Source organism: Pseudoalteromonas spongiae UST010723-006, from assembly GCF_000238255.3.
GTDB classification, from domain to species: domain Bacteria; phylum Pseudomonadota; class Gammaproteobacteria; order Enterobacterales; family Alteromonadaceae; genus Pseudoalteromonas; species Pseudoalteromonas spongiae.
This window is the reverse complement of the sequence record NZ_CP011039.1, coordinates 1,734,457-1,792,127: the sequence shown is the minus strand read 5'-3', so window position 1 is coordinate 1,792,127 and position 57,671 is coordinate 1,734,457. Positions and strand designations below refer to the sequence as shown.

The following is a 57,671-nucleotide window of genomic DNA, read 5'->3' as shown; positions in this document are numbered from 1 at the left end:
GTACGACCCCGTTGCAATGATGAAAACACTGGGCGGTTCGCGCACGACTATTCGTAATATCTACATTGTACATTTACTGTTAGTGACTGTTTTTTCGGTCATTATTGGTTTGTTGCTAGGTTTTATTTTACAAGTTATCGCAATCGATGTGCTGAGTGAAAAAATGGGTAAAGCCCTGCCGCCAGCATCACTTTGGCCGCTTGGACTAGCTACCTTTACCGGTTTGATCTGTGCCGTTATGTTCTCGCTTAAACCGTTAATGGACTTATTTGATATTCCACCAATGCGGGTGCTGCGCCGTAATTTAGGGGATTCCCTTAAAGTATCAAAACTGCACCTGTTACTTGCAACACTTACCGTGTTTGGCTTGATGTGTTTATTTAGTCGCAGTGTCGTGATTGCGGGTATTATGTTTGTGTCATGTGCGCTTTTAGCGGGTATGTTATTTGGTTTAAGCCGATTACTGTTTACCTCGTCACGTAAACTGGGATTAAAGCCAAGTAATAGCTGGTCTTTGGCAATTGCGTCACTACAAAAACGCGCAAACGCTAATGCGGTGCAAGTAATTAGCTTTGCACTTGCAATCAAGCTCATTTTATTTTTAGTAGTAATGAAGAACGATTTAATTGCCGATTGGCAATCGCAACTACCTGAAAACGCGCCAAATGGCTTTTTGGTAAATATTAGCGAATATGAACGCAGTGATATCGCCGATTTTTTAGCCGAAAACAACATTCAGCAAACCGATTTTTATGCTGTGGTGCGCGGTCGCGTAAATAGTATTAACGGTGAGCAAGTAGCGCGTTCTGTATCGGCACAAGAAAACGAAAAACGCGATGAAGAAGCGCGTTCGGGTGTTGGTCGTGAGCTTAACTTAACATGGCGTGATACCTTGCCGAAACACAATGAAATTGTTGAAGGTGAGTGGTTAAACCCAGATGCCAACGAGCTTTCCATGGAGCAATCTATGGCTGAGCGGTTAGGTGTGAAAATTGGCGATGAGCTTGAGTTTTTAATTGGCTCACAGCGTTTTAGTGCCAAAATTACCAGCCTGCGTGAGGTGAACTGGTCTACCATGCAGCCCAACTTCTTTATTATTTTAAGTCCTAAAGTGCTGTCACAATTTCCGGCAACGTATATTTCTGCCATTAGCACACCGACCGAATCTAAACGTGCGTTGCAGCAACTGGTGCGCAATCACCCTAGTGTGAGCATTATTGATGTAGATTCAATGATAAAGCAGGTGCGCTCAACTATCGACCAAGTTGCAACGGCCATTAGTTTTGTACTGATTATTGTGGTGATTTGCGGTGCGTTAGTATTGGTGTCGCAAGTGCAGGCAAGTTTGCACGACCGCATGCAAGAAGTGGTGATATTGCGAACCCTTGGTGCTAAAGCCAAGCTTATTAAAAATGCGGTGCTTTACGAATTTGTATTGCTGGGTTTATTTGCGGGCATTTCTGCAGCACTGTTTAGCGATATTGCATTACTCGTTGTGCAGTACCGTATGTTTGAGCAAATTGGTAATTTGCACCCAACAATGTGGCTTTACGGGCCTGTAGTTGGTGCCTTATTTGTAGCTGTGCTTGGCTATAGTTTAGTGGCAAAAACGCTGCGAAAAAACACCCAAGGCCTTGTTAGGGCGCTATAAAAAAGTGGGCGTTATCGCCCACCTAATATATTTTCAAGGGCAGGTTTTAAATGTGGAAAATGAAATTTAAAATCTGCGTCTTGCAGCGCTTTTGGCTTAACCGCTTGACCAAATACTAGTAAATCAGCCATCTCACCAAACATTAATCGCAATACAAATTCAGGCATTCTAAAAAAGTTAGGCTTTTCTAACGTTTCACTCAAACTTTCGGAGAATTGATTATTCGAAACCGGATTAGGCGCCGTTGCGTTAAACACACCGTTTAGCGATTTGTTTTCGATTAAAAACAGAATAATGTTTACCATGTCGTTAATGTGGATCCACGACATTTGCTGTGTACCATCTGCAATAGGGCCGCCTAGGCAAAACTGAAATGGTGGTACCATTTTTTTCAGTGCGCCACCGTGTTTTGCCAGCACCACACCGGTGCGCAAAATACATACGCGAGTTTTATCCGATTGCGCTTTTTTGGCAAGCGTTTCCCACTGTTTACAAAGGTAGTGACTGTATTCATTAAAAGGTTGGTTATGCTGTTCATCAACCGACTCGGTTTGCCTGCCGTAATAGCCTATCGCACTGCCCGAGATAAAAGTATGTGGTGGGTTATCTGCTGCGTTAATTTTGTCGGTGATTTGTTCAGTAATGTGCCAGCGGCTAGATTCAATTTTTTGTTTTTGCGCTTTGCTCCAGCGTTTATCGGCTATCGGTTCGCCGGCAAGATTAATCACAATATCAAGCTGGTTAAAGTCAATATCCTCTAGGGTTTCAAACGCATTTACATGGTGTCCCAAAATGGTAAACGCTTTTTCTTTTTTGCGGGTAAGCACCATTAACTTATGATGGTTTGCTAAGTGCTTACACAAGTGTGAGCCAATTAGGCCTGTGGCCCCAGTGATTAAAATATTCATAGATAAATCAAATAGCTTCCTATTTGCCACGCTTATAATGTAGCATAGCGCTAATTAGAACAAAGTGATAATACGAACTAAGGATAGCTATGGTTCAGCCCAATTTTACTGGTGCCAGTAAAAGTTTATTGATTTTTGCGGCCTTAATCGTTGTTTTAGCCGGCTTGAAATTAGCAAGCGCAATTGTCGTTCCGTTTTTACTCTCCGTATTTATTGCCATTATTTGTAGTCCGTTGATTAATTTAATGGGACGTTATCGCGTACCAAAAGGCGCAGCAATTACACTGGTTATTTTACTAATTATGTTAATTGTGGTCAGTCTGGCAGGGCTTGTTGGTCAATCGGTTAATGGCTTTTCGCAAAATGTTCCCGTGTATAAAGAGCAATTACAAACCGAGTTCTCAGGCTTATTAACCATGTTGGCTGAGTATAATATTTTGATCGATAAAGATCGCATTATGTCGTTTTTAGATCCCGGCAAACTTATCGATCTTGCGGCGAATACACTCGCGGGCGTTGGTGGCGTAATGGCTGACTTGTTTTTAATTATTTTAACCGTCGTATTTATGCTTGTTGAAGCGCCTTACATTGGTAAAAAAGTGCATTTAGCCCTTGATGATCCCGATATGAAGCAAAAACAAATCGACCTATTTTTAGACTCGGTTAATTCGTATCTCGCTATCAAAACACTGGTTAGTTTAGCGACCGGTGTTTTGGTTACGGTAATGCTTTGGGCATTTGGCATCGACTATTTTATTTTGTGGGGCGTCTTGGCGTTTTTCTTAAATTATATTCCTAATATTGGTTCTATCATTGCGGCAATTCCGGCGGTATTACTTGCTGTTGTACTGCAAGGGCCTGGCGTTGCAGGTTTAATTGGCATTGGTTACATGGCAATTAACACCGTAATGGGCAATATGATTGAGCCACGCTTTATGGGTAAAGGTTTAGGCTTATCACCACTTGTCGTGTTTTTATCATTATTGTTTTGGGGCTGGTTACTTGGCACGGTTGGCATGTTGCTGTCTGTACCGCTTACCATGGTTGTGAAAATTGCCCTTGAAAACAGTGAAGAAGGGCGCTGGCTTGCAATGTTATTAAGTGGCGAAGAGCAAATTAATGAAGAACTAGAAAGCTAATTTGTAGTTAAATAGTTAAAAGGGTTAGCATTTGCTAACCCTTTTTTTGTTTACAGGTATTTAAAAAGTGACGATAAACTGGATTGTCGCTCATGGTTTTTTTCATCGCTAAATACATCGGGCGTGATAAACCAAGCGCACCTAGTGGGATTGACTTAATTAATCCTTGGCTTTCATAAGGGGTTACTAACCAATCTGGTAAAGCGGCAACACCCATACCGGCGCTTACAAGCTGAAAAATAAGCAAGCCTTGATCGACAGTTTTTAAGGTGCCATCGAAACGCGCATTTTGAATAAAGTGCTTAAAAATATCTTGTCTTTCGCGTGGGATCGGATACGAAATAATCGTTTCGTCTTTTAAATCAAGCGCGGTTACATACGCTTTTTTAGCTAGCGGATGATCTGGGCTGACAATTAGCTTTAACTTAAAATCAAATAAATGTGCGAACTCAAGGCGCTCTGTTTCACGAATATCCGAAGTAAGTACTAAATCCAACTCATCGTTTAACAGCTCCGGAATGGCGTCGTAGCTAAAACCTCGCTCGTAATCCACCTTAATATCCGGCCAAAAGTTGTTAAATTCTTTAATTGTTGGCAATAACCAATGAAAACACGCATGGCATTCAACGCTTAAACGCAATTGCGAGATAGGTTGGTTTAAGCTCTCTTTTAATCTGCATTTGGTTGCTTCCACTTTTGGCAGTACGTCATTAGCAAGCTCTAACAACAACATACCTTGTGGGGTAAAACGTACGGGGTGTGTTTTACGCTCAAACAACTGGCAATCGAGTTTGTTTTCTAAATCTTTGATTTGGTGAGATAAAGCAGATTGCGTTAAAAAAAGCTCTCGTGCGGTATTAACCAAAGACCCTGTCTCTTTAAGGGTTGCGATGGTTTTAAGGTGTTTTACATCAATCATCTTTAGGAATACTCATATTAAACTTGAACGACCGTGAGAGAGATTTGATACTAGCTGTTTATTTTTCATGTTTCAATGTTGATTTGTACATATCGCCGTCATTTTAATAATAAATTTCTATTTTATATATATGTATAAATTATGATAACGCTGTCAATTGGTGTTTGGCTTATATGGAAAAATTTGATTTTCTATTTTGTATTAATTTATTTCAAGTTAAATTGGAAAAACTTGCGATTTTGTTGAATTAAATTTACCACTAATATTTAGCCATCTAAACGTCTTAAATAAAAAGGATACCAAGATGGCAATTACAATTCACAACTTAGGTTTTCCCCGTATCGGGAAAAAGCGCGAACTTAAAAAGGCGGTTGAGGCCTATTGGCGAAATGAGAGTTCACTCAAAGAATTGCAAGAGCAAGGACAAGCAATTCGCAAAGACAATTGGCAATTACAGCAAAGCCAAGGTGTTGAGTTGTTGCCTGTAGGGGATTTTGCATGGTACGACCATGTACTTAGTACCTCTTTGCTGTTCGGCGTGGTACCAAGGCGTCACCAAAATGAAACACAAACGGTAGATTTAGACACCTTATTTCGCATTGGGCGCGGCAGAGCACCGTCTGGTTGTGCATGCGCTGCAAGTGAAATGACCAAGTGGTTTAATACCAACTATCACTACATCGTACCTGAACTGACTGAAAATCAAACATTTGAAATTAGCTTTACAGAGCTGTTTGATCAGGTAAAAGAAGCGCAAGCGCTCGGTCATCAGGTGAAACCTATGTTGGTTGGTCCGGTAACTTATTTGCATTTGGCAAAAACTGTCGGCGAATTTGATAAGTTGGCCCTGCTGCCACGTCTACTGACAGCGTATCAACATGTATTGAGTAAATTAGCTGATTTAGGTGTTGAATGGGTGCAAATAGATGAGCCTATTTTAGCGTTAGAACTAACACCAGAATACCTATATGCGCTCACAGCCAGTTTTAATAAACTGCAAGGACAAGGTGTAAAGCTGCTGCTGGCAACGTATTTTGGTTCAGTAGAAAATTACCTAGATGATATTGCAGCGTACCCAGTAGACGGCGTGCATTTTGATTTGGTTGCCGAAGCGCAAGATATAGATAACATTAACGAGCGCATAGCTAAAGATAAAGTATTGTCTTTAGGTGTTATCAACGGCCGTAATATTTGGAAAACGGATCTCGAAGCGGTTTTCAACCAAATACAATCGGTGGTTTCATCACGTGAGCATGTTTGGTTAGCGCCTTCGTGTTCGTTGTTGCATACGCCTGTTGATTTAGCCTTAGAAACAACGCTTGATGGTGAAATTAAATCCTGGCTTGCATTTGCAAAACAAAAAGGGCACGAATTATCGTTATTGAAACAGGCCTTGCTGTCGGGGGATATAACTTCGCTCATTGATTATTCAGCGCCAGTGAAAGCGCGTGCTAAATCGCTTCGTGTAAACGATGCCGCAGTGAAGTTACGCCTTGATAGCCTAACCAAGCAAGATGGTGAGCGTACGAGCCCTTTTGCTAAACGTCAGTTGGTTCAAAAGCAAGCGCTTGGTTTACCTATTTTACCAACGACTACTATTGGCTCTTTCCCGCAAACAACGGCTATCCGTAAGGCGCGTCGCGATTTTAAAGCCGGGAATATTAGCGAAGCCGATTACACGGCTCAAATGCAAAATGAGATTTCTTATGCCGTAGCACAGCAAGAAGCTGTTGACCTCGATGTGCTAGTTCACGGCGAAGCAGAGCGTAACGATATGGTGGAGTATTTTGGTGAATTGCTCGAAGGCTTTGCCTTTACACAATTTGGCTGGGTGCAATCGTATGGCTCACGCTGTGTTAAACCACCGATTATTTGGGGCGATATTAGCCGTAAACACCCGATGACGGTTAACTGGACCGAATATGCACAATCACTCACTAACAAACAGATGAAAGGCATGTTAACAGGCCCTGTAACGATTTTGTTTTGGTCATTTATCCGCGATGATCTAGCAAAACCAATCATTGCCAATCAAATAGCGCTGGCGCTGCGCGACGAAGTGGTTGATTTAGAAAAAGCGGGCATAAACATTATTCAAATTGATGAACCTGCATTTCGTGAAGGGTTGCCTTTAAAAGCATCAAAGTGGCAAGACTATTTAAACTGGGCGGCGTATGCGTTTCGTGTATCGGCATCTGGCGTAAGCGACAGCACGCAAATTCATACCCATATGTGTTATGCCGAATTTAACGATATTATCGCGGCGATTGCCGATATGGATGCAGACGTAATTACCATTGAAACGTCGCGTTCAAATATGGAATTGCTTAACGCATTTGAAGATTTTGATTATCCAAATGAGATAGGACCTGGCGTTTACGATATTCACAGCCCGAATATTCCAGAGGTAACCTGGATTAAACAGTTGATGAAAGAGGCAGCGAAGAAAGTGCCGGTGGAGCGCCTTTGGATAAATCCAGATTGCGGTTTAAAAACCCGTGGCTGGCAAGAAACCCAAGCAGCACTTAAAAACATGGTAACCGCAGCAAAAGAGCTCAGACAAGAACTCGCTTAAGTCACGTGTGATATGTAGGAAAACTGAGTTTGGATTAACTCAGTTTTCCTGTGGTTAAAAAGGTAAAAGCTTGTTTTGCAGGCATAGGTTTTGCTACCAAAAAGCCTTGGCCATATTGGCATTTAGTTTGTTTCAGCACATCGAGCTGAGTTTGAGTTTCAATTCCTTCAGCTACCACGTCAAATTCAAGGGCGCTGGCAAGCGTTAAAATAGCATCAACCAATGGGTGGTTTTCGCCGCAGTTAAGATTATCAATAAAGCTTTTATCAATTTTTAAAATATGAATAGGTAATTGATGCAAATAACCGAGCGCCGAATAACCCGTACCAAAGTCATCTAAACACAGTTTTACGCCGCAGGTTTTCAGCTTTTCAATTATTTCTGTCGCAAGGGAAAGATTTTCAATTAGCCCCGATTCAGTAATTTCAATGCATAAACTGCCTAACGGTAGTTTGTACTCAAAGTAAAGGCGCTGAATAAAATCAGCAAACTCTAACGTTGAGAAATGCTTAGATGACACATTTACGGTCACTTTAAAGTCTTCAGGTAATGTGCCGTGCCAAAGGCGTAATTGTTTTGCCGCAAGTTCTAAAATATGTAAATCAAGGGCGAGGATTTGTCCGGTTTCTTCTGCTAGTGGAATAAAATCAGCAGGTGAAATAAACCCACGCTCGGGGTGATGCCAACGCACTAACGCTTCAAAACCAATGATTTCGCCCGTTTGAATGGTAAAAATAGGCTGATAGAAAAGCGCAAACTCATGTTTGTTCATACCACTTTGAATATCGCTTTCTAACAGTGCTGCGCCTTTTAGTTTTTGTCGCATGGTGTCGTTAAAAAACTGTACTTTGCCACGACCAAGTGATTTTGCTTGATACATTGCCGCATCGGCGCGTTGTAAAATTTTATAGGCTTCGTCGGTGTCTTTGTTGGCAAAGGCAACACCAATGCTGGTCGATGCTTGCAGTAAATGGTCATCAATTAAAATAGGATCTTTCAGCGCGAGCTTTATGCGCTCAATTACAGGTGTAACGTCTTCAGCGCCAAAAATATCACACAGTAAAATAGCAAACTCGTCGCCACCTAAGCGTGCAAAGGTATCGGTTTCGCGAATACATTGACCAATAATGTTGCAGATCTTAACTAAAAATTTATCCCCGACTTGATGGCCTAAAGTATCGTTAATCATTTTAAAACGATCAAAGTCTAAATAGAGCAGGGCATGAATTTTAGGGTTGTTACTGCGGCCAAGTGCGTTAATCGCAAGGGTTAAATGGTCAATTAACAATGCGCGGTTGGCAATGCCTGTAAGTTCGTCATGCATTACTTTGTGCTGCAATGCTTGCTCGGCAAAAACGCGATTAATCACAAGGCGAATTTGTTGGCTAATATAAGTTAATAAGTCTTTGTCGTGCTCGGTGTAGCTAACGCTGTGGTTGTAACTCTGCACTACAATAATGCCCGATAGCTCGTCGTTTAATTCAAACGGTACACCAAGCCAAGAATTAGGCTGTGCACCAATTAAATCAAAGTCACCGTTATCAATATGGCGTTGGTATTCATCGCCATTGATTAGCACGGCTTGTTGCTTATTGATGGCATAAACCGATGCGGTTTTTTGTATTTGCGCATTGCTAAAGCGTTTTAACGTAATACGCTCTACGCCATGCTCAATAATGTAAGGAATTTCTAAGCCTCGGGTTTGTTTATTGTAATAGCCAATAAACAGATTTTCGGCGGGCAGTAAGGTTTTAACAATGTCGTGCAGGCCAGTATAAAAACTATCCATGGTCTGCGAATCTGAACTTAAGTTAGCAATTTGCAACATGCCTTTTTCAAGCAGCTGTGCGTAGTTAAGCTGATTAATAGTATCGGTAAGATTGGCAACCGTTTTGCACTGGTCAATTTTAGCGCTAAGCATTGACGCAACGGTTGTTAAAATACTTAAATGATCGGCAGTGTAGTAGTCTTTCTCAGGGTGTTCGCAATCAATTACGCCAAGCACTTGGCCGTCGTAAACTAGTGGTACACATATTTCCGAAAGCACGTTGCCGCTAATATCTAAGTAACGCTTGTCTTGTGATACGTCGCTAATAATTTCGGCGCAGCCGGTTTCAAACACATGGCCGCAAATACCTTCTGAAATCGAAATTGCGAGCTGTTCGTTTTCAATATCATTGTGTTTATGAATGGACGAAACTTGGTTGAGTATTTGCTTTTCTAAATCGGCGATAAAAATGGAGCACTCATCAAAACCGAGGCGTTTAACTACTTGATGCGTTACGTAGTCGTAGAGCTCGTCGAGATCAACAATACGAATGAGCGACGAGGCAAACTCGTTAATAATACTTAACTGATTAGCTCTGGTGGTAATTGCGTCTACATTGTCGCCCGATGAATACTGCATAAAAGCGCTTGCTAGCCGTGTGTTATTAGAAATTAACACAAATGTAACTCAGCAAGCACTTTTGCTCAATAAAAGTTTGTTTTGCCTTTATAAAATATGATTATGCTCGGCGTTAATTTTAAGCGTTTTAGGCATTAAATAATCGCGATATAAATAACGATATAGTCTATTTGGCTTTTCTTTCTGCGCCGCGTCTTGGTGTGGATTAGTTTGCTTATAGCTTGCTAAATAGTGTGCGAACTTATCGCTGTGTTTAGCCACTAAACTGTCAAGCAGTTCACTGTAGCCATCAAAGTAGTCAGTACGTAAAAAGTGCGCTAACTGACGATAATCATCTATGGCATTTTCTGATAAATAACGGTGCGCTAAATACGACCACTGATAAACACGTTTTGAACCATCTTGGTAGGTAGTGTCAAAGACTTCACGCAAAGTAGGCCATTTTGCTTGCTCTGTTTCGTGCAGCAACTTATTCACGCGGTCATTGCTTTTACCCTGTGCAATTAATTCAGCACCACCTTCGCTCCACCATACTAAGTGGCTTGGAAAGTGGCCAAAACCATCGTATTTATTAAAACGGCCATCTAAGTAGTGCACGTATTCGTGGTTTAGGTTCCAAACCGAAAAACCTTCTTTCCAAAAAGCTTTAAAAGAATAAAAAGTAGCTTGGTTACCGGGCTTGCTCGGCTTACCTTCAATGTACATACCGCCATTGTCGGTGCTGATATCAAAGATCATTTGGCCGTGTTGGTTGTAGCCTGTGTAGTTATCAAAAATTACAACGCGCAGCGCTTCATTAAAGTCGTTAGGCACAGGCTGGCGCTTAGTAGCGTATACGTCGTGGAAATGTGATTCTTGCGAAATTAAACGCTCGCAACTGATATTAAGTTGCTCGGTAGTCAAAGTTTGTGCGCGAATAAACAGCGAATCTGAACATTTGTGGTTAATTGGCAGGGCATCATCAAGTGTAATTTCGCTGCAGCGGCCTTTAAACTCCTCATCACAAGCTGATTTACCACGGAAGCTATTAACTAAATAACGCTGTGAAAAGATAAACTCTTTATTTGTGTTTGGGTTTTGCTCAAGTGCCGCCCACACTTTTTCATCAAGTGCTTTTTCAGCTGCTTCATCATCTAAGATATAATGAAGGTAACCAAGCGCCCAAGCCGCGTGCGCTTGCTGCCAGCTGTTGTCGGTTTGAAGCAAGTCGAGTAATTCTTGCTGCCACTTAGTTTGTGCAAGTACCGCTTGTTTAATCTCATCTTCACTGCGTGCTTCAAATGCTAAAAAGCCAATAGCACGAAGTTGTTCCCACTTAGCATATTGCGCTGCAAGCGGGCTTGCATCGCTAAGCGCTAGGTTTGGTAATAAAGGTAAGTGTTTAGCTAATTTATCTTTTAAATCATCAAAGTAGTAATAACGGTAAAGTGTTACCGCGTAGTTTTCGATGGCGCGATAGTCGTCTTTAGAGATGGTTTGCATACGGGCAAACAACGCGCTGTCTAGTGCGGTTAATTGCTCAGCTGTTAAATTCTTCGTATTGCCAAAATAGCTAAAACCGCGCAGGGCATAAAGGGTTTCATTAATGTCGGCGCCAGCGTTTAAATTGGTAACTAGGGCATCAAAGTCACTGTTGGTTAAACCTAATTGCCAATAAGCTTGTGTGTTAATTGTGATAGGGCTTTGTAAAAGCGTGGCTGTTGGCTCGTTGCTTGTCGATGCACAACCTGAAGCAAGTAACCCTGTTAATAACAGAGAAGTAGCGCGTGTTAGTTTCATTTTTGGTCTCTATTTTTATTAATGTGTGCGCTAACTTATCAAAAAGGGATATTGTATACAATTATTATCGATAAACCTCTACGCTAGCGCTTTACAGCGGCATCACAAGTCAATAAGATCAGCACAATCGGACGTTCGTCCGCTCACCGTCAATAAAAGGTAGGATCATGACAGACACAACTGCTAAATTAACCATTACTCGCCCAGACGATTGGCACATTCACTTACGTGATGGCGACCAGTTAAAAGACACCGTACGTGACGTAAGCCGTTACATGGGTCGCGCGATTATTATGCCTAACCTTGTACCACCAGCAACCTGTACTGATTCTGCCCTTAGCTACTACGAGCGAATTCAAGCGCACAATAACAGCAACTTTGAACCGCTAATGGTGTTATATCTAACAGATAAAACAACGCCAGAAGAAATTAAAAAAGCGAAAGCGAGCGGTAAAATTGTTGCTGCTAAATTATACCCAGCAGGCGCAACCACTAACTCAGATTCAGGCGTAACTTCAATTGAAGGCATGTACCCGGTATTTGAAGCCATGGCTGAAGTAGGTATGCTGTTACTAATTCACGGTGAAGTAACTGATTCAAGCATTGATATTTTTGACCGCGAAAAAGTATTTATTGAAAATATTCTGTGCAAAATTGTGGATGATTTCCCAAATCTGAAAATTGTACTAGAGCACATTACCACAAAAGATGCGGCAGAATTTGTCGCGGCAGCAGGCGACAATGTTGCAGCAACCATTACGGCGCATCACTTACTGTATAACCGTAACCACATGCTAGCAGGTGGCATTCGTCCACATTATTACTGTTTACCAATTTTAAAGCGCAATATTCACCAAGAAGCGTTAATTAAAGCGGCAACAAGCGGCAGCAAAAAATTCTTCTTAGGCACAGATTCAGCGCCGCACCTAAAAGATAAAAAAGAAGCGTCATGTGGTTGTGCTGGTTCTTACACTGCGCACGCTGCACTTGAGCTATACGCAGAAGCATTTGAAGAAGCAGGCGCACTTGATAAGTTAGAAGCGTTTGCGAGCTTTAATGGCCCAGATTTCTACGGTTTACCACGCAATACCGACACAGTCACACTTGAAAAAGACACGTGGCAAGTACCAGAGTCATACCCACTAGGCGATGACGTTGTTGTGCCAATTCGCGCAGGCGATGAAATTACGTGGAAAGTGAAGTAATACATTTTTCCAAAAGTAAGAAGCCCGCTAAATGCGGGCTTTTTTGTTATTTAAATAAGTTAGCTTGAAGCTTGATTTTTATTATCTTCATTTGCTTTTAGGGTTTGCTCTGAACTTACATCTAAATCTGGGTGTTGCTGCTTAGTAAACTCTTGGTCATCAAACTCTTCATCGTCTAAATCTTCTTGAGAGTGAGTGTTTTCCTCATCTACTACCAGCAATTGTTCGTGCGCTGTGGTTTCTTCAATACGCGGATCCATAGTTGCAGCCAGTGGTGATGCGGTTACATCGGATGTACCCACCACATAATCGCTTGGCTCGGGTTGTTCCGCTTTTTGCTTAGAGTTAATAAAGCTTAGCAGTGCAAACATCACCACAGTGAGCACCGCAGTTGAACCATACAAAGCTTGGTGACCAAAAAACGCCATAATTTGCGCATTCACGGCCGAACCAATCGCGGCGCCTGCGCCAAACATAATCAACAAGGCAGACGATACACCTACACGATCTTCATCTTCTACACGCGAGTTTGCTAGCGCTGATGAAAGCGGGTAGAGCGTAAATGCAAATAAGCCAAAGGCAAAAGTTAGGGCATAAGCGACATACTGAGTAAGTGGCAATAAAAATAAGGCCAAACTCACCACACCAATGGCAACCGCGTTACTGCGAATTAAAATACTGCGGCGTATTTTGTCGGAAATAACACCCATCGGCCACTGCGCCAATAAACCTGCAAAAATGGTGATAGACATAAATAATGCAATTTCTTGGGCGCTAAAGCCCGAAAGGCTTGCAAACGTAGGTGCCAAACCATAAAAACTACCATTAATAATGCCTGCAAAATGCACTGCCGTAAGCGACTGTGGTACTTTTTTAAAATAGCCAAATAAACTCACTTGAATTGGTTTGAGCGGTTTAGGGTGAATACGCCGAGTAATAGAAATTGGAATAATACCAAGCGACAACGCCATACAGACTAAAAAGAGTGGGGCATAACCGAGCTCTGGAAAACGCGATAGCGCTAATTGACCAAGCACCATACCTAGGTATGAAGTGATCATATAAAACGAAAATACCCGGCCTCGGGATTCGGGCGCTGCTTGCTCATTAAGCCAGCTTTCTAACACCATGTAATTACACATCATGCTAAGACCAACAATTAAGCGAAGTGCCAACCAGAGGTAAATATTATCACTGAGCGCATGCGCTGCAACACAAGCCGTCACCGCAGCAGTATTTGCCACAAAAGTACGAATATGACCAACCGATTTAATTAAGTGGTAACCCAACTTAGAACCTAGTAACAAACCTAAATAATAAAAAGAAGTGAGTAAACCAATCCAGAATGTGGAGACATTATGCTGGCCTAAATAAAGCGCTAGGTAAGTGGTGAGTAAACCCGTCCCACCAATCAAAAATAAGTTTGTGAAATAAAGCGAAGGGAATGATTTCATTGAAATACTTTTTTACACAGTTAGGCAGTAATACTAGAGGATTGAGAGGGGATTTCCAAGGGGGAAGTTGAGGTTTTCGTCTTCAGGTGTATTGGTATTTGAATGTGAGTTTGCAAGTGACTTTTGTGAAAATGGAAAGGGGAGTTGTCGCGCTGAAGAAGTATTCTCTTGTATTAACTAATTTAATTAACTTTTGCCTGTTAGGACAATTAGAATGCTGCGTGAATTGGTTTCAAATCATTTTAATGAACGCTGAAATGAGGAATGAGATTTTTCTCTCAGCAACTGAGTTCTATTTGCCGTATATTTGTCGCGCTGGCGACAGCAGTCAAAGGGAGGCTATCGCCGGTCTCCCTTTGGAATCCCTCGGCGCCCCCAAAATCAAACTTAATCTTCAAACGTCTTTTAAATGTGAACATAAACGCCATGAATCGGCGCGCTAAACGTCCCTGTACGCTTTCCAGCTCGAAGTCCTTTTCTCGCGTTCATAGCTAGCCGAACTTCGTTCGTCTCTAGACGCTATTCACCCATGCATCAGTATGGCTTGCTCGACTGCTACGCTCCCTGTCTCGCATTACTCATTTAAAATCCGTTTTCAGGTTTGATTAAGGGGAGGCAATCGCTCACATCTGAGTTAGGAAGAGTTAGATGCTTTGAAAGTTTTCGTGCTAAATGCAGACCTGATTTCAAAGCTCATAAATATCAATTAAACATATGACTAGTAACGACTAATTGTTAATGATATAAATTGCTTCAGAATACAAATAGCCGAAGTTACGATAAAAGTAGAGTACTGCCTTCGGTAATTTGTTATACACAACGTTATTATGGATGAATTAATAAATATGGAAAAAAATGATTTAGTCGAGCTAGTAATTATGTATTTCGAGAAAGTAGATGGAGGAGACGTTAGTTATCTCGACTTATTTTCGGAGGATGTGGACTTTTTCTTTCCTAAATTTGGGCAGGCTAAAGGTAAAAATGCACTAGTAGAGTTTGGCAATCGCATTGGAAGCTCGTTAACGAGTATTTGGCACGATATTGACGGGTTTGAAATAACAACGGCAGGAAATAAAGTCATTGTTGAAGGGCAGGAAGGTGGTGTGATGAGTGATGGAACTGCTTGGCCTGACAATAAAATATCGATTGGCCGTTTTTGTAGTGTCTTTGAGTTCGAAGGAAAAAGAATAAGCCGAATGTATGTATATGTCGATCCTGATTTTCCAAGTCGAGATTTAGACAGAATTGCCGTGCTGTCAGAATAAACTTAGCTCGTATCACAAAGTTTAAGAAGGAAAGCTTCGCGTTATCAGCTCAAAATTCGATTCACGGGTTTGATATAAGAGAAAGGGGATAAGCAGTAGCCTTCAAAGTCGCAAATGAGCGAACAGTGGTCATTGGCCAAACTGACGTCAATAAGTATGTACACAACCAGCAACACTAATATGGCACGTAATGTAAAATTTTAATCGGCTCGATTATCTAAACTCAATTATAAATTGCTAGGGCAAAAACTACTGATAATCTACTGAAAATATTAAATAAAATTACTTATTAGTATGCAAGTTTTAGGCTGTGGATAACTTCCTTAAATCGAAATGAGCACTAATAAGCTGTTATGAGTATTAGGCATGGATAGTAAAAATAGAATTGACCCAAGTAAAATCAACAAGCCAATCCAACTTCTCGGGGCTTGGTTAGTTGGTCTAATACTTGTAAATGGAAGCTTTTTAACTACAGCGATTTCCCTTGATGAACCAATTTGGGGGCGAGGATTATTAGTTGTTGCATCTGTAATTAATGTTCCAGTATTTCTATTTGCTATTTTCCTTTTACAGACTAAGTTTCGACCCGAGATGCAAGAAGACTCCTATTATCATGATTATCTTCTTAGCAAGTCAGGAGATCCGAAAAGCAAATTAAAGATTCCTCAGGCCGTGACTTCAAAAAAAGAAGGCGAGGCGAAAGATATAGCCGAAAAACTCGAAATAGACTGGTCTTCTTATCAGGTTTTGATTAACCCAAACCTCGCCGACCATATTCGTATAAAAAACAACCTCGCTAAATTAGACATCCCTCTCTCAGGTGAGTTTGCACAAAGTTTAGCTGCGGAGTGGACTGCTCCTGCCATAATGTTCGGACGAGGGTTTCAGAAAGAACACATTCTTTCACTATTAAAAGCAATGGCTGGAACTTCAGTAAAATATGTTACTTACGGCGCAGACGATGACGAATTAGATCAATACAACAACATGATCCTTATTGGCCCAATTACTAAAGAGTACAAATCTCATGGTATGCCGCTAAGTGATTTTCTAGAAGCTGTTAATGCTGGTAGTTTAAGCGAAAAGCAGTTTTACTCAGACATTATAATTACTCACAATGACGGATATGATGAATAGAAAACTCATAACTAGGCGCTCAAGCAAGGACGCAGCAAAGCTGCGCCGCTTAGCTCGGCGTTTTTAGCGTTAGGTTCGGGCTCTTAGAATCCAGTAGCAATTGACATTAAAGTTCACTCCCTTTCCCCTTAATCAAACCTGAAAAGAATAATTGATGAGCAATTGCCAGCAAGGATGCTGGCAAAAGCATACCTGAGATAGGGAAATCGATTGTATGCTGTCTGCGTTCATTTCAATTTTTCTTTGAAGAATTTGTTTGATTTTGGGTCGGCTTTTTCTTGGTTCGTTCTTTTTGGCCGTTTAAAAAGAATGAACGAGGGCGCCATGGATGGCGCAAGATACCCGCATGGAAGCAAGCTTTGCTATATTCTTAAACTATAAAACTGAATATTCCCTCATTCCCTCTATCCCAAAAATCATTCCACTGCGTTCACCACTAGGTAATAGCAACTGAAATGGTTTATTGCGAAGGGCGATTGGGCGGTAATCGGCAATGTTAACAAAGCGTTCAACCACGCTGTAATGTACCAGCGGCATACAGTCTTCCATACAATCAACGCGCACTTGCCTTGGATTTAAGGTTTTTGATGACATAAAACCAGTGCGGGCTTTCTGGTGAAGTGGGGCATCAATTTGCGGGAAGATGGCGATATCGTCAGAGCCGATGGATACCTCGTTCTCACTAAGTTTTGAGTAATCGACTTGATGAAGTTCAAGCACTTGTAAACCAAAGCGCTTTGCCTCTTCAAGCATATAGCTTAGGCAAATATCGGCAAGACCATCGTGCCAAAAGCCGCCGCCAATATCTGCATGCACACCTGCAAACCACACTTCTTTTACATTAGCACCCGGTGCCATCAGTAGGGGTTGAAACGCAATTCGGCGTTCATCTATAGCAACTAAATGCACTGCCTGTTGAATTAGCGGGCTTACACTGTTGTTTTCAAAAACCACATCGCTTGCAGGCTGAGTGTGTGCGCTTAAATCAGGCATGCCAATAGACGCAACCGTGTCGTATACCCCTAAAAAAGTGATTTTTCGACCTTGCTCAGTGAGTTTGCTGGCAAAGCGCCTTGCAATTGCGGCGCCGCGGCTAAAACCAAAAATAAAAATCTGGTCATCACCTCTAAGGGTGAGGTAGTCATTGTAGGCTTGCTTGTAAATACTTTCTAAATCAGCGTATTCAGGTGCAAACATGGTATTGAATACTTGGCTTAACCAATTGCCGTAAGTACCTATGCCTGCGTAATAAAAACTTTTTTGCTGCTCAAAGGCGTGGCTTGTATTGATTAAATCACCACCGCAAAAAATATGGGTTTTTAAAATATTGCTGATGCTGCTGTTGTAAAATACATCATCCACATCACTGGGTTCGTTGCAGGTGCCATCGAAGCAAAATACGGCGTTCATTTAAAACAGTCCTTGTTAATACTCTTTATTCTAAAAACCCATTCAAGGCTAATTGGTTAAGCTAAGCGCAATCATACTTTGCGCAATGTAGTAGGTCGCTAAAATAGCAGGTTGGCTCCACGCATATTCTTTAACAAAACGGCGATACGCCAAAATTGAGTCCGACACCATAAAAAACAGCGCACCAACAAAGGCGTAAAGGCTCATGTAGTGCCACGATAGCTGGAAGAAGTTGTAGCTTGTAAGCACCATTAACGTCAGTGCCGTTGCATAGGCGTAAACCGGAATACGGAACTTTCCTAAATGTTTATTTAAAACGGCAATGAGTATGCCCGCATAGGTTAATAAAAAGAGCAGCAGCCAACCATTAAACTCAAAGCCTGTAGTGTCGGTAAAGGCAATCACATAGGCTACATGAGCGATAAAAAACGCGATAAGCCCTTGCAAAAAGTAGTCTTTTTTCAACATTAAAAAAATGTCGCCAATAAGTGAAAAGACTAATCCGCCAAATACCCAATAGTGAACAGGGGTAAAGGTGTTAGTTTGCATATACGCAAGGCAAATGATCAAAATGGTGGTTAACGGCTTAAAAATATAACAGAGTGCATCTTTTTTTAAGCTATCAAAGTAAATATGACTGTATGCCGAAATAAAAATAAAAGGCAGAAGTGTATTAAACATAATTAACGGTTTTACAACAAAATTGTGTCCAAAATACGCAAGAACTGCGAATAACTCAACAGTTTATAACAAAAAGCGGCACTTATTTTGTGCCGCTTTTAATTAATTTGCGCTGTGATGAATTAGCTTGCTACTAAATCACTTTCAGTATCGCTTACTGCAATCCAGTCGTTTTCATCTACCCAGTTTTGTTTACCATCGCTTACCGTGCGAATAGGCACGATGTATTCACAGCTGACCTGCGGTTTAACTGAGGCAAATAGCGGCACGAAACCAAAACTGTACGCGGTTTCAATAATCGCTTGCTGGTTTTGCGGGTCGATATCAGCCGCTTCATCAATGTAGATAGGAATACGGTATTTGCTTTGTTCTTTATCTGCTAATAAGTAGCGAATAAATAACATGCCGCACAGTAGCTTAATGGTGATACGGGTACCGTTTGAACCAGCAGAATCGATTTTATCAAAGGTATCTTGCTCGCCTGCGCGGTTGACCACGACAAAGCGAATATCAAATAAATCACTTAAGGTTAAACCGCCATTGCCGGTGGCAAGCTCAATTAAATGATCTTTTGCGCGATTAATCTCTTTTTCGTCAAACACTTGTTGACTAAGTAAATCGAGCGTGTCGCCGTTATCGAGCTTATTTGAGGTAGCGATAATGGTATCAATACTTTCAATAAGCTGTTTGCGCGGCAGTACTTCGATTTTAAAGCTCTTTAAGTTTGAAATACGGTGCTGGCTAATGCCGCTATTAAAGCTGTTCATTTCACGGCGTAGACGATCTAAATCTTCGCGCAGCCCTTTAATGGTGGCAGCTACTTCGGTCAATGCCACGCGCGCTTGGCGTTCTACCGCTTGTTGCTCGTTATCAAGGTTATGATATGCATTAATCACTTTTTGATACTTTACGTATTCGTCGGTTTCGCCATCAAATTTTGTCAGGCCTGCGTTGTAAATATGCAGGTAGGTGTTTGATACGTTAACCGCAAAATTTCTAAGCTCATGACAGTCTTTGTTAAAGCCATGAATTAAATCGGCCAAGTTATCAAAATCAATGGTGATATCAATTGGGTAGGGCGTTGACTTACCTGAGTAAAAATCAAGAGTATGGTCAATACGTTCTGATTTCACTTGCGCTAAACGGGCACTTTGGCGCGCCAGCATATCGCGGTTAGCTTTAATAATTGAGCGTCTGTCGGCAATGGTGGCAACGGCGTTTTGCACTTCACTGAGTAACCCTTCTACCTCATCTTGCTCGCTTTCAAGCTGTGACAGTAATAATTCTTGCGCTTCAATTGAGGCAAGCATAGTGGTGTATTTAGCATACTGGCTAAGCGCGGCTTCGTGCGCCATGACTGTTTGGTAAAGGGTTTCTTTTTCTTGCTTTTTGCCTTCTAAATCAACAGCAACTTCTTTTTGTGCCAGTAATTCTTTCAACGATGTTTCAAACGCATTAATTTGTGCCTTAATGGTTTCTTTATCATCGCCCGATTGCATTTTAAGCGCGGTTAAGCCCTTTAATGGAATATCAATGCCCGGCAATTTGGCTACATTACCTTCTATTGAGCGGGAAATTAAATCAAGCAGTTCACTAAATGCCGTTTCATCATGAATGGTGATGTCGTTTTTACCAGACGTTGCCATGGTCATAATATCGTGATTAAGTAGGCACGAAATATCTTCCACTTCTTTCAGTGATAAGTCTTCGCGCATGCGAGTGAACAAGTTGTACTCAAGGTTTTTAAGCTGCTGTTTTAAGCTTTTAATTTGCTTGGTGGCATCTTTAATGCGGAAATCTAGGGTAACAAGTGATTGCCCTTCGGCGCTGGCAAGGGTATGCGAGAGCGCATCGTATTCTTTTTTTACTTGTGAAAGCTCGGCTTTTAACTGTGCTTCGTTAACTAGCTCAAATTCATTTTTAAGGGTTGAAAATTCACTAAACCAAGCATCAAGTTGGGTGCGTTTACGCTCAATCTCACGTAGTTGACCTACATACAGGCTTTGACGCTGTTCAAACTCGATTTTCTCGCTTTCAATGCCTTCAAGCTGTTCGGTGATTTCAATCAGTTTGTTGTCGTTAAAGTCGCTGTAATCAATTAAGGCTTTATCAATTTTTGGCGCAAAGGCCGCAAGTTTACCTTTTAGTGCACTTTGATGCTCTAACATGCTTTCAAGCGCAGTGATGGCTTCGCCGTTTTGCTCAAGCGCTTTTAATTCTATTTTTGCACGATTTACTTTTTCAAAGGCGCGTTGCCACACATCGTAAAAGTCCACCTTGGCATTTGACATATGACGCTCAAACACTTTTAACATAAAGCGTTTTACATCTTGCGCACCAAGCTTATGTAAGTTAAGAATTCGGCGGAAGATCTCTTTATAAATAGGTGCGTCATGGGCATGATTAAGCGGGATCATTTTAAGGTTAAGCACGCTATCAAATGGGGTTGCGCCGCCAGTTAGCAAGGCATTTAGCTCTTGTGCTTTAAGCTCATACGGAGCGTAACCTTTTTCACCTAACTCTTTAAATAGCTGAGTGTATTTCAAAATGCGTTTGTTTTGCGTGTAGTCGGCTAAATCTAATTTACCGTGGTAGCAAAAATACTGGTAACCATACCCTGCTACTTTACCAAGACCAGCTACACCAATAACTACTGGGCCATGGGGAAGCTCTGCTTCTAGTAGAATATACGATTGATCAGATGCAAAATAGAATTTACGGGTTTCGTCAAGGTCGTGTCCGTCCCATTCGGTTAAACGCAAATCGTTAATCAGTGGAAACTGTAATGCGTTGATAACTGAGCTTTTACCTGTGTTATTAGGCGCACAAATAGAGCTACTTTTATTGAGCGGGATCACGCATTTTGCATAACCTGCGGTATTTAAGAGGGCAAGTTTAGTTAATCCATATAATTCAGTCATTACACTTGCTCCTCATCCATATGACTTTGAAAATTGCTAATGTCGTTTAGGGCATCTAAATAGCGGTGTGCTGAGGCAAGAATACGAAAACCCAGTTCAGTTTCGCGGGCAACGCCAAGCCTGACCATACGTAAAAATACATCGCGGCGCATATCGCTCCCCGAAAAGATCTCTAGCTGATCAAACAAGTGCTTGTTGTTCTGCGCTAAGGTCATCATCAGTTCAAGGTCGATATCTGTATCGAATAGGGCAACTAGTGGATCTTTACCGAGGTTGGCATAGTGCTCAATCAACACGTAAATGGTAAGGGCAAATGAGCGCGAGATTTTACCCATATTCGGGGTGCCCTCATCCACTTGCAGGTAATAAAACCCGCGGGCATCGTGAACAAGGGTTTGGCCAAGAGCAGCAAAAAGCGCTTCATAGGCATCAAACTCTTGATCAAGTTGTTGAAATAGTTGGCTGTCTTGCTCGCAAATATGGTAGCCAGACACCAGTTTTTTGTTGATTGCTTTAAGCTCTGAAAGCAATGATAAATCGATTTGAGACATAAAAATTAATCCGATGAAACTGCACTTGCGAGATACGGCTTGAGCGTAAGCTGTTTATTGCCACTTTGAATGGTTACTTGCTCGCCGTGTGAAATAGCGAGCGTGTGATCGCTTGCTAGTTTTTGATAAAGGTATAATAACTCGTCAGTTTCTAGTTCATCATAGGTGGTCGTTAAGAAATCCATAATAGACGCTTTTTTGCTGCGTTTAGCTTGCGTAAAGCGTTGTTTTACGTGATTGTAATCAGGAATATTAGGTGCAATGTATTGATTTACCGCACTCATATCCGGTAATTCGTATTCGTCGTGCTCAAATTCAGCAAGCTCGGCCATATACGCAGTGATTTGGTTGTTAGAACCAAGCGATAATCGTTGCGCCTCTGAGCTGAAATATGGCATAAATTCGCCAAGGATTTTATCCACCCCTTGTTTACGAATAAGCGCAAGTACCTCTGAGGTTTGCTTGGTTAGCTGCGTATTGCGGCGCAGTTCTTCACGTAGCGGCAATAATACATCGGCACTTTTGGTAAGAGACTGCTGACCAATAAGGTACATATCTAAAATACGGCTGCGCAATTGCTCTAGCTGGCGCTTTTCGTGTTTAAATTTGCCGAGGGTGGTGAAGTGAATAATCAAGTCACTCAGTGAGGCTTCAATTTGCTCAAAACAGAGCTTAAATTCGCCGCCAATATCGACCATATTTAGCATTGGTTCAATGTATTCATCAAATGCGTCAATGACTGCTTTATAGCGTTTTGCCAGCGTTAAATTAGAGTCGTTAGATTTAGCTTGTTCAACAAGGTTAAAAATAGCGTTTTGATTATGTTGGAATAATTTAACAATTTTACGCACGCGCTCATCCATAATGCGGGCGTTTCGTTTAATTTCCATTTCATCGTCGTTAAAGCCAGCGTTAGATAAACGTTGGTTTAAGCGCGCCAAATCGTCAACGAGTACGTGAATCTCGCCAACGAGGCCAAGGCTTTCTTCTTGCAATAAAAACTGCGAGAAATCGGCAATAGCACGGTTAATTTCGAGCTGTGACGATTTAGCTAAAGGTATGATGATCTCTAACTGGATCAACTTGTTAATTTGCTTAAATACCGCCTCGGAAGAGAGTTTTGGTTCTAACTTTTTTAACAAGCTTTGGGCATCTTGGAAGCTAAAATCGCCAAAATCAAAGCGTTTAATTAGGGCTTCAATCAGTGACCAATTGTCTACCAAGGTTGCTAGAATTCTTTTAGGTGGGATCATATTTATCCACGTTAACTTGATATCTATCCAAAAAGTAAATTTTTTATAAAAAAAATGTGTAATTAGACTAAAACCGTAGTGGTTTTAGGTAATCTTCAGTGCTACACTTCGCGCCGCTCAACAGGCTTCGTATCGACTGCAGGTTGGGTGTTCGTTCAAATTTTTAACTCAACTCTACAGGTTAAAATAACAAGATGGTGTCAGGTGTTATTCTCGCGCTGATAATAATCGCATTCGTGCTGATTGTTATAGAGGATATTATCCACGTAAACAAAGCCAAAACAACGCTATTTTTTGGAACTTTGTGCTGGATTATTCTCTTTATTTCCCCTTTACATGGGCAAAGCCCAGAATCTGTTCAAAAAGAACTCGATCATAATATTTTAGAAATTGCGACCTTGTGGTTGTTTTTGATGGCAGCGATGACCTTTGTTGCTTATTTAAACTCCAAAGGGTTTATTCAAAGCTTGGTGCATAGGGTATTGCCTAATGAAATGAGCGAACGCAATTTAATGTATTTAATCGGTGCGTTTGCATTTTTCTTCTCGTCGATTTCTGACAACATCACGGCAACGCTGATATCGCTGGCGGTTGTGATGTCGTTAAAGCTTGATGCCAAAAAACTCATTAAGTATGCCACGCTTATTATATTTGCGGTTAACTCGGGTGGGGTATCGCTTATCACCGGTGATGTAACTACTTTAATGATTTTCCTTGCTGATAAAGTCACCATTGCTAACTTATTGTTGCTTGTGGCTCCTGCAGCGTTATCGGTATTTATTTTAGCGGCGATGCTAAGTATGGGCATGAAAGGCACTATTACTTTTGAAAAAGTCGAACTGCGCCGCATTGAAAAAACCGATATCACCATTGCCTGTATTTTTGTTTCGACCATCGTAGCGACACTGATGTTTAGTGTGTGGTATCACATTCCGCCATTATTAACCTTCTTATTTGGTTTATCGCTAATGTTCTTAGTTGCGCAATTCTTAATGCGCAAAAAAGACGTGAATAAAAAGATTATCGATTACGTACGTGAAATTGAGTACGACACCTTATTATTCTTTGTAGGTGTGTTACTACTTGTAGGTGCGATGAAAGAGATTGGTGTGTTGAATCAATTTACCCACCTTTATGAAGTACTTGCACCTGAATATGCAAACTACTTTATGGGTATTTTGTCAGCGGCCGTAGATAACGTACCGCTTACCGCAGCACTACTAAAAGCAGATATTGTAATGGATACACGTCAGTGGTTAACCTTTACCTATGCAACCGGTGTAGGCGGCTCAATGCTGATTATCGGTTCAGCTGCGGGCATTATTGCGATGAGCAAAATTAAGGAACTGACCTTTGTAAGTTACCTTCGCATGTTTATGTATTTGATGATTGCCTACACCATTGGTTATTCATCATCATATTTAGTTGGTTGTTTATTTCTTAATTAGTGATTGACAGCTAGACGGCTAAACGGTAAATTTCAAAAGCCTTCTTTTTAGAAGGCATTTGTTTGTGTGCTTATTAAGTATTCAAACACAGAAGAGGTGCATTAACCAGGTAGTAGATTCGAGGGCGCATTCCCGACGACGGTCTATCAGGGGGTTAACTGCCGAGGAGTGATCTGGATTTGTGGCCAGCTTGCTTCGGTTCTAGAAGTTGAATCTTCGGGACTGTCACCTGTAACAGGTGGAGAGCTTCTGGCAGAGACTATCCTGATGTAATCAATCACGTTCCTTGCCAAGTTCTCCTTATTAAGATTTAAAGGAGAGACCGTGTCTAATTCGAGTATTAATGTAGCAAAATTTGGTGGTACCAGCGTCGCAGACTATGACGCTATGGTGTGCTGCGCCGAAATTGTTATATCAAACCCAAGCACCCGTTTAGTTGCCGTAAGTGCAAGCTCTGGTGTTACCAATCATTTAGTAAGCCTTGCAAATGACGATTTAACGGACGCTGCGCGCCAAGAACATATTGACGCCGTGGTAGCTATTCAGCACAAAATTACTGAAAAACTTACATTAGATGACGACATTACCGAAGGTTTTTTAGCAACACTTGAAGCGTTTAAAACCTTTGCATTACAAAACGAATTTGATGACAAAGCAAGCGACGAGCTATTAAGTTTTGGTGAGCGTTTATCATCGTATCTATTTACCCAAGTTTTACGCAGCTTAGGTGCACAATCGCTTCGTTTTGACGTACGTGAAGTGCTAGCGACCAATTCACACTTTGGTAAAGCAGAACCGAATGTTGAACGCACTCGTGAATTAGCACAAGCAAATTTATTGCCGTTATTAAGCGAAAACATTGTTGTTACCCAAGGTTTTATTGGTGCAAATAGCCAAGGTGACACAACCACGCTTGGCCGTGGCGGTTCTGATTACAGTGCAGCATTATTGGCTGAAGCGGTTGACGCAAAAGCTGTTTACATTTGGACAGACGTAGTGGGTATTTTTAGTACAGATCCTCGTTTATGTGTCAAAGCGGCACCGATTGCAAAGCTGAGCTTTGATGAGGCGGCAGAAATGGCAACCTTTGGTGCCAAAGTGTTACACCCAGCCACTATTTTACCAGCAAGTCGCAGTGGCATTAGTGTATTTGTTGGTTCAAGTAAAGCACCAGAGCAAGGTGGTACCTGGATTGAGAAAGAAAAATCAGAACAAGCGGGCATTCGCGCGGTAACTCAGCGTAAAAACCAAATTTTATTAACGGTAAAAAGCCCTGAAATGCTACTTGCTAGCGGCTTTTTAGCACGCGTTTTCACTATTTTAGCGAAATACAATATTTCGGTAGATTTAGTGACTACCTCTGAAATCAGTGTTGCGTTAACGCTCGATAATGCGCCAAATGCATCACGCCCGGAGCTTGATCAAGCTTGTCTTGATGAGTTAAGCGAGTTTTGTCATGTAACGGTTGAGAATAATTTAACCCTGGTGGCATTAATCGGCTCTGAAATTCAATTACGTCACGGCGAAATTAATTTAATGGGTGTACTCAGTGATTTTAATATTCGTTTAATTTGCCATGGTGCAAGTAAGCACAACCTGTGTTTCTTAGTTGAGCAAACTGAATCAGATAACGTGGTGCAAGCGATTCATAGCCGTTTGCTCGAAGCCTGTTAAATCGGGGTTAAGGGAAACTTCAACAAGCGCTGGTGGCTGTTTAACAGTGATTGGCGTTGCCATACTAAAATCAAACCCATTAATTTGGCAGCTATAGGCTGCTAAATTATGTTTTGCATAACCGTGATATACATTAGGCGAAAGCAGCTGGGCAATTGGCATGGCAACAGCTTTAGCAAGGGCCTCTTTTAATGTCCAAATACGAAAAAAAGTATCGGACATAGGGTTTGCTGCTTCAATTTCTCTAACTTCATCTTGATGATAAAAGTGTTTGGCTAATTTTAAAAAAGGGCGCTTTTGCGACATAAACTCAAGGTCGATGCCCATACGCTCTGGCTCATGTGCTAAATATACCGCAACCCAGCCTTTGGAATGACTTATCACCAGTGAAAGTGGCAGGGTGTTGTTTTGATATTTAATTACCAAACGTGCAGTGTGTTCATCAAAAAAGGTGGTGAGTTCAGCTGCTTCATACGCAAAGAACTGTTGCGCTAATTGCTTAATTAAATAACGCGAGGCTAAGTATTCGCGTTTAGCGCTTTCTAACTTGCGCCTTTCTAAAATGCTAATTTCATGCGCAGATAATAAACTTGTGATGTTTATTTGGTCGAAATTAAGGGCTTGGCTATTGGCTATAACTAAATTAATTGGTGACTTAGGGCTTAGCACGCTAAAATGCGCGCGCTCAGGCGAGATGCCTGTGATTGGTGGTTTTTTGTTGTTAATCGTTTCCATACCCGATAGATTAGTCTTTTAGCCAAGCGCAGTTTTACAATTTGCTGCAGTATATCTTGCTTGGTTACGTAAGTCGTGGTGTAGATAATAAAAATAAGAGTTCAATATGGCACAAATTAGAGATGGCTTTCAAAGTCGCTTAGGTTTTGTATTAGCGGCGGCAGGCGCCGCGGTTGGCTTAGGTAATATTTGGGGCTTCCCAACACAAGCGGCAAACCACGGTGGTGGTGCATTTTTGTTGGTTTACTTTATTGTAATTTTTTTACTGGCGTTACCTGCGCTTTTTACTGAACTCTATATTGGCCATAGTGCACAAGCGAACCCCGTAAAGGCATTGGCTGAAGCGTGCCAATCTACCAGCAAGAAAATGGGCGCGGCAGCAGGTTATATTGGCCTTGGCGGCGCCATTGTGATGCTCAGCTTTTATAGCATTGTTGCTGGCTGGATGCTGGCATTTGCACTTGAACCAATCGCCACATTCTTTGGCCTTACCGACATTGCAAACTTCCTAAAATCAGATTCAATATTGCGCAACTTTATTTTTACGCCGTTGATGCTGATATTAACCGCCAGTATTATTTTAAAAGGGGTTAAGTCGGGTATTGAGGTATGGTCGCGCCGATTAATGCCGGTTTTATTGGTATTACTACTTACGTTAATTGCCTATATTGCGACGTTAGATGGCGCAAGCGATGGATTTAATGCTTATTTAGTGCCTGATTTTAATAAAGTCACTGATCCAGATTTAATTATTGCAGCAATGGGGCAAGCGTTTTTCTCGCTATCGCTAGGTGTTGGTTGCATGATGATTTACGGCTCGTATCTAAAACGTGATGCAAACGTAGCAAAAATGTCGATTTCAGTTGCCATGCTTGATACCAGCGTTGCGTTTTTAGCGGGCTTACTGATTATTCCTGCACTTTATGTGGCACAAGCTCAGGGTGTTGAGATTATGCAAGGTGGCAAGTTGATTGGTGAAGGGCAGTTAATTTTCGCTGTGTTACCTCAGCTGTTTGCTACCTTAGGTGCCTTTGGTTTAGTGGTGGCGTTTGTCTTTTTTGTATTAATGTCGATTGCATCGTTAACGTCAACAATTTCATCGACAGAAATTCCAGTATCGTTTTTAGTAGAAAACCATGGTTTTGATAGAAAACCAGCAACTTGGCTGGTAACGGTTATTGTGGGTATTTGTTCAAGTGTGATTATCCTTAACTTTGAATGGTTGTTTGGCTTAGTGATCACCGTATTTACCCAATATCAATTACCATTAATGGGGTTATTCTACTTTGTGGTTGTGGGGTGGCTTTGGAAGCGCGGTAACAAACTGCACGAATCAAACAAACTTGGTTATAAAGTGCTAGCAAATTATATTCGCTTTATTTGCCCAATCTTAATGTTAGCGGTGTTTGCTAACGTGGCATTTAAGTAATAGGTTATTGGTACAAAAAAGCGCGTTTTAAACGCGCTTTTTTTATAAGTTAAAATAGCTTTTAAAACCGGTGAGTACGTTTGTGATTGCAACCGCGGTTAAAATTAAACCCATTACTTTACTAATAACGATGGCGCCTGCATTACCAATAAGTTTTTGAATTTTGCCTGCCATTAGCATTAATAAAAATGCTAAAAACACTACAGCTATCATTACACCAGCAACTTGCGCTTGCTGCCACAAATCAACGCGGGCATTTTCGGTTGCAAGTACTGCCGCAAGCATAGCACCAGGCCCTGCAATAGAGGGCACGGCTAACGGGAATATGGCAGTTTCATGATACTGCTTTACCAAGCGTACTTCTTCTTCAGGTTTACTTTCACCAAAAATCATTGAAAGCGCAAATAAGAACAGCACAATGCCGCCAGCGATTTGAAACGCTGATAAGGGTATTGCCATGGCGCTTAAAATGTACTCTCCGGCAATTACAAAAAATAGCAGGATCAGAGCGGAAACTAGTCCGGAAAGCATAGCAATTTTGCGTTTTGCTTTGGCGTCGAAACCGCGTGTCACAGCAATAAATACAGGTACTGTGCCAATGGGGTCGATAACCGCAAAAAACAAAATAAAAGTTGCTGCAAAGTCAATCATATAAAAATTTACCTTTTAATTTGACGTGTTCGGGATGAAAGCACGTATGTTGTTACATAGTGTATAACTTAACATTGTGCTTTTTATGTGTGAAAGGCGATTGAAAAATCACACAAAGCTTTATTAATTAAACGACCATTGCCGCGAGCCAAATGTTTTATTAATGGTAGCGTTATTCGACCGTGAACTGTAACCACTTAATGAATGTAATTGGCATTATAAGCACGCAATTATAACGGGTAATAGTATTTAAAACTGTAATTATGTGTACTGCTATTACCCATTACTTTGCGTGTTTATTAACACGATTTAACTTACTTGATTCTCAAGTGGTTGCTGCAAACGAAACGCCGAAATATTCTCGAGAGTAGTCGCCACAATTTCGCTCATTGCTTCTTGTGTGAAAAAGCCTTGGTGGCCAGTTATCAGCACATTGGGAAAGGTGAGTAGACGCTGAAATACATCGTCATCGATAATTTCACAGCTCATATCTTTAAAAAATAGTTCTGACTCTTGCTCATATACATCAAGTGCTAAATAACCTAATTTACGCGATTTAAGTGCGCGAATACACGCAGCAGTATCAATCAACGCGCCACGACTTGTGTTTACAAGCATTACGCCTGGTTTCATTTGCTCAAGTGCCTGTTCATTGATGATATGCAAAGTGTCGTTGGTAAGTGGGCAGTGCAGGGCAATAATATCTGATTGTTGGTATAGGGTTTCTAGGCTAACGGGAGTTGCAATATCACTTTCGGCAAATGGATCAAAATAGATCACGTTTGCATCAAATCCATTTAAAATTTTAACAAAAGCGCTGCCAATTTTACCAAGGCCAATCACACCAACCGTTTTGTTATGCAGATTAAAACCAAGTAAGCCATTTAAATCAAAGTTGTTTTCTTTAACGCGGTTATAGGCTTTATGAGTTTTACGAGAAAGCGTAAGAATAAGTGCTAAGCAATGCTCAGCAACCGCTTCAGGGCTGTACGCAGGCACCCGTACTACGACCATTTTGCAATGATTTGCGGCTGGAATATCCACGTTATTAAAACCTGCGCAGCGCAGGGCAACGAGTTTTATGCCAATTTCGTTTAAGGCGTTAATCACTGTTTCATTGAGCGTATCATTAACAAAGCAACATACCGCATCAAACCCTTCGGCAAGTTTTACTGAGATTTCGTTAAGTGGCTGCGTAAAATATTCAGCTGTTACATCGTTTGGCAATTGGCTGTCAAATGCGCTGATATCGTACTTTTGCGCGCTAAAAAACGCGATGCGAAATGGTGCTGTAGTCATATAGATATCCTTGGCGAAATGTAGGCCTATAATTCAATGTGTTAAATGATTATACTCAATCGCAGTTTTGTAAAGATTAAAAGTGAGTAAGTTATGTCATTAAAAGTTGCGTTTATTGGTTTGGGTGTAATGGGTTATCCGATGGCGGGTCATCTTAAAAATGCGGGCTATGAAACCTGTGTTTATAACCGCACCACAGCAAAAGCGCAAAAGTGGGCTAATGAATATTTGGGTAGCTTTGCCGAAACACCAAAAGCAGCGTCTGAAAACGCAGACTTTGTGTTTATTTGTGTTGGCAACGACGATGACTTACGACAGGTGGTGAAAGGTGAAAATGGCATACTTGCTGGATTAAAACCAGGTGCAATTATTGTTGATCACACAACAACATCGGCTGAAGTCGCAAAAGAGCTAGCCGAACTTGCAAAAGCGCAAGGCAATGATTTTATAGATGCGCCTGTTTCAGGCGGACAAGCTGGCGCAGAAAATGGTGTATTAACCATAATGTGTGGCGGTGATGACACGGTATTTGCAAAAGCGCAACCGGTTATGGCGGCATTTTCACAGTTTAGCCAATTACTGGGGCCGGTTGGTTCAGGCCAACTTTGTAAAATGGTTAATCAAATTTGCATCGCAGGTTTAGTACAAGGGCTTGCAGAAGGTATGCACTTTGCGATGAATGCAGGGCTTGATGGCGAAAAAGTGGTTGAGACCATTGCTAAAGGCGCTGCAGGCTCATGGCAAATGGAAAATCGTCATAAAACCATGCTTAAGGGCGAGTATGAGTTTGGTTTTGCCGTTGATTGGATGCGTAAAGATTTAGGGATTGCGCTAGATGAAGCACGTAAAAATGGCTCGCAGCTACCAGTCACAGCAATTGTTGACCAGTTTTACAGTGAAGTACAAAACTTGGGTGGTGGTCGCTACGATACATCTAGCTTATTAGCGCGTTTAGAAGCAAGCAAAGGCAACAGCTAGTCGCATATTAAACGCTGCTATTTGTTACAAAAATAGTGGCGTTTTCTGTTAACTCGCAGCCTAGGCTGTTTTATAGTGAGTGATTGAGCTTTTTAGTTGTTGATTTGATTGTGTAAGCCCTTTAATCAATTCATTTAATTGCTCCATATCGCTGGTAATGGAATTAGACTCTTCACTGATAACACTCACTTGTTGGGTAATATGAGATGCCGCTTCCGATTGCTCTTCAGTTGACACCGATACTGATTTTAAGCGCGCCTGAATATTACTGATTTGATTATAAAGTGTGTTTATATTTTCAAGTGATGAGTTACTGTTAGTTGAGGTGAACTTGCTCGACTCGTGTATATTTTCCATTAAACTTTTTAATTCTTCTGCGTCATTTTTCACCAGTTCCAACACACCACTGATTTCGCTTGTGGCATCTTTAGAGCGAATAGCAAGTTGTCTGACTTCGTCGGCAACGACCGCAAAGCCTCGACCTTGTTCACCGGCGCGGGCTGCTTCAATTGCGGCATTAAGCGCTAATAAGTTGGTTTGCTCAGCAATACTATTAATACTTTCTAATATCGATACGATTGATTGACTTTTATGGTGCAAGCTCTCGGTGGAGTTAAATGCGTTTTCATTTAACTCGATTAGGGTATCGAGCGAGCCTTTAGATTGCTCGGTGATGGAGCGGGTATGCTTTGACACATCGTCAAGCTGCGAGGTGCTATCCATCGACTCGTTCATCTCATTTTTAATACCTAGCGTGGTTTGAAAAAGCTGCTCGGTTGAGCTGGCGATATTCTGCAGTGCACCATCGTTTTTAACAATTTGATCAATAACATGGCGACTGACATCAGATATTTTGTCAATGCTGCCACTCATAATATGCAGAGCGTTCGACAAGTGACCAACCAAATCCTTTTGTGAATTGAGCAACTTATCAATATCTCGACTAATGGAACCGAGTTCGTCATGAGATTGATCGTTTAATCGAATGGTTAAATCGCCAGAATCCGACACATACGATAAGGTTTCTTTAATATGGTTTATTTTTGAAGTAAGGCCTTTTATTACGCGAATATTTGCCCATACGATGACACTGGCAATCACTAATAATGCCACAAGTTTGCCAGTTAAACCTTGGTAATAGCCGTTAATCGTTGCATGCTTTTGCGTATTTATCTCAGTGGTAAATTCAGTAGCGCGTTGTTTAATTTGATTAATATATTGGGTCGTTGTGGCAAACCATGCGCTTGCTTCTGGCCATGAACTTGTTGGTTTTTGATTTAAAAAGACATCATTAATGGTGTTATTAATATAGTCGTTATATTTGGCAATACTGGGATCTTTGAAAAAACGCGATTGCTCTGAGCTATCCGACAGCAGCAATTTAAAACGTCGAATATTGGCGATGTAACTTGATACCTCTTGTGCTTGTGTTGAATTGAATTTTTTTGCCGATAAAATTCCGTTGAGTTTTCCCCTTACTTGCCCTAAATGCTCTTTTAGGTGTGAATAAAAGTAAACCTGCATAAACTGCGCGCGAGTTTGTGAATCATCAATTGAAACAGTAATGGCTTTTACTAAATCAAGGGCCATTAAATTAACTTCTGAGTAAAAATTAAAGGCCTCTTTACCGTTTCGGTTATCTACTTGTTGGCGAATAGCTGTGCGGTTAGCAATGTAGTTTTCAAGCCGTGTTCTCAACAGTATTGCTTCACCAGAGAGGGTGTTCATATCGGCATTTTTTAGCGCTTGCAATGCGTTGTCGGCTTTTTTGCGTTGCGCTGTTACTTTCGTAAATTGACTTGCTGCGCCACCGGCAATAAAGCCCGCTGACAGGCCTCTTTCTACTGCGAAGTTATGCGCAACGTTGTCGGCTTTCAGAGCCAATTCAAGCAGTAATTGATCGCCTTTTGCACTGTCTATGTTGTCTATATCTTCCTGGATAGAAAAACCTATGAGTAAAAAAATAAACAAACATGAAACAACGGATATTGCGATAATGGCTTTTTTGAAAGAAAGGTTGTCTAACATGCGCACTTCCTTGTTGATAAACGATATGCAGGCATATTAAATTTAGAACAAGTTGTCTATTTTTCAAGCAGCTAACGGTTGTTTTTATTAGCAAGTTAAAGGCGTGATCGAAACCAAAAAAATAGCATGAAAGTAGCGACTATATTAATGAAACACTGAAGTTATGGTGTTCTATGGCGTTATTGCAGGCACTCAAGATGGCGACATCGGTGAGATTAATGTTTACTAGGGTTTGGTCGCTTTGCATAAGAGAGAGAAATTCAGTGCCATTTTCATGAATAAGAGCTTTTGCGATGCCACTGAATTGTTGTTTATTTTTTAGCGATACAACTACTTCGCTATTGCGCATACACACAATTTCAAAGTAGTCGTATAAGCTGCATGAAATACGCTTAGCCATTTGTTTTGCTACAAGCTTTGAGCGTAATGGTACAAGGCTTTTAATATTGCCATTTTTTTCTCATCGCTTTCATGTTCGTGCGCTAAATTCTCTAGGCTTAACATAAACTCATTGGCATCAATTGACGGGTTATCTTCGCCATGCATGAGTTTGCCTTGGCAGTATTTTCGCCACTTTTCAAGCTCTTGGTGACTTAAGCTTTCTGGCCAGTTGCGGGCGCGATAGCGAAACAGTAATTCGTTGTATTTTGCATCGTCAAATTCCAGTTGCAAACCGGCGAGTTGGCTTGGCTCTGTGGTGCGGATAATATCAAATTTCGATTTGTCGCCACTTGATGCAAAACCCTGGTAAAGTGCGTAGTCCGGATTTGTGATAGGGGTTAAATGACTATCGTCGTTAAATACTTCAACTACTTTTTCACGTAATTCTGGGTGGGCGCGCAGCAACTTAAGGTTTGCCAAACACGCTTCTCTATCTATGCCTAAACGCTCTGCGTTTTCTGGTAACAGGGTTTTTGCCGGGGCGATAAATGGGCATTTATTAACGTGGACTTGCTTTAACCCAATAGGAAGTTGCTCATCTGTGAGGTTTTCACGTTTTGTATAAAGACGCTCTCGAATTTCTTCAACACTTAATTCAATTAAAGGCGTTGGGTCAAGTGCTAAATTAAAACAGATAACCGCATTTTTATTTTGGTGATGAAACGCCATTGGTGCAATCCAGGTTGTGCATCCTTGGCTTGCTGGTATTTTTGAAGACACATGTACCAGTGGCGTCATATTAAATACATCTACTAAATCCTGCGCAGCTTTTTTAAAGCGCAAATTAAAATAGTAGTGGTACATTTTTGGCTGTTTGTCTTTGATGAGTTTTGCTAGCGCAATGGTAGCAGTTACATCGCTTAATGCATCGTGGGCGTTGCTGTGGTCAATACCGTTTGCTGCGGTTAAATCTTCGAGTTTAAAGCTTGGCGTACCATCTTCTTTTTCGGGCCAGTTAATGCCTTCGGGTCTTAGTGCATAGGTTGCTCGCACTAAGTCAATAATGTCCCAGCGGCTATTTCCGTTTTGCCATTCTCTTGCGTATGGGTCGTAAAAATTACGATAAAAAGTATAACGCGATACTTCATCATCAAAACGAATGCTGTTGTAGCCTGCAACACAGGTTTGCTCTTTGGCAAATTCCACATGAATCTTGTTAATAAACTCTGCCTCACATAGGCCGTGTTTCATTGCGTGCTGTGGTGTAATACCTGTCACTAGCGCCGCCATAGGGTGGGGCAAATAATCGGCCTGTGGTTTACAGTAAATGACCAGTGGTTCACCAATGATATTAAGATCAAAATCGGTTCGAATACCCGCAAATTGGCTTGGCCTATCTTTTTGTGGGGTTGCTCCCCAAGTTTCATAATCGTGCCAGTAAATTGTGGGTTGGTCTTGGTTATTCATAAAAAGCGTATTTCATTTGATTTGAAAAGTGTGTGAATTGACACAATGTCTCAATATAGCGCGAAGAATGCACCTTTAAAAAAGGTGGCTTATCACAAAGTAATTTTAGACTTTTCAAAGATATTTATTTAGCGTAATCATAGCATTTAACAGCGCTAATGTCCTTTGTTGTAACAAAGTAAATTTTAAATCTATCACGCTTCTTATGTGAGGTTTTAGTTAAATGTAAAAGCATAAAAACACTGAATCACAACTAGGTCACATTTTCCCACAGTTACTTACTTAACCTTGCACGTCGAGCTGCATATCATTATGTTTTTCTTGAAGAAAAGGAAGGATAGATGAAAAAGTTTGGGTTGGTAACATGTATGCTGGCAACTATCGCTGGTTGTAACAATGAAAGTAGTAATAATGGCGATAAGCCGCCAACTACTTCAGGGACGGCAAGTAAAATTGATGAGACGTTTTTTCATCAAATTAAAAATGCAGGGCAGCATCAATCACCATGGCAAGGTTATCAATTTGATAAAGTGGGGATGTACTTAATTCATGCTGAGAATAAGCAAGTTAAAAATGCCTATATTGTCAATGCAAAAGAAACTATCCAAGATGCTGTTGCATTAGATAATGATTATGGTATTGACGTTAAACAGTTGAATGATATGAGTGTTACCGCTCATGACAAACTCCTCGAAGGTAATGGTCTTTTTGACTTTACTTATAAAATAAAAAATCATAACTATTACTTACAAAGCTACGATGAGCGCTCAGTAAATATTGAAGATCAGCTCACAACGGCCAGTATTGCACTGGCATACCATGAAGCGTTTCATAATTATCAACACGAGGCGTTTAAACAGCCTGAAGGTTATCAGCAACTTGATTTCGATTTATTTGATAAATATCCACTGGACGAGCAAATGCTGACGTTAAAAGTGGTGATGTTGGCGCTTTTTTCAGACTTACCAAACAAAACGCTTACCAGTGAACAAACGTTAACGTTAATCAAGAAATACACGGTATTAGTAGACGAAATGTTACGCATTGATGCGTCACGCAATGGTAGTGAGACAACTGGATGGATTTATAAACATGCCCTTGGACAAGAGCTGTACGAGGGTAGTGCTTTATTTGTTGATACTATGATGTCGCGCGAAGTTATTGAATCTCATGAAGATAAAGCATTTACGATGTTTGATCCGCTAAAGCTTGATCAAGAGCAGCATGGTATTACGCAAATCAGCTCAAAAAGTGATAAGGAGCAGTTTTTTGCGTTTAACATGTTTTACGAATCGGGGGCTTCAATTATTTGGTTATTGCATCAATACGGCGTCGATCTTAAACAGCTAGAGAATGGTCGTTATCCGTACTCAATAGCGAAAGAGATAGCAAATATCAGCGAGTTAGATAGTTATTATTTACTACGAGATTTGAAACACACTGCGCTTTGGCAACAAGCAGCGCAAAGTGCTAAACGTTATGGCAAGTTTAATTAGATTGTCAGGTGAAACATTGCTAATCACACTTGCTGTTAATGAGTCGCTGTAATTAAGTCATCATTGTAAATTGACATAAATCAATGGATGATTACTCAAAACATGTGTGCGGACATTCGTCCTTATAATCTATAATCACTTTAGTAAGAATGTGTGGTGCAAACACATCCCTTGAAATTATTTGATAAGTGTATGAGCCATAACGGCTCTTCACTTTTTTATTTTGGTGAATTTTATGCAATTACCTACGGTTGATTATACCGCTGAAAACGCGGCTGAGCAGTTTGTTGAGTCGTTACGAAATACTGGCTTCGGTGTATTAAAAAACCACCCAATTTCGCAAGAATTAGTCGAATCTATTTATAAAAATTGGCAGGCATTCTTTAATTCGAATGAAAAACACGATTTTTTATTCAGTAAAGAAACGCAAGATGGTTATTTTCCGCCAGAGGTGTCTGAGGTAGCGAAAGGCTTCACTAAAAAAGATATCAAGGAATATTATCACGTTTATCCAAAAGGACGAGTACCTGCGCAGCTAGAAGCTGAGATCCGTGAGTACTATCGTTTAGCAAACGAGTTTGCATCGACATTACTTAGTTGGGTACAAGAATACGCACCAGCAGATGTGAAAGCAAAATTCTCAATTGATTTGAAAGACATGATTTCAAATTCCGAGCAAACATTATTACGTGTGTTACATTACCCGCCGATGACAGGTGATGAAGAACCAGGTGCTATTCGCGCTGCGGCACACGGTGATATTAACTTGCTAACTGTGTTACCGGCTGCAAATGAGCCAGGTTTACAAGTACAAGACAAAGATGGCGGTTGGTTAGACGTGCCGTGCGACTTTGGTAACTTAATCATTAATATTGGTGATATGTTGCAAGAAGCGTCGGGTGGTTATTTCCCATCAACAATTCACCGCGTAATTAACCCAACAGGTAAAGCGTCAGACAAATCACGTATTTCATTGCCGCTTTTCTTACACCCTCGTCCAGATGTCGTGCTTTCAGAGCGTTACACAGCCGATGAGTACTTAAACGAACGTTTAAGAGAATTGGGTGTTAAATAACCTGAGCGAACACAAAAGCATATTGTGTTGAATAAGCAAAGAAAAGCCCGCAACCGCGGGCTTTTTATTTAGTTATAACCGCGTTCAAAACACTTTTCATCTTGAGTCGGTTGAAACGGCTTACTAGCGTGTTTGTTATTAACCGGTTGTTGGCGGTTAGCGGGCGGGCATAAGCTGCCTGTTGAGTTTCCCATATTTTGCATTCCTGTTGTCATTGGTGATTGCGTTAGCGTCACGTTAAGTTATACAAAACTTATAAAAAGTGACCGAAAATTTACACTCAGTAATTTAACAACAGCAAATTGTAATTGTATTTATCTTAAACTGGTTGTACCTGCCTAAGTTGCTGCGTTTAACCAAGTTAGTGTAGTTGTAACAGGAAATTTGTATTTTGTATACACTATGAATTGAAAAAGTTTACTTTTTAAGCAGTTTTTCTACTGCGGTAAGTAAACGCGTGGGGTCAAATGGTTTTGTAAGCCAGCCACTGGCGCCGCTATTTTTGGCTTTTTCTTTTTTATAACCGCTCGATTCGGTGGTTAGCATAAGAATTGGCACATATTGATGTTCAGGTAGTCGCCTAATTTTTGGGATTAAGCTCAAACCTGTCATATTGGGCATATTAATATCAGTGATCACCATATCAAACTGTTGTGCTCGCAGTTTGTCCATTGCATCAACACCATCAACTGCGGTTACTACGTCATAACCGGCACCGGTTAGTATTGCTTGGATCATTGAGCGAATAGTTTGTTGGTCATCCACTGCTAATATATGCGCCATGAGTTTCTCCTTGTAACTCTTATTTCGTATTAAAAAACCTTAGTAAATTGGATGTATTCTTCCGTTATTTTTGTATTGTTTAGCGATTATTTATTAATTTTAAAGCGCAATACATTTTTAATGACTGCGCGATAATTTGTTTCGCTGAAAATTTTGACAGCGCTTTTAGACAAAACGTCTGTGGCCTTGTTCATAAATTGCATGATGGTGCTGATCGATTGCACGAAGCACATCGCTGCGAGTGATCACCCCAACCAAGCGTTTGCTACTATCCACCACGGGATAGATTTTGGGTTTATTTGTTAACATGGTCTGTGCTAAATCAAGCACTGAGTGTTCTTCATCTATCGCCAGTACATCAGTACGCATAATATCAACCACTTTATAATGGCTTTCATTTTGATAGGTGTCTTCGAGCATACGCTCAAGGCAATCTTGCTCAGATAAAAACCCAACCACATGTTTGTGTTCATCAAGCACTGGTCCGCCAGTTTGATGTGAGATTAACAGTCGCTCAGACGCTTCGCTAACAGTCATATGAACTGAAAAGGATACGGCGCGATGCGTCATGTAATCTTTTACTTTAATTGAATTCATGGCACGGTCTCTTTTGGCTTTGTTTATCTTAAGCTTAGTTTGTAACTTTGTGATTTGCCAAAGAGATAGGCGCTCTGTAAGACTAAAATATGACAATTGATTTTTACACGCCGGAAATTGTAGTGTTTGGCTTATTAATTTGACATATTAGGCATAAAGCGCGAATCTGAAATGGCAGCGTTAACCATGGATTACAAGAGTAGTTGGTATCTGCCATTGGGTTGAACCTGCTGCAGAAATAGACAGAAAAGCTCAACACGCTCTAGTCTGCCAAGATAACGATTGTAGTTAAAAGTATACGATAGGCGTTTTTGTTGAATACAATCTAGACGACTAAAAGTAATCATTTGATCGTTGTTAAGTGCGAAAGTCGGTTCACTATTAGTCGTATAAGCCTAAATTAAATATTAAATAAAACATATGGTTATGTTGATAATAATTAATGATAAGCAAAAACTATAAAAATTTAATGACAACGCTGTCATTATTTGTGTAACATTAAATCAACACTTGGGTTGAGGAAATGCGTAAAAGTGGATAGTAAACACAATTAACAAATAATTGTGCTTAGTGCTTTTACGGAAAAATTATAAGAATTGAGGTTGTTTAATGGTTGCAAGTAGTGCAAATAAAGAGCAAATCTTTATTGGAATAGACGGTGGCGGTACAAAGTGTCGTGCAACCGTATTTTCGAGCCAAAATGGGGTATTGGGCACGGGCTTAGGCGGTCCTGCTAACCCGTTACATGGCCTAGACCGCACGCTTGAATCCATTATGGTTTCAACTCAGTTAGCAATTCAAGACGCAGGCTTAAACCTCGATAAAGTAAACGATGTGGTTGCAGGTCTTGGTCTTGCTGGCGTCAATCTGCCTGGTTTATATCAACAAATTCAAGATTGGCACCATCCATTTAAAAAGATGTTTCTGACAACTGATCTCCACACTGCGTGTATTGGAGCGCACGAAGGGCAGGATGGGGCAGTGATTATTACCGGAACTGGCTCGTGTGGTTTTTCATTTGTGAATGGTCAAAGCACGATATTAGGCGGACATGGCTTTGCACAAGGCGACAAAGGGAGCGGTGCATGGCTTGGCTTAGAAGCGGTAAAATCAGCATTATTAAGCTTAGATGGTCTTGGACCAAAAACATCACTTGCCGATATACTGTTAGCGCATTTTAAAGTAACAGATGCAATGGGCATCGCCGAAGCAATGGCGGGCAAACCATCAAGCAGCTATGCGCAATTAGCGCGTCCAGTACTTGTAGAAGCAAAGAAAGGGGATGAGGTTGCGCTTGCAATCGTAAAAGATGGCGCACGTTACATCAGTGATTTAGCCAATAAGCTATTACAAAATAACCCACCGCGTTTATCAATGATTGGCGGATTAGCCGAGCCATTGCAAGAATGGTTAGATAAAGACGTGGTGGCAAATGTTAAACCTGCAATGCAGCCGCCAGAAATGGGCGCCGTTTATTTTGCGCAAAACTCAATTAAAGGGTAATTATGTCAGCTACGAAGTATTTTGCGACACGCTTATTTAGCGGTGAACAGTTTGTTCAAAATGTGACGTTTAGTGTTGAAGATGGCGTGATCACAGCGTTTGAGCAAGGTCAAACTGAAAATGCGATTGTACTTGAAGGCACCGTTGTTCCGGGCTTTATCGATGTACAAGTCAATGGCGGTGGTGGTGCATTTTTTAACGCCGAGCAAAGTGTAAATTGCGTCGATGCGATTGCAAAAGCGCATGGCCAATTTGGTACAACTGCATTATTACCAACCCTTATCACAGACAGTGTTGAAGTAATGGAACGAGCAGCTGACGCCACAGCTCAGGCAATTAAAGATCAAGTGCCGGGTATTGTGGGCGTGCATTTTGAAGGCCCGCATTTATCAATGCCGAAAAAGGGCACGCATAGCGAAAAATTTATTCGCCCAATTACTGAAGCGGAATTTGCAGTATTTGAACGCCAAGATTTAGGCATCAAGGTAGTTACCTTAGCGCCAGAAAATGTGTCTGCCAGCGACATTAAACGCCTTGTTGCAGCGGGTGTGAAAGTATCTATTGGTCACACTAATGCTGATTATCCAACGGTATTAGCCGCACTTGAAGCCGGTGCTGACGGTTTTACCCATTTATATAACGCGATGAGTGCGTTCACTTCTCGTGAACCAGGTGTAGTTGGGGCAGCATTAACTGACACCAACGCATGGTGCGGCTTAATTGTTGACGGTCATCATGTTCACCCAGTATCTGCAAAATTTGCTATCGATAGCAAAACCCGTGGCAAAATTATGCTAGTAACAGATGCGATGCCACCTGTGGGTACTAACGATATGGAGTTTGACTTCTTTGATGGTCGTAAAGTGATCCGCACTGGCGATAGATTAAATTCAACCACAGGTGAATTAGCAGGCAGCGTGTTAGACATGGCAGGTGCGGTGCGCAATACCATTAATACTCTTGATGTTAGTTATGCTGAAGCACTGAGAATGGCATCACTTTACCCAGCACAGTACCTAGGTTTAGGTAATAGAAAAGGGCGATTAGTGGTTGGCGCAGATGCTGACTTTGTGGTGATGGACAATGAATTTTATGCACGAGAAACCTATGTTGCTGGTGCAAAGCGATAATTGATTCCTGGGCAAAAACCCTGCTTTGAAGTAACAAGCGGGGCTTTTTTTTATCTAAAAGAAAGTAAAAAAACAGCGTGTATTTTTAGGGGAAGTACACACGTAATTAGACTTAAGTGATACCAACGGATTGTTTCACTCGGTATTATTGTACCAATTCGCTTAACGCGTTAATCACTTTGGCGAGCTAAATTTATTGCTATTGCGTTCGAATTTATTTATGTAACATGTCTACATAAGAGAAATTCTACTTACTTGGCATATTATTTTTAAGCGCTAGAGCTGAGAGCACACGTAACAGCATTGGTATTACAAGTATAAAAACGAGGTTGTCGTGAGCGATACAAATAAGAAAACGAAGAAACGATTAGCATCACTTGATGCACTGCGTGGCTTTGACATGTTTTGGATTTTAGGCGGTGAGAAAATTTTTGCCGCCTTGTTTGTTTTAACTGGCTGGGCTGGATGGAAAGTTGCAGAGGCGCAAACATTACATAGTCAATGGCACGGTTTTACCTTTTACGATCTAATTTTCCCTTTATTTATCTTTTTATCTGGCGTTGCGATGGGTTTGTCACCTAAACGTATCGACCATTTACCTTTTGTTGACCGTAAACCTATTTATATAAAAGCGTTTAAGCGTTTATTATTACTGTGCTTTTTTGGTGTACTTTACAACCATGGCTGGGGCACTGGGGTACCACTTAACCCAGAAGAAGTACGTTACGCAAGTGTACTTGGGCGTATTGCTGTCGCGTGGTTTGTCGCGGCGATGCTGGTATGGCATACCAGCTTTAGAACACAAATGTTTACCCTTGCTGGGATATTGATTGGTTATTGGGTTTGGCTTTGTTTCATACCTGTTCCAGGTGGTGTTGCGGGTGATTTATCTGCGGGCGGTGCGGGTTCTTGGAACGCATGGTTCGACACAAACTTACTACCAGGCATTACTTATCAAAACAAGCCAATGGATCCAGAGGGTATTTTGTCGAGTATTCCTGCTATTGCTAACGCGTTATTTGGTGTTATTGCGGGCCGCTATATTAAACAAGCACAAGAGCGTGGCGAATGGAAAACTGCAGGTATTTTATTTGCTGCAGGTTTAGTTGCACTTGCTGTTGGTTGGCTGTGGAATATGGTATTTCCAGTTAATAAAGACCTATGGACGTCGTCATTTGTTATGGTAACGGTGGGTTGGAGCTTTATTTTACTGGCGGTGTTTTATGCTGTAGTTGATTTACTTAATCAACAACGTGCTGCATATCTATTCGTAATTATTGGCGCTAACTCAATTGTGATTTACCTCGCATCAAGCCTAGTGAACTGGGAATACATTTCACGCAGTGTATTTGGTGGGTTTATTGCTGCGGTACCGGCACCTTGGCAGCCTTTAATAGGTGTGTTTGCCTTACTTGGCGTGCAATTGTTAGTGCTGCATTGGCTATATAAACGCAAGATTTTAATCAGCGTTTAACGCTTACTATTTTAAAAAGCAGGCACCGCCTGCTTTTTTATTTTCTTTATATTTTATAACGCTTTTTTATTCACTTTTACTTTACAAATATGTAAATAGACGCAATAATGACAGCGTTGTCATAATGGTGAAACCTAATATCGTTGTATCCCGATTAGGTTTTGTGATCTATGGATTATCTATACTTGCACGGACAGATATCCATAGATCCCATTTTTATTTAACCCCTTACTAGAGCCTTTCCTATGCAAATAGTTATTTTAAAAGATGCAGCTGCAGTGGCCGAATACGGTGCTCAGATTTTTATCGATCAAATTAATAGAAAACAAGATTCTGTATTAGGATTAGCAACGGGTTCGACACCTGTAGCGCTTTATCAAGAACTGATCAAAGCGAATCAAGCAAATAAAGTAAGCTTTAAGCAAGTAACAAGCTTCAACTTAGACGAATACTTAGGTTTAGACGGCGACCACCCTCAAAGCTACCGTTATTTTATGAACGAGCAGTTATTTAATCACGTTGATATCGACAAAAGTAACACGTTTGTTCCGCCGGGCGATGCACAAAACCCGATCACCGCGTGTAAAATGTACGAGAACAAGATCTCACAAAGCGGCGGTGTAGATGTTCAATTATTAGGTATTGGTCGTAACGGTCATATCGGTTTCAACGAGCCATCATCGAGCCTTGCATCGCGAACGCGTGTAAAAACGCTTACCAAAGAAACGGTAGAAGATAACGCCCGTTTTTTTGCAGAAGGTGAATTTCAGCCACACTTATCAATTACCATGGGTATTGGTACGATTTTAGAAGCGAAAAAAGTGGTATTGCTCGCAACTGGCGAAAATAAAGCTGATGCAGTGCGTGATATGTGCGAAGGTGCGGTTTCTGCAGTATGCCCAGCGTCTGCGCTACAATTCCATCAAGATGCAGTGATTGTTATTGACGAAGCAGCGGCAAGTAAACTTGTAAACGCTGAACTATACAAGCACATTGAAGGCGAAAATCAAAAGTTACAACAATATTTAGCTGAGCTAAAGCACTGATCATTTTGTAACATCATTTTTGTTTTAAAAAGCGCCATTGGCGCTTTTTTTATGTTTAAATGTAAGCATATTAAATTCAACAAATTAGCTATGCAAAATCTGCCTTTTAGTCAAATGCCATTGGCGCGTTGCTCGCGCGAACGCAGTAAACCTGAATTTATCACGCAACAACTTAATAGCGACAACGCCAAAGTACTGCTTTTTTATCAAGATATGATGTTATCGACTAGCCACCTTGATGATTTATTGTGGTTAAGTGTAAAGCAAGTCACAACAATTTTAGGGCGTGCGCCGCACCTATTTTTAGGACTTGAGAATAATACCCCGTACTTTGCTATCGAAATAACCCAGCAAGAATTAGCGCTTGATGAATTAAGTTGTTATCAAACTCTGCCATTTCGCAGCCAACTCGCCAGTTTCCCTGCTGCTAGTGTAGCGATTGCAGGCTATGCAAAAACCTTATTACATTGGCACAAAACACACGTATTTTGTGGGCGCTGCGGCAGCCAAAATGCCTCGTATGAAGGGGGATATTCCCGTCGATGTGATAATAAAAAGTGTGGTCACATTACGTTTCCTCGTCATGATCCGGCGGTTATTATGATTGTTCGGAAAGTATTTGACGATGGTGTTGAGCGCTGCTTGCTTGGACGCCAAGCATCGTGGCCTGCAGGTAACTATTCAGCACTTGCCGGATTTGTGGATGCGGGTGAAACGCTCGAAGAAGCGGTTATTCGTGAAGTAAAGGAAGAGTCGGGCATTGATGTGTCTGAGGTCGAATACATCGCATCGCAACCTTGGCCGTTCCCAAGTTCAGTGATGATTGGCTTTATTGCAACGGCAAGCAGTACAACAATTGATATTGGTGAAGATGAACTGGAAGACGCTAAGTGGTTTAGCCGAGATGAATTAGCGAAATTTGGTGAGTGGGGCGATGACTCATCAAGTTTTAAAAAGCCGCGTTATAGCTCGATTAGTCGCTTCCTGTTAGAGCATTGGATTAACTCATAACAAATTAGATTTGATTAGACGTCTAAAAGTCTATTTAATGTTTGTAACAGAACCAAGAGTAGAATCGATTTATGAAAGCAAATACCCAAATTATTCACGCAGGTCGCAAGTTAAAATACACCCAAGGGGTGGTTAATCCGGTTGTACAACGCGCATCTACCATTGTTTTTGACTCAGTAGCGCAGATGAAAGAAAACACCGCAAAGCGTGGTAAGCAAGCGCTGTTTTATGGTCGCCGTGGTACGCATACCCACTTTGCTTTACAAGACGCAATTACTGAACTTGAGCAAGGTGCAGGCTGTGCCTTGTTTCCAAGTGGCGCGGCAGCGGTTAGTAACGCCATTTTATCGTTTGTAAAAACGGGCGATCATATTTTGATGGTCGATACCGCGTATGAACCGACACGTGATTTTTGTGAAAAAATTCTCGCAAATATGGGTGTGAGCACAACTTATTATGACCCACTTATTGGTGAAAGCATTGCCGATTTGATTCAAGACAACACTGTATTGCTTTTTTTAGAAGCGCCGGGTTCGATTACCATGGAAGTGCAAGACGTACCTTTACTGACAAAAATTGCGAAACAACATGATTTGCTGGTATTTATTGATAATACCTATGGTAATGGCTATTTCTTTAAGCCACTAACCCACGGTGTTGATGTGTCAATTCAAGCGGCGACTAAATACATTGTTGGTCACTCAGATGTGATGATGGGCGTAGCAATTGCAAACGAGGCATGTTGGGAGCAGTTACGTGAAAATGCCTACCTAATGGGGCAATGCACATCAGCAGATGATGCTTACCTTGCCATGCGAGGTTTACGTACATTGCCGGTACGCCTAAAGCAACACGAACAAGCAGCATTAGAAATTGCCAATTGGTTGGCTCAACATCCGTTAGTTGATCATGTACGTCACCCAATGCTCGACACATGCCCAGGCTCAGATGTATTTAAACGTGATTTTAGCGGCAGCACAGGCCTTTTTAGTTTTGTACTAAAAGAGGGTAATCAAGCTGCGATTACTGCACTTTTAGATGGTATGCAACATTTTAAAATGGGTTATTCGTGGGGTGGTTTTGAAAGCTTAATTACCGTCACAACCAGTTTTAATCGCATTCGTACGGTAACAAACTACGATTTTTCAGGGCCGTTGGTGCGCATTCATGTTGGACTTGAAGACGTAGATGATCTTAAACTGGACCTTGCCGAAGGACTTGAACGTTTTCAAGCACAATTAAAGTAAATAAAGGATTTGTATGGGTTCAACTAGCTTTCATCGTGTAATTGCATTTGCGCAATTTGAATTTTCACGGTTTCTATTTTCAAAAAGAGGGCTAGTTGCCATTATTAGCTACCTTGCGATTTGGTCGCTTATTTTGACCAACGTGGTAGCGAAAGGCGCTGCGTTTTTTAAAGATCCCCAGTTTGAACGCTTTATGGAGCAATTACTTGGCGAAGTAGGTCTTGAAAACTTATCTACGTGGGCGGTTCCTGAATTAATCGTATTTTGGTTAGTCGCAGTGCTGACTTTTCCATTTTTTGCCATGTTTTCGGCAGCCGATCAGTTATGCAGTGATAAAGCGCGCGGCACGATTCGATTTTTACTTTTGCGCGCAAAACGTGAAGATTTATTGCTTGGCCGTTTTCTTGGTCAAGTAGTGGTAGTTGCCGCGTTTATAGGTATTGCCTTATTGGCAAGCATTATGTTGATTGTTTGGAATGATGCGGGTCAACTTTCAGGGTCACTGCATTTAAGCAGCCAAATATTGGTTGATTTAATGTTTGTTGTGTTACCGATGATTGCCTTTATGCTGCTGTTAAATGTTTATTCAACATCATCTAAACAAGCCATTGTTCATTGTTTACTGTTGCTTACATTAGGCAGCATTATTATAGGCTTATTGGCTGAGTATATTTGGCAGGGCTTTTCATTTTTAGGTTACTTGCTGCCTAACGCTAGCTTGTTTGACACCTTAGCGTTAAGCGCGAGCGTGTCTGAACAATATTTGCTGCCACTTGCACAAACGCTCATCTACGGTGCGCTGACGTTTACATTATTTAAGAAGCAAGGGGTGTAACCATGATTGAACTTAAAAATGTAAGCAAACACTTTGCTAGCAATCAGGTATTAACGAACGTTTCAATGACCATTGAAAGTGGCGAGCCTGTTGCGATTATTGGCCCTAATGGTGCGGGTAAAACCACGCTATTTAGTTTAATCTCGGGCTTTATTTCACCAAGTAGTGGTGAAGTACTGTTTGACGGCGACACAATTCCTCATGCAGCGCAGTTTGGTAAACTGGCGGTATTACCGCAAGATGCACAGCTTGATCCGCGCTTTAGTATTGAAAAACAACTTGCTTTTTTTGCTAAATTACAAGGTTTTGCAAAAGCGCCTGCGCTTAGTGAAGTGACACGTGTGTTATCGCAAGTAGGGTTAATTGAACACAAAACAAAAAAGCCACAAGAATTATCACACGGTATGCGAAAACGCGCCTGTATTGCCCAAGCGCTGATAGGCAACCCTTCATTTGTATTACTCGATGAAGCCACGGCAGGGCTCGACCCAATTCATGCGAAAGAGATAAGGGAACTAATTGCGAGTTTGAGCTCTGAGATTACGTTTATTTTGAGCTCACACGATTTGGCAGAGCTTGAGCGCCTGTGCCAGCGTGTATTTGTGTTTGAAGCCGGCAGTTTGAAACAATATTCAGGTGATATTGATACGCAAAACCATGCTTATTTGACCTTGCGATTAAAACAACATAGTGATGATTTTGATAAGATAATTTCAGGGCTCAATGGGCTAATACAAATAAAAACAACGCAATCACGCGAGTACTTAATTGAATATGATGCCAGTGTTACTGACTTTGATATTCAATTGCTGCAACACTTGCATCAAAAGCAGATTGCATACCAACAAATTTACAACGGAAAAACGCTTGAAAACCAGTTATTTGATTAAAGATTTTGATGCCATGGCGCTGCCTCAAGCGCCAAGCTATGAATATGCTTGCGCTATTTGCGATTTTACCAATGAAACACATTGGCAACCGCTGATTGAGCAAATATGTGAAAATAATGATTTAGCGCTTAGTGTAGTAGAGCGCGTTAGCTCAGGCGAAAATCCCACATTTTTATTGCACAGTGCCAGTAATCAAGCCTTTTACATTAAATTTATTGCGCCAAATTGGCTATTTCAGTATCACCATGAAAAAGAAGCGCTCGATTTATGCGACGCGGCAGCACTACCGATTGCAACACCTAAATTGATTGCGCACGGTGAGCTCAATAACTGGGGTTACTTAATTACAAAAGGGCTTGAAGGGCAACTACTGTCAGATATTTACAATGAACTAACAGACGATGAACAACAGTCAATAGCCGCGCAATTAGGACGTTTTTGCCTACAAATGCACAGTATTCCTATGCAAAAAACAAGCGTACTGTACAAAGATTGGCAAAAATTTATTGATGAGCAATACCACAATAGCTACGCCAGGAGAAAGCGCCAAGGCTTGCGTGCAGATTTTTTAGCGGATTTTATTCCCTATATTGCACATACACCTTATACCGCACCAGACACCACTAATCTGTATTTAGTACACAGTGATTTGCACCCGGGTAATTTATTAGTTAAACGCGGTGATGACGGCATTTCACTTTGTGGTGTGATTGACTTTGGTGATGCGTTAGTGTGCAACGAGCCACTATTTGAAGTCACGACAGTTGGTTTACTTGTAGCAAAAGGTAAAACTAAGGTTTTTCAGCAATTTTTAGAAAGCTACCTTTATCAAGTTGACGATAAACGAACGTTACTAAACAGTTTAATGACACTGACATTGTTACGCCACACGGGTAACTTAAATTATTTAATTGAATATGTACCCGGTGTAAAACAATGCAAAAATTGGCAAGATGCTGAACAGTATCTTTTTCCGATATAACAGCTAAGGAGACAACAATGGGACTTTTATCAGGCTTATTGGGTAATGCAAGTGAAGTAGACAGCGAGGAAGTTGAGCGTTTTATTGATTCAGCGCTGATTGACGGTGAGCAAGTTGAAAAGGCGTATAAAGTTATTCGTGACGTTTTAGTGTTTACCAATAAACGCTTAATTTTGGTTGATCGCCAAGGTGTACGCGGTAATAAAGCCGAAGTACTTTCAATTCCTTACAGCAAAATAACTAAATTTAGCAAAGAGTCAGCAGGTACATTTGACCTCGATGCTGAATTAAAAATCTGGTTAGGCTCTGAGCCAAATCCGCTAACAAAAGAGTTTAAGGCGGGAGACGATATCGATCAGGTTTACAAAATTTTAAGTCAATACACATTAGGATAGTGGCAAGTTTTATATGAAGAAATTTCTTTTATCAGGTTTATTAATGGCGGCGACAGGTGTAAATGCCGCGAGTTATCAGTCGTTTAACGAATTTAATTATGTTAATGCCGATAACTACGATGGTTTTGCGTTTAGCACCCATTACTTTTTTAAACCGCAAGCAATGATTGGTGTGTTAGATGAGTTTGGCTATCTAAATACCGATACTAACCTGTACGGCTCAATTAATAACTTTTACGATGATAACTTCTACAATATTGGTGGCGAGTATTTTTTACCAAATAATGTATTTATCACCGCAGACGTTGCCAAACAGGGCGACTTTGATGCCTTTAGCGCTGGCGCCGGCTATCTGATTAACGATGATTTTAAAGTCAGTGCACGCTATAGCGATGCCGATGGTCAAGACGGCGAAGTATTTGCGCGTGCTGAATACAACCATCAAATCAACCGTATTGATTATCTTGCGTTTAGTTTTGATACTGAGGTAGACCTAGATAGCTGGGAGTTGGCGTCTCGCTATTTTATGGCGCTAAACAGTGCGCAGCATTTAGCCGTTGATGCGTCTGTTACTGAAACAGGAAATGACATAGTTACCCGTGTATTTGGTACTTATTATTTAAACCAAGCAATCTCTGCAGGCCTGGGTGTAAATGATGGCAAGTTTGAAGTAAAAGCGAAATATTATACCGATGCTAATTTTGCCTTTTCAATTGGCTATCAAGATATTGATGAAGCACTTGTTTTTGCAGTGTACGGCCAGTTTTAAACGTATTTAAACAATAAAAAAACCGCTGAATTTCAGCGGTTTTTTTGTTTAAGCTAAGTTATACCAATTCACTTAAATAGCAGATCATCCTAGCGGGCTAACTATCATGCTAACTGCGTAAAATTTGTCAATGTAGAACAACTACATAAGAAAAATTCCGCCTTGTTACCATTTCATTTATCCAGCGCTATCCCTGATCACATACTTAACAGAATTGGTATTAGCTTACCAACCGCACTGGCGGCCTTTGTTTTGCTCGTCTAGGTATTTTTGTAATGGTGCAAAGTAATCAAGAATTGCTGTTGCATCCATTTCTGGTTTACCTGTTACGCTTGCAAGCGCTTCTTGCCATGGGCGACTAGAACCCATTTTCAGCATCGCATCTAAACGCTCACCAGCTTCTTTTGAGTTATAAACACTACAACGGTGAATAGACTCTTTGCTGCCTGCGATTTCACATAATGCGCGGTGGAATTCAAATTGTAGAATATGCGCTAAGAAATAACGTGTATAAGGTGTGTTACCTGGTACATGGTATTTCGCACCTGGATCAAAGTGTTCTTCAGTACGAGCTACAGGAGCCGCAACACCTTGATACTTTTCACGCAGTTCCCACCACGCTTGGTTGTAGTTCTCAGGTGTTACTTCACCAGAGAATACTTTCCAGCGCCATTGGTCAACAAGTAGGCCAAATGGAATAAATGCAATTTTATCCATTGCCATTTTCATTAGAAGACCGATATCTTTTGATTCATCCGGTACTTCATCAAGTAAACCGATTTCTTTTAAGTAACCAGGTGTTACAGAAAGGGCGATAGTGTCGCCAATTGCTTCGTGGAAGCCATCGTTAGCACTTTCTTGGTAGTAAATTGGTTGCGTGTTGTAAGCGCGTTGGTAGAAGTTGTGGCCCAGTTCGTGGTGAATTACTGAGAATTCTTCACCAGTACGTTGGATACACATCTTAATACGTAAATCGTCTTTGCTATCTAAGTTCCAAGCTGAAGCGTGACATTGCACGTCGCGATCTTGTGGTTTAGTAAACAGTGAACGCTCGTAGAATGTCTCAGGTAATGGTGCAAAGCCCATTGACGTAAAGAATTTCTCAGCACCACGCACCATTTTTAGTTCGTCGTAGTTGTGCTTAGCAAGCAATTCAGTTACATCATAACCCGGATCGGCGTTCGCAGGTGCAACTACATCGTAGATATTACCCCACGTTTGTGCCCACATGTTACCAAGCAAGTGTGCTGGAATTGGCTTATCTTGTGGTACTTTGTCTTCACCGTACTTTTCGCCCAGTTTTGCGCGAACGTGACAGTGTAGTGAATTATATAGCGGTTTAACTTGACCCCAAATACGGTCTAACTCTTTGGCAAAGTCATCGGCAGGCATATCATATTTACTGCGCCACATAGCGCCAGTATCTGCGTAGCCAAGCTCGTTTGCGCCTTGGTTTGTTAACTCAACCTGTTGCTCGTAAAGAGGACGCATTGGTTTAGCAACTTCGCGCCAACCAGTCCAAATATCAAGTAGTTCGTCGTAATCACGGCTTGTTGCCATGGTTGCAGTCATATCGCCAAGGCTTAAGCACTTATCGTCTTCTTTACAGTATTTACCTTTACCGTAAAGACCGCCAAGTTCAGCAACGATTTTCGAAAGCTCAGCAGTTTTAGCTGGATCTTGTGGAGCAGGCAGGGTGAGTGCAAGCTTCAGTTTATCTAGTTTACGGCGGCTATCTTCGTCTAGGTCTAACTTATCAAATTTAGACGCTTCATTTGCTAAACGAACTACAGCAGCAGTCATCTTTTCGTTTGCTGCAGCAGATAGGCCTGACGTATCGTGCGTAATAAAGTTTGCGTAAATCCACTCAGCACGGCTAACTTCGTTATAAAGCGCCATTAATTCTGTTTCAGTATTTGCTAAAAACGCTTTTGCGTCTTGTGCTGTTACTTGTTGTGCCGATTGTGTTTCTTGCTGTTTGCTAGTTGCATTACAGCCAGTAATCGCGACCGCTGATGCGACGAGTAATGCGGGTAGTGAGAGTTTAAATGATGTCATTATTGTTTCCCTTAAAGTAATGGCCTAAAGCCAACAACGCATATTAGCAAGTCGTGGTTTTTGGGTAAATGCCAGTTAGACTTTTTCAGGGATTAAGTCATACTTGGGTAAGCGTTAAATAAATTCAAGGGATAGTTTTTACAATGTTGATTTTTATAATAATTGTTTTTGTTATTGCCGCGATTTTTGGCATTCGTGCCAATCGCTTAAGATTTGTAACAAAACCTGTTTTTAACTATTTCAAAAAGGCTTTGCCGCCTCTGTCAGATACAGAGCGCCAAGCAATGGAAGCGGGGGATATTTGGTGGGATGGCGAACTGTTTTCTGGCAGACCAAATTGGCAAACATTTCGCGAGTACCCCAACCCCAAACTGAGCACAGAAGAGCAGAGTTTTATTGATAATCAAGTATCCACATTATTGGATATGTTGGACGATCACCAAATTGTGACTGAACGCGATTTACCGAAAGCGGTGTGGAAGTACTTAAAAGAAGAGGGCTTCTTTGCCTTAATCGTACCGAAAAGTCACGGTGGTCACGGTTTTTCCGCGTATGCTAATTCAACCATTGTCAGTAAAATTGCATGTTCGAGTTTATCAGCCGCGGTCACGGTGATGGTGCCAAACAGTTTAGGTCCGGCGGAATTACTTGCTCATTATGGTACGAAAGAGCAACAAGATTTTTGGCTACCTAAACTGGCAAATGGCGATGAAGTCCCGTGTTTTGCTTTGACTGCCTTAGATGCAGGTTCTGACGCTGGGGCAATTCAAGACTACGGTGTGGTGTGTAAAAAACGCTATAAAAACAAAATGACACTGGGCATCAAGCTTAATTGGCGTAAGCGTTATATCACTCTCGCGCCTATTGCATCGGTTATTGGCTTAGCATTTAAATTATATGACCCAGATGGATTATTGGGCGAACAAGAAGATTTAGGCATTTGCTGTGCACTTATTCCGGCAAAAACAAAAGGGGTCACTACGGGTAAACGTCACGACCCGATGGGCATGGCATTTATGAATGGCCCAACCGAAGGGGAAGATGTCTTTGTGCCACTTGATGCGCTAATTGGCGGTGAAGATTACATTGGTAAAGGCTGGCGCATGTTGGTTGAATGTTTGAGTGCGGGGCGAGGTATTTCGTTGCCTGCACTTGCGACTGCAACAGCTCACTTAACCACGCGCACAACTAGTGCGTATGCATTAATACGTAAGCAATTTGGTTTGCCAATCGCACAGTTTGAAGGCGTAGGCGAAAGTTTAGCGCACATTGCTGCGATGAGTTACCTTACCGAATCGACACGACGTATGACAACAACGGCACTCGATCTTAATTTAAGCCCTGCGGTGATCACTGCCATTACTAAATACCACCTTACTGAAATTGGCCGTGATATCGTAAATCATGGTTTTGATATTCAAGCGGGTAAAGCGGTGCAAAATGGTCCAAGTAATAGTTTAGCGAGTGCCTACAAAGGCACGCCAGTATCTATTACGGTTGAAGGGGCAAATATTTTAACCCGTTGTTTAATGATTTTTGGTCAAGGTGCAACGCGCTGTCATCCATTTATTTTGAATGAAATGGAAGCGGTGGCAATGGATGACGAACAAAGTGGCTTACATCAATTTGATGAGTATCTTTGCAAACATATCGTGCATACCTTAGGTAATTTTGGCTTCAGCTTTTTCCATGGTTTAACCGCAAATTGGTTTGTGCCTAAAGCAAGCGCAGGGCCTGTTGCGCATTACTATCAAACGCTGACAAAGCTCAGTGCGTCATTTGCGTTTTGCGCCGATTACGCAATGTTACGTTTGGGCGGGGCATTGAAGCGTAAAGAAGCAACATCAGCACGTTTAGGTGATATTTTAAGTCAGCTTTATTTAGCCAGCAGCGTGTTAAAACGCTATGAAGACGACGGTAGGCAAGTCTCCGACTTACCTTTTGTTAATTACGCTATCGACCATTGTTTGTATGAAATAGGCCAAGCCTTTGACGCGTTTTTTGTCAATATTTCATTTGGCGGTGTGATTCGTTTCGCGGTTTTCCCGTGGGGAAACCCGTATCACAAACCAAGTGATGAGACATTAAATCAAGTGGTTAATAGTTTAAGTAACAATGCAGTAATGCGTGAGCGATTATGCAACTTGTGTCATATCAAAGCGGGTAGTGATATTGATAATATGGAGCGCTTATTAGTGATTTTGTCGGAGCAAAAAACGTTAATATCGCGTTTTGAAAAAGCCATTAAACATGCGCGTTTTGATATTAAGTTTGACAGACTAAATGCGATAAACACATTGAGTGATGAGTTTAATCAAGAAGAATTAGCGCAACTCACAGAATATGAAACGCTGCGTCAAGCGGTAATAAAAGTTGATGAGTTTGAATCGTTTGATTAATTAAGGTTAAATTAAACCGCTCTTTGCAATGCACAGATTGCGCTGAGCGGTTTAATAAGCAAAGTATTAGCGCGCGTAAGGGTCGTCGAGGACTTTTTCGATATACCAAGTGCCTTTTACTTTAACAAGTTTAATCTGGCGCATATCGGCGATACGGTTACCGTTATGTTTACCGTGTAAAATAACGTTTAACACGGCTGAGTCGCCAAAACGTTTACGAACACTGCGGCTGCCGTGGTCGATTTCAATTTCCACTTCGTCAAAACGCATATTTAGTACATTGCGTGCAAATTGCTTTGTTGAGCCGTATGACTTGATAATACGGCCATATTTTGGCACCGATGCATTGACTGCTTTATTGATGTCGTCTTCAAGCAATACTGCGTAGAAAAATTCAGATGCTTTATATTCAGGTGAGTCGTTATCTGCTTTTATTTCAGGTGAAGTTTCACCACACGCAGCAAGCAATATAAACAAAGATGAAAGAAGAATGTTACGTAACATATGCCTAATTGTCGTTATTTTTATTTAGGCTAAGTGTGGAATGATTTTGATAGGATGTAAAGTGCGAAGCGGTGCTTCGCACTTTTAAAGCGGTAAATTATTGCACTAACTCTTGATCTGTAAACTCTTCAGCAAACAGTGGGCTAGTTAGGTAACGCTCTGCAGAGCTTGGTAGAATAACAACAATTTTCTTATCTTTGTTTTCTGGCAGTTCAGCGATACGTTTTGCTGCAACAACCGCGGCACCAGAAGAAATACCCGCAAGAATACCTTCTTCTTTCATTAGGCGGTGCGCCATTGAAATAGCGTCGTCATTTGAAACTTGCTCAACACCGTCAATCATTTCAACGTCTAAGTTACCTGGGATGAAACCTGCACCAATACCTTGGATTTTGTGAGGACCTGGCTTTAATTCTTCGCCTGCAATTTTTTGACTGATCACTGGTGAATCAACTGGCTCAACTGCGATTGATTTAACGTCTAGGCCTTTTTCTAATTTTAAGAAACGGCTAGTACCTGTGATAGTACCACCTGTACCAACACCGGCTACGAAGAAATCTATATCGCCATTAGTTGCGTCGAAAATCTCAGGGCCCGTCGTTTCGAAGTGAATTTTAGGGTTTGCTGGGTTTTCGAATTGCTGTAGTAAAATGTACTTTTCAGGTTCGCTTTGCTGAATTTCTTGTGCTTTTTCAATCGCACCTTTCATGCCTTTAGCGCCTTCAGTTAATACTAGGTTTGCACCTAACGCTTTTAATAGCTTACGACGCTCAAGGCTCATTGTGTTTGGCATCGTTAGCGTTAGCTTATAACCACGTGATGCAGCAACAAACGCAAGTGCAATACCTGTGTTACCTGAAGTCGGTTCGATTAACTCTTTGTCTTTGGTTAATTCACCTGACTTTTCAGCTTCCCAAATCATTGATGCACCAATACGGCACTTAACGCTGAAACTTGGGTTGCGCGCTTCAATTTTCGCGTATACGTTACCTGACGTTACACGGTTAAGTTTAACTAGTGGCGTATTACCAATGCTCAGTGAATTATCTTCAAAAATGTTACTCATTATGTGTATCCCTAAATGTTCGGATTCATTTACGCTAAGCATACTGACTAGTTGCAAAAACGAAAGGAAAGTTTGGCTATAATATATAGCCAAACTGCCTGAAATAGGCGTTTATGGCTAAATTAGCAGTGTTATTGGTACAGAACGTGAAATTAGACGCAAAAAAACGAAATATCAGAAATAAAAAGGGAAGCCTTAGCTTCCCATAAACGTCTTTAACTTATAGCATCCAAGCGTATGACATTTTCATAAATACTGAACGGTCTGTCTTCTCTATTTTTGATAAGTCATCATCTTGATAACCGTTATCGGAATAGCCAGCAAAAAATACCGTTTGCGGATTCACTTTATAAGAGTAGAGCAGTTGAGTTGAAAACCCTTTGTAGTGCGCCGTTACATCATCAATGTAATTATTTGGATTGCGCTCAATATCACGATAAATTACGGCTAATCGTACAAAGCTTCGATTGTTAAACTGATAACTTAATCGCGCGTCGGTTAAGTTTGCAGTGAATAGATCAGCACCGTCCACGTCCATCGCTTCATATGTATGACGCAAGCGCAATTCTATATGGCGGTTTAAGTTCATATTTAGTATAGGGCGAATACGGGTTTTATCGCCTAAACGATTGTTTGCTAAGTCGATATGATTACCTGTATTAGCGTAAAGTGAGGCAAACATGCCTGAGATTGGTTTAAATTCTAAATACACGCCAACGAGGTTTTCATTAAACAGCGTAGTGTTACCATCTATATCTAACCGCGCTTTATTATGGCGAAGACCGACGCGGTCGCGCTGGAGCAATTCAATTTTACCGTAACTTTGCAATGGGCCGTTAAATGATAAGTCTGCTTGAACTTCTTTTTCTAGCAGTTCGCCATTGGCGTTATGGCTAATATCCCAGTCACTGTAAAATTCGATGCGATTATACCAATTAACACCTTGCTCACCGTACCAACGATAACGACCACCGCTCACAAACTTATTAAAATCAACTTGGTTCATAAAACCTAAATCGCCGCGGAAATCTTCACCAAGGTTGTCGTAGCGTGCAAATAGACTCCA

48 protein-coding genes and 1 riboswitch (2 of these 49 only partly in view) are annotated in these 57,671 nt (G+C 41.2%); of the genes, 25 read left to right on the top strand and 23 right to left on the bottom strand.

Annotated features, from left to right (window positions below):
- Positions 1 to 1,651, top strand: partial view of an ABC transporter permease gene (locus tag PSPO_RS08405; protein ID WP_010559880.1) — the 3' portion only. Its footprint begins 845 nt before the window's first position; 1,651 of the gene's 2,496 nt are visible here — the last part of the coding sequence; the start codon falls outside the window, past its left edge; its stop codon occupies positions 1,649 to 1,651.
- An 11-nt stretch (positions 1,652 to 1,662) separates the two neighbouring features.
- On the opposite strand, the gene PSPO_RS08400 is transcribed toward PSPO_RS08405, so the two are convergent.
- On the bottom strand, positions 1,663 to 2,559 hold the full coding sequence (locus tag PSPO_RS08400) for a TIGR01777 family oxidoreductase (RefSeq protein ID WP_010559881.1): 897 nt from the start codon (positions 2,557 to 2,559) through the stop codon (positions 1,663 to 1,665).
- Between the two features lie 89 nt (positions 2,560 to 2,648).
- Here PSPO_RS08400 and PSPO_RS08395 point away from each other — a divergent pair, with 89 nt between their 5' ends.
- Positions 2,649 to 3,698, top strand: coding sequence for an AI-2E family transporter (locus PSPO_RS08395; protein ID WP_010559882.1), 1,050 nt, complete (start codon positions 2,649 to 2,651; stop codon positions 3,696 to 3,698).
- 34 nt (positions 3,699 to 3,732) lie between these two features.
- On the opposite strand, the gene PSPO_RS08390 is transcribed toward PSPO_RS08395, so the two are convergent.
- Entirely contained in the window at positions 3,733 to 4,617 is an 885-nt protein-coding gene (locus tag PSPO_RS08390; RefSeq protein WP_010559883.1) for a LysR family transcriptional regulator, read from the bottom strand.
- Positions 4,618 to 4,921: 304 nt separating this feature from the next.
- Here PSPO_RS08390 and metE point away from each other — a divergent pair, with 304 nt between their 5' ends.
- Positions 4,922 to 7,192, top strand: a complete 2,271-nt coding sequence (metE, locus tag PSPO_RS08385) for a 5-methyltetrahydropteroyltriglutamate--homocysteine S-methyltransferase (RefSeq protein WP_010559884.1) — start codon at positions 4,922 to 4,924, stop codon at positions 7,190 to 7,192.
- A 34-nt stretch (positions 7,193 to 7,226) separates the two neighbouring features.
- On the opposite strand, the gene PSPO_RS08380 is transcribed toward metE, so the two are convergent.
- Positions 7,227 to 9,599 carry a GGDEF domain-containing protein gene (locus tag PSPO_RS08380; RefSeq protein WP_010559885.1) on the bottom strand — a complete coding sequence of 791 codons (2,373 nt, stop codon included), beginning with the start codon at positions 9,597 to 9,599 and terminating at the stop codon, positions 7,227 to 7,229.
- Positions 9,600 to 9,686: 87 nt separating this feature from the next.
- A complete protein-coding gene (locus PSPO_RS08375; RefSeq protein ID WP_010559886.1) occupies positions 9,687 to 11,378 on the bottom strand; it encodes a collagenase in 1,692 nt (563 codons plus the stop codon).
- A 167-nt stretch (positions 11,379 to 11,545) separates the two neighbouring features.
- Between PSPO_RS08375 and pyrC the strand changes: the two genes are divergently transcribed.
- Positions 11,546 to 12,583: a dihydroorotase gene (gene pyrC / locus PSPO_RS08370; RefSeq protein WP_010559887.1), complete on the top strand. Its 1,038-nt coding sequence runs from the start codon at positions 11,546 to 11,548 to the stop codon at positions 12,581 to 12,583.
- Positions 12,584 to 12,642: 59 nt separating this feature from the next.
- Here pyrC and PSPO_RS08365 read toward each other — a convergent pair whose 3' ends face one another.
- Positions 12,643 to 14,037: an MFS transporter gene (locus tag PSPO_RS08365; RefSeq protein ID WP_010559888.1), complete on the bottom strand. Its 1,395-nt coding sequence runs from the start codon at positions 14,035 to 14,037 to the stop codon at positions 12,643 to 12,645.
- 104 nt (positions 14,038 to 14,141) lie between these two features.
- Between PSPO_RS08365 and PSPO_RS21635 the strand changes: the two genes are divergently transcribed.
- From PSPO_RS21635 to PSPO_RS08350, 3 genes are all read left to right on the top strand, one after another.
- Positions 14,142 to 14,480 carry a hypothetical protein gene (locus tag PSPO_RS21635; protein WP_010559889.1) on the top strand — a complete coding sequence of 113 codons (339 nt, stop codon included), beginning with the start codon at positions 14,142 to 14,144 and terminating at the stop codon, positions 14,478 to 14,480.
- A 402-nt stretch (positions 14,481 to 14,882) separates the two neighbouring features.
- Positions 14,883 to 15,302: a nuclear transport factor 2 family protein gene (locus tag PSPO_RS08355; RefSeq protein WP_010559890.1), complete on the top strand. Its 420-nt coding sequence runs from the start codon at positions 14,883 to 14,885 to the stop codon at positions 15,300 to 15,302.
- A gap of 366 nt (positions 15,303 to 15,668) precedes the next feature.
- Complete coding sequence (locus PSPO_RS08350; RefSeq protein WP_010559891.1) at positions 15,669 to 16,439, top strand: hypothetical protein; 771 nt, start codon at positions 15,669 to 15,671, stop codon at positions 16,437 to 16,439.
- A 375-nt stretch (positions 16,440 to 16,814) separates the two neighbouring features.
- On the opposite strand, the gene PSPO_RS08345 is transcribed toward PSPO_RS08350, so the two are convergent.
- The 5 genes from PSPO_RS08345 to PSPO_RS08325 form a co-directional block, all read right to left on the bottom strand.
- A complete protein-coding gene (locus PSPO_RS08345; protein ID WP_010559892.1) occupies positions 16,815 to 17,849 on the bottom strand; it encodes a phospholipase effector Tle1 domain-containing protein in 1,035 nt (344 codons plus the stop codon).
- A 48-nt stretch (positions 17,850 to 17,897) separates the two neighbouring features.
- Positions 17,898 to 18,530 (bottom strand): lysoplasmalogenase, encoded by a 633-nt coding sequence (locus PSPO_RS08340; protein ID WP_010559893.1) that lies wholly within the window; start codon positions 18,528 to 18,530, stop codon positions 17,898 to 17,900.
- A gap of 122 nt (positions 18,531 to 18,652) precedes the next feature.
- A complete protein-coding gene (locus PSPO_RS08335) occupies positions 18,653 to 21,451 on the bottom strand; it encodes a hypothetical protein (RefSeq protein WP_010559894.1) in 2,799 nt (932 codons plus the stop codon).
- A complete protein-coding gene (locus PSPO_RS08330) occupies positions 21,451 to 22,002 on the bottom strand; it encodes a condensin complex protein MksE (RefSeq protein WP_010559895.1) in 552 nt (183 codons plus the stop codon). The genes PSPO_RS08335 and PSPO_RS08330 overlap by 1 nt, the downstream gene beginning before the upstream one ends.
- A gap of 5 nt (positions 22,003 to 22,007) precedes the next feature.
- On the bottom strand, positions 22,008 to 23,255 hold the full coding sequence (locus tag PSPO_RS08325; RefSeq protein WP_010559896.1) for a hypothetical protein: 1,248 nt from the start codon (positions 23,253 to 23,255) through the stop codon (positions 22,008 to 22,010).
- Between the two features lie 194 nt (positions 23,256 to 23,449).
- Here PSPO_RS08325 and nhaD point away from each other — a divergent pair, with 194 nt between their 5' ends.
- Both nhaD and lysC read left to right on the top strand, forming a co-directional pair.
- A complete protein-coding gene (gene nhaD / locus PSPO_RS08320) occupies positions 23,450 to 24,703 on the top strand; it encodes a sodium:proton antiporter NhaD (RefSeq protein WP_010559897.1) in 1,254 nt (417 codons plus the stop codon).
- Between the two features lie 83 nt (positions 24,704 to 24,786).
- Positions 24,787 to 24,960, top strand: a riboswitch (Lysine riboswitch).
- Positions 24,961 to 25,090: 130 nt separating this feature from the next.
- A complete protein-coding gene (lysC, locus tag PSPO_RS08315; RefSeq protein ID WP_233430499.1) occupies positions 25,091 to 26,377 on the top strand; it encodes a lysine-sensitive aspartokinase 3 in 1,287 nt (428 codons plus the stop codon).
- Here lysC and PSPO_RS08310 read toward each other — a convergent pair.
- Positions 26,327 to 27,112 (bottom strand): 4'-phosphopantetheinyl transferase family protein, encoded by a 786-nt coding sequence (locus tag PSPO_RS08310; RefSeq protein WP_010559899.1) that lies wholly within the window; start codon positions 27,110 to 27,112, stop codon positions 26,327 to 26,329. The genes lysC and PSPO_RS08310 overlap by 51 nt on opposite strands.
- Positions 27,113 to 27,218: 106 nt before the next feature.
- Here PSPO_RS08310 and PSPO_RS08305 point away from each other — a divergent pair, with 106 nt between their 5' ends.
- Complete coding sequence (locus tag PSPO_RS08305) at positions 27,219 to 28,541, top strand: sodium-dependent transporter (RefSeq protein ID WP_010559900.1); 1,323 nt, start codon at positions 27,219 to 27,221, stop codon at positions 28,539 to 28,541.
- 42 nt (positions 28,542 to 28,583) lie between these two features.
- Here PSPO_RS08305 and PSPO_RS08300 read toward each other — a convergent pair whose 3' ends face one another.
- Together PSPO_RS08300 and PSPO_RS08295 are read right to left on the bottom strand one after the other, a co-directional pair.
- On the bottom strand, positions 28,584 to 29,192 hold the full coding sequence (locus PSPO_RS08300) for a MarC family protein (RefSeq protein WP_010559901.1): 609 nt from the start codon (positions 29,190 to 29,192) through the stop codon (positions 28,584 to 28,586).
- Positions 29,193 to 29,501: 309 nt separating this feature from the next.
- Positions 29,502 to 30,491: a 2-hydroxyacid dehydrogenase gene (locus tag PSPO_RS08295; protein ID WP_010559902.1), complete on the bottom strand. Its 990-nt coding sequence runs from the start codon at positions 30,489 to 30,491 to the stop codon at positions 29,502 to 29,504.
- 93 nt (positions 30,492 to 30,584) lie between these two features.
- Between PSPO_RS08295 and PSPO_RS08290 the strand changes: the two genes are divergently transcribed.
- Positions 30,585 to 31,469: an NAD(P)-dependent oxidoreductase gene (locus PSPO_RS08290; RefSeq protein ID WP_010559903.1), complete on the top strand. Its 885-nt coding sequence runs from the start codon at positions 30,585 to 30,587 to the stop codon at positions 31,467 to 31,469.
- 60 nt (positions 31,470 to 31,529) lie between these two features.
- On the opposite strand, the gene PSPO_RS08285 is transcribed toward PSPO_RS08290, so the two are convergent.
- The 3 genes from PSPO_RS08285 to sbcB form a co-directional block, all read right to left on the bottom strand.
- Complete coding sequence (locus PSPO_RS08285) at positions 31,530 to 33,497, bottom strand: methyl-accepting chemotaxis protein (protein WP_010559904.1); 1,968 nt, start codon at positions 33,495 to 33,497, stop codon at positions 31,530 to 31,532.
- A gap of 139 nt (positions 33,498 to 33,636) precedes the next feature.
- Positions 33,637 to 33,897 (bottom strand): Rho-binding antiterminator, encoded by a 261-nt coding sequence (locus tag PSPO_RS08280; protein ID WP_010559905.1) that lies wholly within the window; start codon positions 33,895 to 33,897, stop codon positions 33,637 to 33,639.
- Positions 33,898 to 33,905: 8 nt separating this feature from the next.
- On the bottom strand, positions 33,906 to 35,345 hold the full coding sequence (gene sbcB / locus PSPO_RS08275; protein WP_010559906.1) for an exodeoxyribonuclease I: 1,440 nt from the start codon (positions 35,343 to 35,345) through the stop codon (positions 33,906 to 33,908).
- Positions 35,346 to 35,686: 341 nt separating this feature from the next.
- Here sbcB and PSPO_RS08270 point away from each other — a divergent pair, with 341 nt between their 5' ends.
- Positions 35,687 to 36,841: a hypothetical protein gene (locus PSPO_RS08270; RefSeq protein WP_010559907.1), complete on the top strand. Its 1,155-nt coding sequence runs from the start codon at positions 35,687 to 35,689 to the stop codon at positions 36,839 to 36,841.
- Between the two features lie 235 nt (positions 36,842 to 37,076).
- Complete coding sequence (locus PSPO_RS08265; RefSeq protein ID WP_010559908.1) at positions 37,077 to 37,916, top strand: isopenicillin N synthase family dioxygenase; 840 nt, start codon at positions 37,077 to 37,079, stop codon at positions 37,914 to 37,916.
- 68 nt (positions 37,917 to 37,984) lie between these two features.
- Here PSPO_RS08265 and PSPO_RS21945 read toward each other — a convergent pair whose 3' ends face one another.
- The 3 genes from PSPO_RS21945 to PSPO_RS08255 all read right to left on the bottom strand — a co-directional run bounded on the left by PSPO_RS21945 (position 37,985) and on the right by PSPO_RS08255 (position 39,296).
- Positions 37,985 to 38,110: a hypothetical protein gene (locus PSPO_RS21945; RefSeq protein WP_267890898.1), complete on the bottom strand. Its 126-nt coding sequence runs from the start codon at positions 38,108 to 38,110 to the stop codon at positions 37,985 to 37,987.
- Between the two features lie 223 nt (positions 38,111 to 38,333).
- On the bottom strand, positions 38,334 to 38,699 hold the full coding sequence (locus PSPO_RS08260; RefSeq protein WP_010559909.1) for a response regulator: 366 nt from the start codon (positions 38,697 to 38,699) through the stop codon (positions 38,334 to 38,336).
- Positions 38,700 to 38,864: 165 nt separating this feature from the next.
- Positions 38,865 to 39,296, bottom strand: coding sequence for a CBS domain-containing protein (locus tag PSPO_RS08255; protein WP_010559910.1), 432 nt, complete (start codon positions 39,294 to 39,296; stop codon positions 38,865 to 38,867).
- Between the two features lie 609 nt (positions 39,297 to 39,905).
- On the opposite strand from PSPO_RS08255, the gene nagK reads away from it, so the two are divergent.
- From nagK to PSPO_RS08200, 11 genes are all read left to right on the top strand, one after another.
- Complete coding sequence (nagK, locus tag PSPO_RS08250) at positions 39,906 to 40,799, top strand: N-acetylglucosamine kinase (protein ID WP_010559911.1); 894 nt, start codon at positions 39,906 to 39,908, stop codon at positions 40,797 to 40,799.
- A 2-nt stretch (positions 40,800 to 40,801) separates the two neighbouring features.
- Entirely contained in the window at positions 40,802 to 41,929 is a 1,128-nt protein-coding gene (nagA, locus tag PSPO_RS08245) for an N-acetylglucosamine-6-phosphate deacetylase (protein ID WP_010559912.1), read from the top strand.
- 334 nt (positions 41,930 to 42,263) lie between these two features.
- Entirely contained in the window at positions 42,264 to 43,403 is a 1,140-nt protein-coding gene (nagX, locus tag PSPO_RS08240) for a transmembrane glucosamine N-acetyltransferase NagX (RefSeq protein WP_010559913.1), read from the top strand.
- A gap of 245 nt (positions 43,404 to 43,648) precedes the next feature.
- Positions 43,649 to 44,449, top strand: coding sequence for a glucosamine-6-phosphate deaminase (gene nagB / locus PSPO_RS08235; RefSeq protein ID WP_010559914.1), 801 nt, complete (start codon positions 43,649 to 43,651; stop codon positions 44,447 to 44,449).
- Between the two features lie 90 nt (positions 44,450 to 44,539).
- Entirely contained in the window at positions 44,540 to 45,460 is a 921-nt protein-coding gene (gene nudC / locus PSPO_RS08230) for an NAD(+) diphosphatase (protein WP_040642779.1), read from the top strand.
- A 71-nt stretch (positions 45,461 to 45,531) separates the two neighbouring features.
- Positions 45,532 to 46,707 carry a cystathionine beta-lyase gene (locus tag PSPO_RS08225; RefSeq protein ID WP_010559916.1) on the top strand — a complete coding sequence of 392 codons (1,176 nt, stop codon included), beginning with the start codon at positions 45,532 to 45,534 and terminating at the stop codon, positions 46,705 to 46,707.
- A gap of 13 nt (positions 46,708 to 46,720) precedes the next feature.
- On the top strand, positions 46,721 to 47,542 hold the full coding sequence (locus tag PSPO_RS08220; RefSeq protein ID WP_010559917.1) for an ABC transporter permease subunit: 822 nt from the start codon (positions 46,721 to 46,723) through the stop codon (positions 47,540 to 47,542).
- Positions 47,543 to 47,544: 2 nt separating this feature from the next.
- Positions 47,545 to 48,432: an ABC transporter ATP-binding protein gene (locus PSPO_RS08215; RefSeq protein WP_010559918.1), complete on the top strand. Its 888-nt coding sequence runs from the start codon at positions 47,545 to 47,547 to the stop codon at positions 48,430 to 48,432.
- Positions 48,410 to 49,414, top strand: coding sequence for an aminoglycoside phosphotransferase family protein (locus tag PSPO_RS08210; RefSeq protein WP_010559919.1), 1,005 nt, complete (start codon positions 48,410 to 48,412; stop codon positions 49,412 to 49,414). Before PSPO_RS08215 ends, PSPO_RS08210 begins: the two co-directional genes overlap by 23 nt.
- 17 nt (positions 49,415 to 49,431) lie before the next feature.
- Entirely contained in the window at positions 49,432 to 49,809 is a 378-nt protein-coding gene (locus PSPO_RS08205) for a PH domain-containing protein (protein ID WP_010559920.1), read from the top strand.
- A gap of 13 nt (positions 49,810 to 49,822) precedes the next feature.
- Positions 49,823 to 50,578 carry a putative porin gene (locus tag PSPO_RS08200; protein WP_010559921.1) on the top strand — a complete coding sequence of 252 codons (756 nt, stop codon included), beginning with the start codon at positions 49,823 to 49,825 and terminating at the stop codon, positions 50,576 to 50,578.
- Between the two features lie 225 nt (positions 50,579 to 50,803).
- On the opposite strand, the gene PSPO_RS08195 is transcribed toward PSPO_RS08200, so the two are convergent.
- Positions 50,804 to 52,636 carry a M2 family metallopeptidase gene (locus PSPO_RS08195; protein WP_010559922.1) on the bottom strand — a complete coding sequence of 611 codons (1,833 nt, stop codon included), beginning with the start codon at positions 52,634 to 52,636 and terminating at the stop codon, positions 50,804 to 50,806.
- Positions 52,637 to 52,779: 143 nt separating this feature from the next.
- Here PSPO_RS08195 and PSPO_RS08190 point away from each other — a divergent pair, with 143 nt between their 5' ends.
- The gene (locus PSPO_RS08190) at positions 52,780 to 55,035 is read left to right on the top strand and encodes an acyl-CoA dehydrogenase (RefSeq protein WP_010559923.1); all 2,256 of its coding nucleotides are present in this window, start codon (positions 52,780 to 52,782) and stop codon (positions 55,033 to 55,035) included.
- 66 nt (positions 55,036 to 55,101) lie between these two features.
- On the opposite strand, the gene PSPO_RS08185 is transcribed toward PSPO_RS08190, so the two are convergent.
- The 3 genes from PSPO_RS08185 to PSPO_RS08175 form a co-directional block, all read right to left on the bottom strand.
- A complete protein-coding gene (locus tag PSPO_RS08185; protein WP_010559924.1) occupies positions 55,102 to 55,539 on the bottom strand; it encodes a hypothetical protein in 438 nt (145 codons plus the stop codon).
- A gap of 97 nt (positions 55,540 to 55,636) precedes the next feature.
- The gene (gene cysK / locus PSPO_RS08180; RefSeq protein ID WP_010559925.1) at positions 55,637 to 56,605 is read right to left on the bottom strand and encodes a cysteine synthase A; all 969 of its coding nucleotides are present in this window, start codon (positions 56,603 to 56,605) and stop codon (positions 55,637 to 55,639) included.
- A gap of 220 nt (positions 56,606 to 56,825) precedes the next feature.
- Positions 56,826 to 57,671: the end of a carbohydrate binding family 9 domain-containing protein gene (locus PSPO_RS08175; protein ID WP_010559926.1), read on the bottom strand. It continues 1,500 nt past the right edge of the window; only the last 846 of its 2,346 coding nucleotides appear in the window; its start codon lies beyond the right edge, outside the window; it ends in the stop codon at positions 56,826 to 56,828.

What these genes read in the sequence shown, in the direction of transcription:
- PSPO_RS08220 (WP_010559917.1), top strand. Translation starts at nt 46,721, where the DNA reads ATGGGTTCAACTAGCTTTCATCGTGTAATTGCATTTGCGCAATTTGAA.
- PSPO_RS08375 (WP_010559886.1), bottom strand. Translation starts at nt 11,378, where the DNA reads ATGAAACTAACACGCGCTACTTCTCTGTTATTAACAGGGTTACTTGCT.
- PSPO_RS08265 (WP_010559908.1), top strand. Translation starts at nt 37,077, where the DNA reads ATGCAATTACCTACGGTTGATTATACCGCTGAAAACGCGGCTGAGCAG.
- PSPO_RS08340 (WP_010559893.1), bottom strand. Translation starts at nt 18,530, where the DNA reads ATGTTTAATACACTTCTGCCTTTTATTTTTATTTCGGCATACAGTCAT.
- PSPO_RS08380 (WP_010559885.1), bottom strand. Translation starts at nt 9,599, where the DNA reads ATGCAGTATTCATCGGGCGACAATGTAGACGCAATTACCACCAGAGCT.
- PSPO_RS08395 (WP_010559882.1), top strand. Translation starts at nt 2,649, where the DNA reads ATGGTTCAGCCCAATTTTACTGGTGCCAGTAAAAGTTTATTGATTTTT.
- PSPO_RS08285 (WP_010559904.1), bottom strand. Translation starts at nt 33,497, where the DNA reads ATGTTAGACAACCTTTCTTTCAAAAAAGCCATTATCGCAATATCCGTT.
- PSPO_RS08365 (WP_010559888.1), bottom strand. Translation starts at nt 14,037, where the DNA reads ATGAAATCATTCCCTTCGCTTTATTTCACAAACTTATTTTTGATTGGT.
- nudC (WP_040642779.1), top strand. Translation starts at nt 44,540, where the DNA reads ATGCAAAATCTGCCTTTTAGTCAAATGCCATTGGCGCGTTGCTCGCGC.
- PSPO_RS08295 (WP_010559902.1), bottom strand. Translation starts at nt 30,491, where the DNA reads ATGACTACAGCACCATTTCGCATCGCGTTTTTTAGCGCGCAAAAGTAC.
- PSPO_RS08290 (WP_010559903.1), top strand. Translation starts at nt 30,585, where the DNA reads ATGTCATTAAAAGTTGCGTTTATTGGTTTGGGTGTAATGGGTTATCCG.
- PSPO_RS08205 (WP_010559920.1), top strand. Translation starts at nt 49,432, where the DNA reads ATGGGACTTTTATCAGGCTTATTGGGTAATGCAAGTGAAGTAGACAGC.
- nagB (WP_010559914.1), top strand. Translation starts at nt 43,649, where the DNA reads ATGCAAATAGTTATTTTAAAAGATGCAGCTGCAGTGGCCGAATACGGT.
- PSPO_RS08225 (WP_010559916.1), top strand. Translation starts at nt 45,532, where the DNA reads ATGAAAGCAAATACCCAAATTATTCACGCAGGTCGCAAGTTAAAATAC.
- pyrC (WP_010559887.1), top strand. Translation starts at nt 11,546, where the DNA reads ATGACAGACACAACTGCTAAATTAACCATTACTCGCCCAGACGATTGG.
- PSPO_RS08400 (WP_010559881.1), bottom strand. Translation starts at nt 2,559, where the DNA reads ATGAATATTTTAATCACTGGGGCCACAGGCCTAATTGGCTCACACTTG.
- sbcB (WP_010559906.1), bottom strand. Translation starts at nt 35,345, where the DNA reads ATGAATAACCAAGACCAACCCACAATTTACTGGCACGATTATGAAACT.
- PSPO_RS08310 (WP_010559899.1), bottom strand. Translation starts at nt 27,112, where the DNA reads ATGGAAACGATTAACAACAAAAAACCACCAATCACAGGCATCTCGCCT.
- PSPO_RS08355 (WP_010559890.1), top strand. Translation starts at nt 14,883, where the DNA reads ATGGAAAAAAATGATTTAGTCGAGCTAGTAATTATGTATTTCGAGAAA.
- PSPO_RS08255 (WP_010559910.1), bottom strand. Translation starts at nt 39,296, where the DNA reads ATGAATTCAATTAAAGTAAAAGATTACATGACGCATCGCGCCGTATCC.
- PSPO_RS08280 (WP_010559905.1), bottom strand. Translation starts at nt 33,897, where the DNA reads ATGGCTAAGCGTATTTCATGCAGCTTATACGACTACTTTGAAATTGTG.
- PSPO_RS08350 (WP_010559891.1), top strand. Translation starts at nt 15,669, where the DNA reads ATGGATAGTAAAAATAGAATTGACCCAAGTAAAATCAACAAGCCAATC.
- lysC (WP_233430499.1), top strand. Translation starts at nt 25,091, where the DNA reads ATGGTGTGCTGCGCCGAAATTGTTATATCAAACCCAAGCACCCGTTTA.
- nagA (WP_010559912.1), top strand. Translation starts at nt 40,802, where the DNA reads ATGTCAGCTACGAAGTATTTTGCGACACGCTTATTTAGCGGTGAACAG.
- PSPO_RS08260 (WP_010559909.1), bottom strand. Translation starts at nt 38,699, where the DNA reads ATGGCGCATATATTAGCAGTGGATGACCAACAAACTATTCGCTCAATG.
- PSPO_RS08185 (WP_010559924.1), bottom strand. Translation starts at nt 55,539, where the DNA reads ATGTTACGTAACATTCTTCTTTCATCTTTGTTTATATTGCTTGCTGCG.
- PSPO_RS08335 (WP_010559894.1), bottom strand. Translation starts at nt 21,451, where the DNA reads ATGACTGAATTATATGGATTAACTAAACTTGCCCTCTTAAATACCGCA.
- cysK (WP_010559925.1), bottom strand. Translation starts at nt 56,605, where the DNA reads ATGAGTAACATTTTTGAAGATAATTCACTGAGCATTGGTAATACGCCA.
- PSPO_RS08390 (WP_010559883.1), bottom strand. Translation starts at nt 4,617, where the DNA reads ATGATTGATGTAAAACACCTTAAAACCATCGCAACCCTTAAAGAGACA.
- nagK (WP_010559911.1), top strand. Translation starts at nt 39,906, where the DNA reads ATGGTTGCAAGTAGTGCAAATAAAGAGCAAATCTTTATTGGAATAGAC.
- PSPO_RS08300 (WP_010559901.1), bottom strand. Translation starts at nt 29,192, where the DNA reads ATGATTGACTTTGCAGCAACTTTTATTTTGTTTTTTGCGGTTATCGAC.
- PSPO_RS08270 (WP_010559907.1), top strand. Translation starts at nt 35,687, where the DNA reads ATGAAAAAGTTTGGGTTGGTAACATGTATGCTGGCAACTATCGCTGGT.
- PSPO_RS08330 (WP_010559895.1), bottom strand. Translation starts at nt 22,002, where the DNA reads ATGTCTCAAATCGATTTATCATTGCTTTCAGAGCTTAAAGCAATCAAC.
- PSPO_RS08305 (WP_010559900.1), top strand. Translation starts at nt 27,219, where the DNA reads ATGGCACAAATTAGAGATGGCTTTCAAAGTCGCTTAGGTTTTGTATTA.
- PSPO_RS21945 (WP_267890898.1), bottom strand. Translation starts at nt 38,110, where the DNA reads ATGGGAAACTCAACAGGCAGCTTATGCCCGCCCGCTAACCGCCAACAA.
- PSPO_RS08195 (WP_010559922.1), bottom strand. Translation starts at nt 52,636, where the DNA reads ATGACATCATTTAAACTCTCACTACCCGCATTACTCGTCGCATCAGCG.
- metE (WP_010559884.1), top strand. Translation starts at nt 4,922, where the DNA reads ATGGCAATTACAATTCACAACTTAGGTTTTCCCCGTATCGGGAAAAAG.
- PSPO_RS08325 (WP_010559896.1), bottom strand. Translation starts at nt 23,255, where the DNA reads ATGATCCCACCTAAAAGAATTCTAGCAACCTTGGTAGACAATTGGTCA.
- PSPO_RS08200 (WP_010559921.1), top strand. Translation starts at nt 49,823, where the DNA reads ATGAAGAAATTTCTTTTATCAGGTTTATTAATGGCGGCGACAGGTGTA.
- PSPO_RS08215 (WP_010559918.1), top strand. Translation starts at nt 47,545, where the DNA reads ATGATTGAACTTAAAAATGTAAGCAAACACTTTGCTAGCAATCAGGTA.
- PSPO_RS08345 (WP_010559892.1), bottom strand. Translation starts at nt 17,849, where the DNA reads ATGAACGCCGTATTTTGCTTCGATGGCACCTGCAACGAACCCAGTGAT.
- nhaD (WP_010559897.1), top strand. Translation starts at nt 23,450, where the DNA reads ATGGTGTCAGGTGTTATTCTCGCGCTGATAATAATCGCATTCGTGCTG.
- PSPO_RS08190 (WP_010559923.1), top strand. Translation starts at nt 52,780, where the DNA reads ATGTTGATTTTTATAATAATTGTTTTTGTTATTGCCGCGATTTTTGGC.